The sequence below is a fragment of the Streptomyces sp. NPDC002536 genome, assembly GCF_053594995.1.
Genome location: NZ_JBSFWU010000057.1, coordinates 1 through 49,887, shown reverse-complemented (window position 1 = coordinate 49,887; position 49,887 = coordinate 1). Strand labels below are relative to the sequence as shown.

The following is a 49,887-nucleotide window of genomic DNA, read 5'->3' as shown; positions in this document are numbered from 1 at the left end:
TCCTGATCGCGGTCCCGACCGGTGTGAAGTTCTTCAACTGGATCGGCACCATGTGGAAGGGCTCGCTGTCCTTCGAGACCCCGATGCTCTGGGCCGTCGGCTTCCTGATCACCTTCACCTTCGGTGGTCTGACCGGCGTCATCCTGGCCTCGCCCCCGATGGACTTCCACGTCTCGGACTCGTACTTCGTGGTGGCGCACTTCCACTACGTGATCTTCGGTACGGTCGTCTTCGCGATGTTCTCCGGATTCCACTTCTGGTGGCCGAAGTTCACCGGCAAGATGCTGGACGAGCGCCTCGGCAAGATCACCTTCTGGACGCTGTTCGTGGGCTTCCACGGCACCTTCCTGGTGCAGCACTGGCTGGGTGTCGAGGGCATGCCCCGCCGTTACGCGGACTACCTGGCCGCCGACGGCTTCACCACGCTGAACACCATCTCGACCATCAGCTCCTTCCTGCTGGGCCTGTCGATCCTGCCGTTCATGTACAACGTCTGGAAGACCGCCAAGTACGGCAAGAAGGTCGAGGTCGACGACCCGTGGGGTTACGGCCGTTCGCTGGAGTGGGCGACCTCCTGCCCGCCGCCGCGGCACAACTTCCTCACCCTGCCGCGGATCCGTTCCGAATCCCCGGCGTTCGACCTGCACCACCCCGAGATCTCGGCTCTTGAGCTCGAGACCGTGGGTGCCGGGGCCATCGCGGGCGGAAAGGAGTCCGGCAAGTGAAGATCCAAGGCCGGATGTTCATCTGGCTCTCCGTCTTCATCCTCGCCATGGCGATCGTCTATGGCCTGTGGTCGAAGGAAGCCGCCGGTACCACCGCGCTCTTCATGGCCTTCGGCCTGAGCGTGATGATCGGCTACTACCTGGCGTTCACCGCGCGCCGGGTGGACGCCGGTGCCCAGGACGACAAGAACGCCGATGTCGCCGACGATGCCGGTGAGCTGGGCTTCTTCGCCCCGCACAGCTGGCAGCCGCTGTCGCTGGCCGTGGGTGGCGCGCTCGCCTTCCTGAGCATCTGCTTCGGCTGGTGGCTGATGTTCTTCTCGGCACCGATCATCTTCGTCGGACTCTTCGGCTGGGTGTTCGAGTTCTACCGCGGCGAGAACCAGAACCAGTAGGTTCCGCCGCCCGCAGTACCCCCGGGCCCCGCACACCTGGCGGTGTGCGGGGCCCGATTGCGTCCCCGGAGGGGCGGCGCCACCCGTTTGCAGTCACCCCGCGGGCCGTACCCCCCGAATCTTCCTACGGTGTGACCATGAGTCACTCCTCTCGCAGCACGGCGGTTCTCTGCAGCCTCCTGGTGATCGCCCTCGCCGCAGGGGGCACCGCGTGCGGCGGCTCGTCCAACCCGCTGGCGGACAAGCCCTACGACGCCACCGGGCAGGTGTCCCTCGTCGGCGCCGAGGACGGCCACAAGGCCGACCCCGGCAAGCCGCTGGAGGTCAGGGCCGACGGCAGCGACCGGATCACGGACGTCACCGCGACGGACGCCGCCGGCCGCTACGTGAAGGGCGAACTCGACGCGGGCGGGCTGCACTGGCGCAGCACCGGCGCCCTCGCCGCCGGCGCCCACTACACCGTCAGGATCAGCACCGAGGACGAGGACGGGGCCCAGGGGCGGCGCACGATCGGCTTCGACACCAACCCCGCGGACAAGCTGCTGCGCGTCACGTTCGGCCCGCAGAGCGGCACCTACGGCGTCGGACAGCCCGTCACGGCCGAACTCAGCATGCCCGTCACGGACCCCGCCTCCCGCGCGGTCGTCGAGCGCACCCTGCGGGTCGACTCACAGCCCTCCGTCAAGGGCGCCTGGTACTGGGTGGACAACCGCACCCTGCACTACCGCCCGCAGGAGTACTGGCCCGCTCATGCGGTCGTGAACGTCTCCGCCACGCTCAACGGGATAAAGGTCGGCGGGGCGCTCTACGGCGGCCCCTCCAAGCCCGTCCGGCTCACCATCGGGGACCGGGTGGAGGCCGTCACGGACGCCAGTGCGCACTCCATGACCGTCATGAAGAACGGCCAGGAGCTCGGCAGCGTCCCCGTGACCACCGGAAAGCCCGGTTACGACACCCGCAACGGGGTCAAGGTGGTCCTGGGCAAGGAATCCTTCGTACGGATGCGCGGCACCAGCATCGGCATCGCCGAGGGCAGCGCCGACTCCTACGACCTGCCCGTCCACTGGGCCACGCGGGTCACCTGGAGCGGCGAGTACGTGCACGCCGCCCCCTGGTCCGAGGGCTCGCAGGGCTGGGACAACGTCAGTCACGGCTGCACCGGCATGAGCACCGAGAACGCCAAATGGTTCTTCGACACCGTCCATCTGGGCGACATCGTCAAGGTGGTCGGCAGTGCGGGCGCCACGATGACGCCCTTCGACAACGGCTTCGGCGACTGGAACATGCCGTGGCAGAAGTGGCGCCAGGGCAGCGCGCTGACGGCCGGCAAGCGCGAGGGCACCAGCCCTGCCGACGCGGCCCGGCTGCGGCCCCGGATGTGAGGTGCAGCGCCCTAGGCCCCGACGGCCGGCCGGTCCGCCGCCCGCAGCAGGCCCGCCAGGGCGGCGGAGAAGGCCACCGGGTCCACCGGGTGGGTCACCACCGCGTCCGCCCGGCTCCAGGTCGCCAGCCAGGCGTCCTGCGGGCGCCCGATGAGCAGCAGCACGGGCGGGCAGCGGAACACCTCGTCCTTCAGCTGCCGGCACACCCCCATGCCGCCCGCGGGCGCCGTCTCGCCGTCCAGGACGCACACGTCGACCCGGCGCTCCTCCAGCGTCCGCAGCACGGCGGGCAGGGTCGCGCACTCCAGGTACTCCACCTGCGGCACATCGGCCGCGGGGCGCCGCCCGGCGGCCAGCCGCACCTGCTCCCTGGTGCTCGCGTCGTCGCTGTAGACCAGCACCGTGGCAGTGGGCTGCATTCGTTCCTCCAGGCGTGTGAGAAGCACAGCGTGTGGATCGTTCTGCTGCGCGGATGCTACTCCGCGCACAGGGCCCCGGAGGAGGGTTCGCACACGGCTGGTGACGGTGCGTCGGGCCGGGCGGAAGGGCCGCTTCCTCCCTTCGGGGGACCACGGAACTGGGCCGTACGAGCTGGGCATACGCCCTTGACACACCGAACGGCACCCCCCGGAGTGAGCGCGAGATAAGCGACCGACATAATGTCGGTCGTGGCGACAGCAACAGCAGTAGATACCGGGCACGCGCACCCCTCGGTCAACCGGCCGAACCTCACCAGCGTCGGAACCATCATCTGGCTGAGTTCCGAGCTGATGTTCTTCGCGGCCCTCTTCGCGATGTACTTCACCCTCCGATCGGTGACCGGAACCGACCACTGGAAGGAGATGGCGTCGCACCTGAACGTTCCGTTCTCGGCGACGAACACCACGATCCTGGTGCTCTCCTCCCTCACCTGCCAGCTCGGCGTCTTCGCTGCTGAACGCGGCGACGTGAAGAAGCTGCGCACGTGGTTCGCGATCACCTTCGTGATGGGTGCCATCTTCATCGGCGGCCAGATCTTCGAGTACACCGACCTGGTCAAGGAGGACGGCCTCTCGCTCTCCTCCGACCCGTACGGCTCGGTGTTCTACCTGACGACCGGCTTCCACGGCCTGCACGTGACGGGCGGTCTCATCGCCTTCCTGCTGGTCCTGGGCAGGACGTACGCGGCCAAGAGGTTCACCCACCACCAGGCGACGGCGGCCATCGTCGTGTCCTACTACTGGCACTTCGTCGACGTGGTCTGGATCGGCCTCTTCGCCACGATCTACTTGATCAAGTAATCGGTCCTGTCCTGCACCGGACCACAGTCCAGCAACGAAGCAGAAGATCCTGACACCGGGGTAATCCGTGAAAAAGCTCTCCGCACGACGACGCCATCCGCTGGCGGCGGTCGTCGTCCTACTCTTCGCGCTGGCGGTAACTGGGGGGCTGTACGCCGCGTTCGCGCCGGCGGACAAGGCCAAGGCCGATGACACCGCCCAGTCCCTCGCCATCGAGGAGGGCAAGAAGCTCTACTCCGTGGGCTGCGCAAGCTGCCACGGCACCGGCGGTCAGGGCACCTCCGACGGGCCGAGCCTGGTCGGTGTGGGCTCCGCGGCCGTCGACTTCCAGGTCGCCACCGGCCGTATGCCGCTCCAGCAGCAGGGCGCCCAGGCGCCCCGCAAGAAGGCGATCTACTCGCAGGCCGAGATCGACCAGCTCGCCGCGTACATCGCCTCCCTCGGCGCGGGGCCGGTCGCCCCGACCAAGAGCCAGTACAGCCCTGACGGCGCCGACATCGCCAAGGGCGGGGAGCTCTTCCGTACGAACTGCGCCCAGTGCCACAACTTCACCGGCAAGGGCGGCGCGCTGTCGAACGGCAAGTACGCCCCGAGCCTTGAGAACGTCAACCCCAAGCACATCTACGAGGCCATGCAGACCGGCCCGCAGAACATGCCTTCCTTCCCCGACACCACGATGTCGGAGAAGAACAAGAAGGACATCGTCGCGTACCTGGGCACGGTCAACAGCAGCAAGTCGGAGAACCCCGGCGGTCTCGAGCTGGGCGGGTTCGGCCCGGTCAGCGAAGGCCTGTTCGCGTGGGTCTTCGGTCTGGGCGCGCTGGTCGCCGTGGCCATCTGGGTCGCTGCCCGGACCGCAAAGGCCAAGAAGTCATGAGTAGCCAAGAGATTCCAGAAGAGAACCTGCCGAGCACGCAGGGCGAAGCACACGCCGGCGCCGTAGCCACCGCCGACCCGTTCGCCGACCCGGGGCTGCCGCCGCACGAGCACCGCATCCAGGACATCGACGAGCGGGCCGCCAAGCGGTCCGAGCGCGTGGTCGCGATGCTGTTCGTGCTGTCGATGCTGGCCACGGTCGGCTTCATCGCCTCGTACGTGACCCTGCCGGTCGACAAGAACATCTACGTCTTCCCGATCGGTCACATCAGCGCGCTGAACTTCGCGCTGGGCCTGACCCTGGGCGTGGCGCTGTTCTGCATCGGCGCGGGCGCGGTCCACTGGGCGCGCACCCTGATGTCCGACGTCGAGGTCGCCGACGAGCGGCACCCGATCGAGGCCTCTCCCGAGGTCAAGGCCAAGGTCATGGCCGACTTCCGGGAGGGCGCGAAGGAGTCGGCGCTCGGCCGCCGGAAGCTGATCCGCAACACCATGTTCGGTGCGCTGGCGCTGTTCCCGCTCTCCGGCGTGGTGCTGCTCCGCGACCTCGGTCCGCTGCCGGGCACCAAGCTCCGCAAGACCGCCTGGTCGCAGGGCAAGATGCTGATCAACCAGAACACCCTGCAGCCGCTGCGTCCCGAGGACATCCAGGTCGGCTCGCTCACCTTCGCCATGCCCGAGGGCATGAAGGAGGAGGACGAGGACTTCCAGAACGAGATCGCCAAGGCCGCCCTGATGATCGTCCGGCTCCGCCCGGAGAACATCAAGGACAAGCGCGAGCTCGACTGGTCGCACGAGGGCATCGTCGCGTTCTCCAAGATCTGCACGCACGTCGGCTGCCCGATCAGCCTCTACGAGCAGCAGACCCACCACGTGCTGTGCCCCTGCCACCAGTCCACGTTCGACCTCTCCGACGGCGGACGCGTGATCTTCGGCCCGGCCGGCCACGCCCTTCCGCAGCTGCGGATCAAGGTCAACGACAAGGGCTACCTGGAGGCCATGGGCGACTTCGAGGAGCCCGTCGGTCCTGCTTACTGGGAGCGCGGATGAGTACTGCAACCGACAACCGGCGCAAGGCGCCCGCCGGCGAGCGGGTCGCCGACTGGGCCGACGGCCGGCTGGGGATCTACTCCCTGGCCAAGGCCAACATGCGCAAGATCTTCCCGGACCACTGGTCCTTCATGCTGGGCGAGGTCTGCCTCTACAGCTTCCTGATCATCATCCTCACGGGTGTGTATCTGACGCTGTTCTTCCACCCGAGCATGAACGAGGTCGTCTACCACGGCTCGTACGTCCCCATGCAGGGCATGCGGATGTCCGAGGCGTACAAGTCGACGCTCGACATCAGCTTCGACGTCCGCGGTGGTCTGCTCCTCCGGCAGATCCACCACTGGGCGGCGCTGGTCTTCCTCGCGGCCATGATGCTGCACATGATGCGCGTCTTCTTCACGGGCGCGTTCCGCAAGCCGCGCGAGGTCAACTGGCTGTTCGGCTTCCTGCTGCTGGTGCTGGGCACCTTCACCGGCTTCACCGGCTACGGCCTGCCGGACGACCTGCTCTCGGGCACCGGTATCCGCATCGCACAGGGCCTGATCCTGTCCATCCCGCTGGTCGGGACGTACATCTCGATGTTCCTGTTCGGCGGCGAGTTCCCCGGCCATGACTTCGTGGCCCGGTTCTACTCGATCCACATCCTGTTGCTGCCGGGCATCATGCTCGGTCTGGTCGTCGCCCACCTGATCCTGGTCGTCTACCACAAGCACACGCAGTACCCGGGTCCGGGCCGGACCGAGAAGAACGTCGTCGGCATGCCGCTGATGCCGGTCTACATGGCCAAGGCCGGAGGCTTCTTCTTCCTGGTCTTCGGTGTCATCGCGGCCATCGCCGCGATCGCCACCATCAACCCGGTCTGGGCGATGGGCCCGTACCGGCCCGACCAGGTCTCCACCAACGCCCAGCCCGACTGGTACCTGGGCATGTCCGAGGGCATCTTCCGGGCCATGCCCGGCTGGGAGATCAACTTCGCGGGCCACACCCTGGTCCTGGGCGTGTTCATCCCGCTGCTGATCTTCGGCGTGGTGCTGACGGCCATGGCGGTCTACCCCTTCCTCGAGTCGTGGGTGACCGGTGACAAGCGCGAGCACCACCTGCTCGACCGGCCGCGCAACGCCCCGACGCGTACCGCGTTCGGCGTCGCCTGGCTGGTGATGTACGGCGTCGGGCTCGTCAACGGTGGCAACGACCTGTGGGCGACGCACTTCCACCTCTCGGTGAACAGCGTCACCTGGTTCGTCCGGATCACGTTCTTCACGGCTCCGATCCTCGCCTTCATCGTCACGCGCCGGATCTGCCTGGGTCTCCAGCGCCGCGACCGGGACAAGGTGCTGCACGGACGCGAGTCCGGCATCATCAAGCGCCTGCCGCACGGTGAGTTCGTCGAGGTCCACGAGCCGCTCTCGCAGGACCAGCTCTTCACGCTCACCTCGCACGAGCAGCCGAAGCCGCTCGAGCTGGAGCCGGAGGTCGACGAGAACGGTGTGGCCCGCAAGACGGGTGCCTCGCAGCGCCTGCGCGTGAAGCTCTCGAAGGGCTTCTACGGCGAGGGGACGCACATCCCGAAGGCCACTGCCGAGGAGTTCGAGGAGATCACGAGCGGCCACGGCCACCACTGATCCGCTGTACAGCTGATACGCCACGACGAGGGGCCCGCGGGAATTTCCCGCGGGCCCCTCGTGCATGCCCGCGGCCGCCGTGCGCGAACTTCCTTGTCAAGGTGGGCGGTTGAACAGCCGAACCTTGATCCAGTCCCCCGGGTGCAATTAGTGTGGCAGGTGCCACCAGCTCAATTGCTGAAGGGAAATCGGGGAATGCTGACCACGGACCGGAATGCTGAGTTCCCATTCGATCCCACCGACCCGGCCTTTCGGGCCGATCCTTATCCGGTGTACCGCGAACTGAGGGAAAACCACCCCGCGGTGCGCGGGCCGCTGGGCGCCTGGGCGGTGAGCCGCTACGAGGATTGCGATCTGCTGCTCCGTGACCGGCGCATGGGGAAGGACCTCGGGAATTCCGAATACTTCGCCCGGGTCGCCGGCGACACCGAGGCGGAGGACGCGCCTTTCCTCGGGCTCGGCATCGACGGCTGGGACGCCCAGCTCTTCAAGCTGCTGGACCCGCCGGACCACACCAAGCTGCGCGCCCTGGTCTCCCAGGCGTTCACGCCCGCGATCATCGACGGCCTGAAGGACTCCACCGCGGCCATCGTGGACGAGCTCCTCGGCGAACTCCCCGACCGGTTCGACGTCATGCAGCGGCTCGGTGCGCCGCTGCCCATCCGGGTGCTCGGCGAGATGCTGAGCATCCCGCGCGAGGACCACGAGATCTTCGTCCAGTGGTCCACCGAGATCGCCCACATCCTGGAGCTGGGCGCCGAGCCCTCCGAGGACGTGGCCGCCCGCTGCCAGAAGGCCGTTGCCGAGTGCACCGCGTACTTCGTCGAGCTGCTGGAGAAGCGCGCCTCCGCCGACGGCGACGACCTGCTCTCCCAACTGGCCCGCGCCCGCGACCTGGCCGACGGCGGGCTGACCCTGCACCAGATCGCGGCCGTCTGCGTGCTCCTGGTCGTCCCCGGCCTGGACACCTTCTCCAACCTGATAGGCAACGCCGCCGTGCTCTTCGCCCGGCACCCGGAGATCCTGCCGCAGCTGGCCGCCGAGCCGGATTCGGCGGACGCCGTGCTCGACGAGATCCTGCGCCTGGAGCCGCCGACCCACGCCTCCTGGCGGGTCGCCCTGGAGCCGGTCGAGATGCACGGGCAGACCATCGAGCCCGGTGACGTGGTCCTGCTGCTGATCGCCGCGGCCAACCGGGACGAGCGGGTCTTCGACTCCCCGGAGACCTTCGCCCTCGGCGGGAACAGCCGCAAGCACCTGTCGTTCGGCCGCGGCATCCACTACTGCGCCGGCGACCTGCTGTCCCGGCTGATGGCCAAGGAGGCCTTCAAGGGCCTGGCCCAGCGCATCGCCGGGCTGTCCCTCGTGGACGAGCAGGTCGACTACAAGCCGGGCATCTGGCTGCGCGGCCCGTCCCGGCTGCCGGTCGTCGTGGAGCACCGGGCCGGCTGAGCCCGTCCGCCGTTCTCCCCGGGGCACCCGGGCAACCGCCCGCGGTGCCCCGCGCGTCCCGGGGAGCCGGGGGACGCCGATAGGGTGGGCCCCAAGGCCCGTCGCACTCAGGAGCGTGGAGTATGAACACCGTTCCCCCCGCCGGCTCTCCCGCCGAAGGCACCCTGCAGAGCTGGCCGGACGTTCTGAGCGCACTGCTGGCCGGGCAGGACCTGAGCACGGACACCACCGCGTGGGCCATGGACCGCATCATGCGCGGCGAGGCGACGAACGCGCAGATCGCGGGCTTCGCGGTGGCGCTGCGGGCCAAGGGCGAGACGGTCGGTGAGATCGCCGGCCTGGTGCGCACGATGTACGAGCACGCCAACCTGATCGAGGTGCCCGGGCCCACCGTCGACATCGTCGGCACCGGCGGCGACCGGGCGAAGACGGTCAACATCTCCACGATGTCGGCCATCGTCGTGGCCGGCACCGGCGCCCGCGTCGTCAAGCACGGCAACCGCGCCTCGTCCAGCGCCTCCGGCGCCTCGGACGTGCTGGAGAAGCTGGGCGTCAACCTCGAACTCACCCCGCGGCGGGTGCAGGAGGTGGCCGCCGAGGCGGGCATCACCTTCTGCTTCGCCGTGAAGTTCCACCCGGCGCTGCGCTACGTGGCGGCCGCCCGCAAGGAGCTGGGCATCCCCACCTCCTTCAACTTCCTCGGCCCGCTGACCAATCCGGCCCGGGTCCGGGCCCAGGCCACCGGGGTCGCCGACGCCCGGATGGCGCCCATCATCGCCGGGGTGCTCGCCGAACGCGGCTCGTCCGCCCTGGTCTTCCGGGGGGACGACGGCCTGGACGAGCTGACCACCACGGGCACGTCCACGGTGTGGACCGTGCGCGACGGCGAGGTGCGGCGCTCCTCCTTCGACCCGCGGGACGTGGGCATCGGACTGGTGCCGATCGAGGCGCTGAAGGGCGCGGACGCCTCGTACAACGCGGACGTGGCCCGCCGGCTGCTGAACGGCGAGCAGGGGCCGGTGCGGGATGCCGTGCTGCTCAACTCGGCCGCGGCGCTGGCCGCGCTGGAGCCCTCGGACGCCCCGCTGGCCGAGCAGATCGCCGCCGGGATGGCCAAGGCCGCGGAGTCGGTCGACTCGGGCGCGGCCAAGGCCGCCCTGGACCGCTGGGTGGCCGCCAGCACGGCCTGAACCACGGAGTTTCTTTCTCCGGGCCCGGAAAGGAAAAGGGCCCGGAGAAAGCCGGTCACGGCCGTCGAATTGCTGTTACGATCACTTTGCTGTTTTGAGTTGTCGCGCACCATTCGGCGTCGTCGGTGCCCACCCCCAACGACGCCCATACAACGCCGTATTCGGCCGACGCAAAGGTTCGACTGTGACACTTCCGGAAATCAGCCCCATTCTGCTGGAACTGGTCAATTCCGACGGGGAGACCATCGGCACCGAAGAAAAGCTTGCGGCGCACCAGGCCCCGGGAAAACTTCACCGGGCCTTCTCGGTCTTTCTCTTCGACGGCGAGGGGCGCATGCTGCTCCAGCAGCGGGCGCTCACGAAGTACCACTCGCCGGGCGTCTGGTCCAACACCTGCTGCGGCCACCCCTATCCGGGCGAGGGCCCCGAGGCCGCGGCCGCCCGGCGCACCCGGGAGGAGCTGGGGCTGACGGAGATCACCCTCGTCCCGGCCGGCACGGTGACCTACAACCACCCGGACGAGATCTCCGGCCTGGTGGAGCAGGAGTACAACCACCTCTTCGTCGGCACGGTCGCCCAGGCGTGCGCGCCCGACCCCGAGGAGGTGCACGACACCCGCTTCGTCACCCAGGATGAACTCAAGGCCCTGCAGGCGGAGAAGGCCTTCTCGGCCTGGTTCTCCACGGTGATGGACGCGGCGCTGCCGGGCATCCGGAAGGTCGCCCCCTCCGGCGGCTGGTGAACTCCGCGCATCCACGCGCACGGACGGCCTCCTCCGGCCCGGCCCCCTGGCACAGCGGGGCCCGGCCGGACGGGGGCCGTCAGTGCGTGAGGGCCCCGAGCACGGCGTCGTTCGCGGCCCGGTCCCCGACGGTGATCCGTACGCCCTCGCCGGGGTAGTAGCGCGCGGCCACGCCCGCGGCCTCCAGCCGGGTGCGCACCGCGTCGACGCGCGCCGGCTCGTCGAGCCAGAAGAAGTTGGTGTGGCTCGGCAGCGCCTGCCAGCCCGTGGAGCGCACGCCCGCCAGCACCCGGTCCCGCTCCCCGACCAGGAACTCCACCCGCTCCCGCAGTTCGTCCTCCGCCTTCAGGGACGCCTCCACGGCGGCCACGGACAGCGAGCTCATGGCGAACGGCAGCTGGAACGCGTTGATGCGCTCGGCGAGTTCGGGGCTCGCCACCCCGTAGCCGACCCGCATGCCCGCGAGTCCGTAGGCCTTGGAGAAGGTGCGCAGCACCAGCAGGTTGCTGAACTCCCGGGTCCACTCCAGGGACGCGGGGCGCTCGTCGGGCCGGACGAACTCGATGTAGGCCTCGTCCAGGACGACGACCGTGTCGGACGGGACCGACGTGACGAGCTCCCGGAGCTCCTCGGGGGCGACGAGCCGGCCCGTGGGGTTGTGCGGGTTGCAGACGATGACGGCGCCGGTGTCGGCGGCGGCCGCCTTGGCGATGGCCGCGATGTCCTGGTGGCCGCCGGGCAGCAGCGGCACCTGGACGGGCCGGGCGCCGGTCATCCGGGCGAGCAGCGGGTAGGCGTCGAAGTTCCGCCAGCCGTAGACCAGTTGGCGGCCGGGCCGGACGGCGGCCTGCAGGGCCTGGAGGGCGACTCCCACGGACCCGGAGCCGACGGTCACCCATTCCTCGGGCAGGCCCAGCCAGTCGGCTATCGTCGATTTCAGATGTTCGGGGAAGAACTCGGGGTAACGGTTCACGCTGCCGACCTGCCGGGTGATCTCGTCGGCGACGGAGGGCAGCGGGGGCAGGGGGTTCTCGTTGAGCATCAAGAGGTGCTGCATGTGTCCTCCCGGACGTGAGAAAACCGCCGGACCCCCGGTGAGGGTCCGGCGGACGCGCCCTGAAGGGGCGCGGGGCAGTTTCGATATGCGGCTCCGCCGCGTGGGCGCGACCAGCCACGACGGGCCCGCAGTCGACGCACTGCGCTTCCCGCGGAGCGCTCAGGCGGAGGCACCCTTGGACGTCAGGAGTTCGCGGGCGTCGTCCAGCGTCGAGGTGCCGCTCAGCTCGTTGCCGTCGAGCATCGGCAGGCCGAAGTGACGCTCCACGGTGACGATGAACTCGACCACGCCCATGGAGTCCACGCCCGCCTCCTGGAAGGTGGCGCCGCCGACGAGCGCGGCGGCGGCCTGCGGGAAGCGCTCCTCGAGCAGGGCTTCGAGCCGGTTGTTCAGAGTCTCCATCGTTTCCTCACTGTTCCTGCAGTCCGATAGTGATGTCCGGCCAGGTCAGGGCCGCGGATCCCCAGGTGAGGCCGCCACCGAAGCCCGTCAGCACGACCCGTTCGCCGGTCTTCAGCCGCCCGTCGGCCGCCGCGTCGGCGAGGGCCAGCGGAATGGACGCGGCCACGGTGTTGCCGACCCGGTCGATGTTCTTGACCACGCGCTCGACGGGGATGCCCAGTTCGCGCGCGCAGGTGTCGAGGATGCGGACGTTGGCCTGGTGCGGGACGACGGCGCCGACCTCCTCGGCCGTCCAGCCCACCCGCTCCAGCGTGCTGTGCACCGAGCCGGTCATGTACCGGACGGCGCGCGTGAACACCTGCGGCCCGTCCATCCGGAAGTACGTGTCCGCCTCCGGCACCGCCGCCTCCCGGCTGCGCTGCTCCGACCCGCCCGCGCGGACCGTGATCAGGTCCGCGCCCCGGCCGTCGCTGCCCAGGTCGAAGCCGAGCAGCGCCCCCGGCTCCGCCGCGTCCCCGGCCCGCAGCACCATGGCGCCGGCCCCGTCGCCGAAGATGACGCGGGTGGTGCGGTCCGCGGGGTCGAGGATCGTCGAGAAGGTGTCGGCCCCGATGACCAGCGCGCTGCCGGCCACCGAGGTGGCGATCAGGCCCGCCGCGGTGGCCAGCGCGTACACGAAGCCCGTGCACACGGCGGCCACGTCGAAGGCGCCGGCTCCGTCCAGGCCCAGCTCGGCGGCCACCACGGGGGCCGTCCCCGGGCAGGGGCGGTCGGGAGTGCTGGTGGCCAGCACCACCACGTCCACCGTGCCGACGCCCGCGGACGCGAGCGCCCGCCGGCCCGCCTCGACGGCGAGCCGGCCGGTGGCCAGGCCGGGACCGGCGATGTGCCGCTGGGCGATGCCGGTCCGGGTCCTGATCCACTCGTCGGAGGTGTCGAGTTCCGCCGCGAGCATGTCGTTGGTGACGACATGCGGCGGAACCCACGCCCCGAGGCCGCTGACGACGGCGGCTCGCGTCATGCCGACCACGGGCGGCGGATCCGGTAACCGGACTGCTCCGCCGCGCGGTTGATGCGCGCCGCCCGTGCGGCGGCCGCGGCCGTGCGCGGCGCGATCTTCGCCGAGTTGAAGCCGAGGCCCTTCTTCGGCCTGCCGAAGAACGCGTAGTCGTCCTTGACCAGTTCGACCGCCATCTGCCGGTGCGTCTCGATGTCGAGCTCGACGAACGTCCGCGAGGTCGGGTGCAGCGTCCGCCCCCAGGCGCGTCCGGCGTCCAGGTGCCCGACGGCCCGGTCGATCTCGAACTTCATCAGCTCGCGGACGGCCTCGCTCACGTGCCCGCTGCCGACCTCACGGGCCAGGGACGTACGGTCCAGGCCGAACTTGGCCAGGTCCTCCATCGGCAGGTACAGCCGGCCGAGCTCCAGGTCCTCCTCCACGTCCCAGGCGAAGTCCAGGAGCTGGAAGGCCGTGATGGTGTGCCGGCACAGCTCCTCGGCGTCCTCGCTCTGCGGCTCGAAGAGTCCGTTGATCCAGATGGCCGGGAGCAGGGTGACGCCCTGGATGAAGGGGTCCATCTCCTCGTACGTCGCGTACTCGTACGTGGTGAGGGCCTCGCGCTGCGCCTGGACGAACTGCGGGACATCCCGGTGGGGCAGGTCCCAGGTGCGCATCATGTGGACCAGGGCCCGGGAGAGGGCGGCGTCGGCCACGTGGTCGCCGGACGGCGGGCCGTCGGTCGTGAGCTCCTCGCCGTCGCAGGCCGCCAGGTAGGCGCGCTCGAACTCGTCGAGGCGCTGCTTGCGCACCTCCAGGCTGCGGTTGACGTCGTCGACCAGGTCGTCGACGTAGCAGACGAACGAGAAGAAGGTGTCGAAGTAGGGCCGCTTGGCCGCGGGGAACATGTAGCGGCCGAGGAAGCGTCCGCGGCCGATGTCACGGAACAGCCGGGAGCTCTTGAGGTAGTCGGCGCGCAGCCCGGAGTCCGTTATCCCCGCGAGATCGAGCTCATGCACAGTCATAGTGGCTCTTCCTGTGTGCTGAATGCTGGGTGCTGGATGGTGTGGTGGGGGCCGGTCCCTAGGCCGGGGTCATCGTTCCGGCGCTCCGGAGCGAGGCGGGGATCCGCCACGACGTCTTGGCCGGCATCGTGGGCTCGTCCGCCGGGAGGAAGTTGGCGAACGGCGGCACTTCCTCGGTCGTCAGGCGGAGTTCGAGGACGCCGGTCGGGCACGCGCTCCGCCGGTACTCCTCCAGCTGCCCGGTCAGTTCGGGGGCCGTTCCCGCGCTGCCGGTCCACAGCCGGCCGGCGGAGCCCAGCCCACGGGCCACGGCGGGCACGTCGACCGGGGTGTAGTCCACGGCCGTGATGCGGGAGTCGAAGAAGGTCTGCTGCCGCGAGGCGCACATGCCGTGCATGCCGTTGTTGAAGACGACGTACAGGATGGGCAGGCCGAGTTCGACGGCGGTGTGGATCTCCAGACCGCTCATCAGGAACGCGCCGTCGCCGCAGAAGACCACCGTGCGCGTCCCGCGGTCGGCGCCCAGCTGGACCCCGACCGCCGCCGCGATGCTGTACCCCATGCCGCCGCTGCCGAGCGCGATGGTGGAGGACGAGCCGCGCGGCACGGAGGAGTAGTGCATGGACGCGACGGCGCAGTTGCCGGCGTCGTAGAGCAGGTGCCCGTCCGTGGGCAGGTGCTCCTCCAGGATGGCGACGGCCTCGCTCTGCAGCAGCACGCCGGGGTCGGCGTCCCGGCCCGGGATGGGCTCGGCCAGGCGCGGGACGAAGCGGGTGAGCTCGTAGCCGACGGCCGGCGGAGCGGTGAACGGGTCGGTGTCCAGCAGCTCCAGCAGCTGTCCGAAGACCGCGCCCGCATCGCCCTCGACGACGGTGTCCGCGAGCGAGGACCGACGGATCTCGCCCGGGTCGATGTTGACCGCCACGGCCTTGCCCGGGTCCCAGCCGCGCAGTGCGCTGCGGGTCATCGCGGCCAGCCCGGTGCCCGCCAGGACCACGCAGTCGGCGGTGTCCGTGAGGTAGGCGGCGGCGGAGGGGTTGCCCCCGGCGCCGACCACGCCGAAGTGCAGCGGGTCGTCGTTGGGGAACTCGCCGCGGGCGCCCATGGTGGTCATCACCGGGATCCCGGCCTGCTGCGCGAAGCGCACCACGGCGCCGGGGTCGGTGGACCGGCGCACTCCGTGGCCGATCAGCAGCACGGGGGCGGAGGCCTCCTGCAGCCGGCGGAAGAGCGCGGCCACGTCGTTCGTGTCCACCGGCTGCTGCCGGACGAAACCCGCGAGGTCCTGCGGCCAGTCGGCGGGCACGGGGCCCACCTCCAGCTCGTAGGAGTCCCGCGGGACCAGCAGGGCCACCGGGCCCATCCGCCCGCTGAGGGCGGTCTCGATCGCGTCCCTCAACTGCGCCCAGAACAGGGCGGGATCGGTCAGCCGCAGGGTCTTCTTGGTGACCGCGGCCAGCAGCGGGAGGGCGTCGACGGTCCGGCCGATGCCGGAGGAGTCCTGGAACGAGCCGCGGCCGTCCAGGGCGGCCGGCGGCTGGCCCACCAGGGCCAGCACGGGCACGGACTCGGCGTGCGACTCGGCGAGGCCGGCGACGAGATTCATCATGCCGCCGCCGGAGGTCGAGCAGCAGACGCCCAGGGTCCGGTGGACCCGGGCGCGCGCGTCGGCCATGAAGGCCGCGCCGTCCTCGCGCTTGGTGAGGACCGCGGACAGCCGCCCGCGGCCCAGCCGTTCGACGGCGTCGTGGAAGTGCTCGATGTTCGCCCCGCTGACGCCGAAGACGTAGCGGGTGTCGAGGTCGCGCAGTGTCGTGACTAAAGCGTCGGCTATCCGCATGGTGTACCCCCGTTGACGGTTGACTAGCCCTTGGCCGTGGTGCCGAAGCGGTGCTCGAGGATCTTCTTCATGTTGTTGATCTCGAGGGTGTGGCCGGCGTGGAACAGCGGCCAGATGTCACCGACCCAGACCCGGTCGGTGCGGGCGCGGCCCTCGGCGATGTAGTCCGGCACGTCGGTGGTGTTGCGGTCGTAGTAGGGGTGCTTGCAGTTGGTCCACAGCACCACGGTGCCCGGCTTGTTGAAGACCTTGGCCGAGTCGATGATGGTCAGGTAGTAGCGCATCCACAGCTCGTGGCCCTGGTCCCAGGCGCACGGGTAGACGACCGTGCCCATGTCGGGGCCCTTCTGGGCGTCGGTGCGGATGTAGATCTCGGTGTTCGGCTGGATCATCTCGTCGGCGCGGTAGAGACCGCCGCCGAGGTGCTTCATGTTCCGGATGCTGTACGTCCACTCCGCCAGCGCACGGGAGTTGGCGGCGTATTCGAAGACGATGTCGTACGGAACGTCGATGTGCGTGGAGAGCGGGCAGTACTGACCGTAGATCTCGTCGTGCGTGTACGACTCCTTGGTCATGCCCTGCATGAGCTTCATCATGTCCTCGCCGCTGGTGGTCTCGCTCCAGGTGAGACCGAGACCCTCCAGGTCGGAACTGTCGAGCCGGTAGTTCTGCATGAGGCCGGACTCGTCGGGGACGCGCTCGTACATGATTGCTCCTGAAGAATGCGTGCAAAAGGAACGTGCAAAAGGAACGTGCAGAAAAGAAGTGAAAAGCTGGGCGTGCGAAAGGGAAAGGGGAAGGGAAATCCGGGGGCGGACTCAGCCGGTCCAGCGCCAGACCATGGACGACACCTGCTCGCCGCCGTGGGTGAAAGTGGCGAAGGCGACCACATCGCCGGTGGAAATCTTCTTGTTTTCCAGTGCGTCGGCGAAGGTGACGGGCAGGGAGCTCTGGAACATGTTGCCGTAGACGGAGAGCGTGTCATGGGCGCGCGAGGCGTCGACGCCGATGCGCTTGCGCCATTCGGCGATGTAGCTCTCGTTGGGCTGGTGGGTGATCAGCCAGGAGATGTCGTCGGCCGTCAGCCCGGCCTTGTCCAGTGCGGCCGCGGCCGCCTCCGGCAGGCACTCCATCGTCACGGCCCACAGCCGGGCCAGCATGTTCGGGCTGAACTTCACCGTGAGCGGACCGGTGCCGCGCTCCCAGTGCGGCAGCTCCTGCTCGCCGACGGCGTCCGGCTCGACGCGCAGGGCGCCCCAGTTCTGGCCGAATGCCTGCTCGTGGAGGGAGAGGATGGTCGGCGACCCGGGGGCGACCAGGGTCGCGGACGCGCCGTCGCCGAGCACCCAGGACTCCGGCGACTTCTGGAACTCCGTCAGCCGCGAGATGAAGTTGGTGACGGTGACGATGGCGATCCTGCGGTAGTGGCCCGAGTCGATGAAGGCGCGGGCGGTGTTCAGCGCGGAGATCCAGGAGCAGCAGCCGTTCTCGATGTGCAGGACGGCGGCCGACGTCGCGCCGACCGCGTGCTGGACGGCGGTGCCGATGCCGGGGGAGAAGGCGTCGTTGAACTGGGCCGCGCAGATGATCAGGTCCAGGTCCTCGGCGCGCACACCGTTGCGGTCGAGCAGTTTCTTCAGCGCGGCGGTGCCGAGTTCGGCCGAGGTGTAATCCGGCGAGGCGAATCGCCGCTCGTTCACGCCGGCGAAGAATTTGTGCTCGCTCAGGTCGTGACCGTCGTGGGTGAGCTCACTGTTGCGGACCACTCGTTCCGGCATGAAGTTGACGACGTCAACGATGCGTGTGGAGCTCACTGGCAATTCCCCGTCTTTATCTCGGTGGAGACAGAAAGGGGGGCTCGGCAGGCCCGGGCAAAGGCGTGCGCAAGGAGCTGGACGAACACGACCGCCCCCCGGGTCACTTGCTTGTTCGTTCGGCGTTCCAGATGTGAGCGACTCTATGATCGCGGTGGTAACGGTTGCATCTCGCTCCGATAACGTATTGATTTCGGCTGTAGCGGAATTTTTGATTCCGCAATCCGGGACGATGTGTTCGCGATTGGATGGAACGTCGACTGTGCGGGCGAACGATCGATTAATCACGATCGCGTGCGGGCCCTTTATGTCTGGAGCTCACTCCGTTCAACAAAACGGCGTCCACGACCCGGACACCGCCTGTCCCCGGCACGGTGCCTGTGCCATACTCCTGGCCAGGTCACGAGTGACAGCGACACAGGCCCCGGCCCGCTGTCCGGCAACCCTCCGTCCGTGGCGGGGTGCCCCGGGTGATGACCGGGCCGCAGACCACCGGGTCTGCGGCAAGCGCGGATCCCTCGCCAGGGATCCTGGTCGTCGAGGGAGTTCCTTCCGTGATTCAGCGAATGCGTTAGGGCCTACGGCCCGTTCCCGTGGTCCTGCGCGTGCCTCCGCCGCGCGGGCCGTCTTCGCACACCGTGCTGCGCACTGCCTGCGCACTGCGCCGCGGGTGCGTCGTCCACGCCATCCGCCTGCCCTGCCGGGAGAGTTCGCCATGTCCGCATGCCCTGCCGCCACCGCTGCCGCCACCGCCACCGTCACCGACCCCGCTCCGGCCGACGGCCCCCTGCCCGTCCTCGGGTGTGACGTGCGCGTGCCGCTCGTCACCGGGGGTGAAGTGCCGTACGCCGCCCTCGACTACGCCGCCAGCGCGCCTGCCCTGCAGCGCGTGTGGGACGACGTCGCCGCCTACGCGCCCTACTACGGCAGCGTGCACCGCGGTGCCGGACACCTCTCGCAGCTGTCGACCGACCTGTTCGAGACCAGCCGGGCCGACGTGGCCCGCTTCCTCGGCTGCCGCCCCGGCGACCAGGTCGTCTTCACCCGCTCCACCACCGACTCGCTCAACCTCCTCGCGGCCGTACTGCCCGCGGACTGCCGGGTGTTCGTCTTCGAGACCGAGCACCACGCCGCGCTGCTGCCGTGGCGCGGCGCGCAGGTCACCTGCCTCGATGCGCCGCGCACCCCGGAGCACGCGGTCGAGATCCTGGAGCGGGCACTGGCCGACCGCGCGCCCTACGGGCCGGCCCTGGTCTGCGTGACGGGCGCGTCCAATGTGACCGGCGAGCTGTGGCCCGTGCGCGAACTCGCCGCCGCCGCCCACGCGCACGGCGCCCGGATCGTCCTCGACGCCGCCCAGCTGGCCCCGCACCACCCCGTGGACATCGCCGAACTGGACGTGGACTGGGCCGCCTTCTCCGGGCACAAGCTCTACGCCCCCTTCGGCGCCGGCGTCCTGGCCGGCCGCGCCGACTGGCTCCGGGACGCCGAGCCCTACCTGGCCGGCGGCGGGGCGAGCCGCTCCGTCACCCGGCGGCCCGACGGCGCGCTGGACGTCGAGTGGCACACCACCGCGGCCCGCCACGAGGCCGGTTCGCCCAATGTGATCGGCGCCTACGCCCTCGCCTCCGCCTGCAGGGCGCTCACCGAGGCGGGCTTCGGAACGCTCGTCGCCCGGGAGCAGCGGCTGCTCGCCGCGGTGCGCGCGGGCCTGGCCGAGGTGCCGGAGGTCGGGGTGCTCTCGTTGTTCGGGGCGGACGCCCCGCGCGTGGGCGTGCTGTCCTTCGTCGTCGAGGGCTGGGACAGCGCGGAATTCGCCGCCGCCCTCTCGGCCGAGTACGGGATCGGGGTACGGGACGGGCTCTTCTGCGCGCACCCGCTCGTGCGGGCGCTCCTGGGCGGAGGGCCCGGTGGGTGCGGGGGCGGCGCCTCCGCGGTTCGGGTCAGCTTCGGGGCCGGTACGCCCGACGAGCACATCGAGCGGTTTCTGCGGGCCGTTCGGGAGTTGGTGCGGGCTCGTCGTGGTTGATCGCGCTCACGCGGCGGAGCCGCTGGGGGTACCTCCCAGCGGTAGCTGGGGGAGACACTGCCCCGCGCCCCTTACGGGGCGCGGCCCACGGGGTGCTTAGGAATCCAGGCCGATCGCGAAAGCCGCTTCCAGGTCGTGCTGGGAATACGTGCGGAACGCAATGTGCGTCTCGGTGGACGCCACGCCCGGGACCTTGCTGATCCGGCCCGGGATGGTGTCCGCCAGGTCGTCGTGGCGGGCCACCCGCACCAGGGCGATCAGGTCCTGGGCACCCGTCACGGAGTAGACCTCGCTGACCCCGTCCAGCGCGGCGATCGTCTCGGCGATCTCCGGGATCCGGTCCACGTCGGTCTTGATGAGCACGATCGCAGTGATCACGGTTCGGTATCTCCTTCAGTGGACCTGGCTGCGCTCTTCACTCTAGCCCCACGTCTCCTGCGTACCCAGGCGTAGCCGAACCCGGCCGAGAAGCCCACCACGTGTGCGAGATAGGCGACGCCCGGACGGCCGTCCGCGTGTCCCGCCGCCAGCCACTGCAGAGCGAACCAGAACGGCAGCACGACCCAGGCGGGAAAGCGCAGCGGAAGGAAGAACAGGAACGGGAAGAGACTGGTGACGCGGGCCCGGGGGAAGAGACAGAGGAACGCGCCGAGCACACCCGAGATGGCGCCGGACGCCCCGACGAGCGTCTGGGTGGAGCCGGCGTGCACGGCGGCGTAGCCGAGCAGGGCCAGGACGCCGGTGGCGAGGTAGAAGAGCGCGAAGGCGGAGCGGCCCATGCGCTGCTCCGTCATGGCGCCGAAGACGTGGAGGAAGAGCATGTTCCCCAGCAGATGCAGCCAGTTGCCGTGCACGAACAGTGCGGTGAGCAGGGTCGCGGGCGCGCCCGGGGAGCCGTGCCACAGCTGTGCGGGGACGACGCCCCAGCGCGCGAAGTAGGCGGTCTGCGCGGAGAGGAGGTCCGGTCCGGAGCCGTAGGCGGCGTTCAGCCCCGAGGCGGGGCCGAGGAGGAAGACCGCGCAGCAGACGGCCAGGACCGCATGGGTGACCACGGGGGTCCCGGCCCGGCCCGCCCACCGGGCGGCCGACCGCTGCACAGCCCTTACGATCATGACCAGATCATGGCGTACCTGCCGCAACCGGCACAGAGCGCCTCGCCGGTCCGGCGGCCGGTGCCGGTGCCCCGCCTGTCGTGACCGGCGGGCCGCGTAGGGTTGCGGGGACACCACACGACGAGGACGGACGACATCATGGGCGTTCCCCTGCCGACGGCCACCACCCGGTGGCGGTGCACGCTGTGCGGCAATCTCACGCGGTTCGATGTGACCCGCACGGTCAAGGCCGTCGAATACGTGCACCTCGACCTGGCGGGCGAGCCGAAGGTGGAGGAGCGTGAGGTGGTCAGTGAGACGATCGAGTCCGTGCGTTGCCGCTGGTGCAACGCGGTCGACCAGATCGAGCTGGTGGACCGGCCTGGCGCAGATGTCTGAGGAAGAACGGGAGCGGTAACGGTGGTGGAGCACACGGACGACGGTGCGGAGGCGGCCGGTGATGCCGGCGGCGCCGCCGACGGCGTCACCGAGGTGCTCGACCGTCCGCTGCCCGAGGGGATCCGGCGGAAGGTCGTCGCGCTCGTCGCGGAGGCGTTCGGCGGTCTGACGGTGGCCGAACTTCCGCCCCAGTTGCGGCAGTACGCCCGGTTCACCCCGAGTCGCCGGGCCAAGTTCGCGGGCAATGCCATGGCCGCCGCGGTGGAGGGCGACCCCGCCTTCCGGCAGCGCATCTCGGCCCGGCTGCGCGAGACGGGCTCCGAGCTCGCCGAGGCGCTGGACGCCGGTTCGCCGCCCGCGGCCGCCGACCCGGAGGACGTCGCGGCGATGGCCTTCGTGCTGCGCCCGCCCGGCTGGGTCAAGCTCGTCACCGCCGCCGGCGAGGAGGCGCAGCGCGCGAACGCCGAGCGCGCGGGCGAGGAGGCCCAGCGCGAACTGCGCCGGCTGCGCGAGGAACTGGCCGAGGCCCGTGCCGAGTCGCGCGCCGAGGCCGAGCGGATCCGCGCCGAGCTGGAGGCCTCGCGCAAGGAGGCCGAATCGCTTCAGCGCAAGCTGCGCAGCGCCGTCAGCGACGTGCGCCGCGGCGAGGCCGCCCTGCGCAAGGCGCAGGCCGAGCTGGAGGCCGTCCGGGACGGGGCCGCGGCGGAGCGGGCCACGGCCGCGGGCGAGACCCGGCGCATCAAGGCGCGGCTCGCGGAGGCCGAGGCGGCGGTGGAGGCGAGCCGCCGGGCGGTGCGCGAGGGCCGCAGTGTGGAGGACATGCGGCTGCGGCTGCTGCTGGACACCGTGCTGGACGCGGCCCAGGGGCTGCGCCGCGAACTGGCCCTGCCGCCCGCCTCCGTGCACCCCGCGGACACGGTGGACGCGGTGCAGCCGGGCACGATGACGCCCCGGGACATCGCCGCGCGCGCCCTGTCGGAGACCGACCCGGCGCTGCTGGACCAGCTGCTGGCGCTGCCTCAGGTGCACGTGGTGGTCGACGGCTACAACGTCACCAAGACCGGCTATCCCACGATGCCGTTGGACAAGCAGCGGCTGCGGCTGCTGGGCGGCCTCGCCATGCTCGCCGCGCAGACCGGCGCCGAGGTGACCTGTGTCTTCGACGGCGCGGAGCTGGCCGCGCCGGTGCTGCTGGCGCCGCCGCGCGGGGTGCGGGTGCTGTTCAGCAAGCCGGGTGTGACGGCGGACGAGCTCATCCGCCAGATCGTGCGGGCCGAGCCGCCGGGGCGCCCGGTGGTGGTGGTCTCCACGGACCGCGAGGTGGCCGACGGGGTCGCCAGGGCGGGCGCGCGGCCGGTCGCATCGGCCTTGCTCCTCAAGCGACTTGCCCGTACCTGAGCGTCAAGTGGCCGTCACCGCCCGTGTACCGCGGGTAAAGCTTGCCTCACTGACGAACTTTTTTCACAGGAGAATTTGAAAGGATCTCATTCCGCTCACTAGGGTCGTGCCTCGAACCTTCGCGCGGTGACCATCCATTCGGGATGGCGGTGAAGGTGTCCGAGCAGCTGAAGAAGGAGCTCGACCCCGTGGGTTCCCACCGTCGTCCCAAGTCGCCGAGCCGGGCTCGGGTCACCGTGCTGACCGCCACGGCCGCCGCAGCCGTCGCGCTCACCTCCCAGGCCGCGCACGCCGATCCGCAGATGTCCAAGGCGGATGCCAAGACCAAGGTCGACAAGCTCTACGAGGAGGCCGAGCAGGCCACCGAGAAGTACAACGGGGCCAAGGAGCAGCACGACAAGCTCCAGAAGGAGGTCAGTGACCTCCAGGACAAGGTCGCGCGCGGTCAGGACGAGCTCAACAAGCTCCGCGACAGCCTGGGGCTGATGGCCACCGCCCAGTACCGCACCGGCTCCGTCGACCCCACCCTCCAGCTGCTGCTGTCCTCCGACCCGGACACCTTCCTGGAGAAGGCCTCCACGCTCAACCAGCTGACGGCCAAGCAGGCCGACACCCTCCGGGTGATCGCCGCCAAGCAGCGCACCCTCAAGCAGCAGCGCGAGGAGGCCTCTTCCAAGCTCGCGGACCTGGAGTCCACGCGCAAGGCGCTGGCGGACAAGAAGGACGAGGTCCAGGGCAAGCTGGCCGACGCGCAGAAGGTGCTCGACGGCTTCAGTGAGAAGGAGCGCGCCGAGATCACGGGCGCGGACAAGAACAGCGACAACGGCGGCAGCGGCAAGAGCGGCAGCAAGGGCAGCGGCGACAGCTCGTCGGGCAGCGTGAACATACCCGCCGGATCCGGACGCGGCGGTGCCGCCCTGGCCTACGCCCAGACCCAGGCCGGCAAGGACTACGAGTACGGCGCGACCGGCATGGCCACGTGGGACTGCTCCGGTCTCACCCAGTGGGCCTACGGCCAGGCCGGCGTCTCCCTCCCGCGCACCTCCCAGGAGCAGGCGAACGCCGGCACCCGGATCTACGACCAGAGCCAGCTCCAGCCCGGCGACCTGGTCATCTTCTACGGCGACCAGCACCACGTGGGCCTCTACGCGGGCAACGGCATGGTCTTCCACGCACCCCGCACGGGCCGGCAGGTGCACTCCGAGCCCATGAGCGACATGCCCTTCCAGTTCGGTGTCCGCGTCGGCTGAAACGCCTGACCGCGCCCTCCGTTCGGGCGAATTCCCGCGCCCCGCGACTGACTCCGCGCCCCGCCGGTGACCTGCGTCTCCGGCGGGGCGCCGGTTTTCCCGCCCGCCCGGGTCTTTGAACCCCGGGTGATCGCGCCGCTACCCTCTGGCGCGCGGTGCCCGGCAGTCGTCCGCCCTTCCGGCGGCAGGGTCCGCCCTCAGAGGAAGGGAGTGCGGCCGCCCGTGGCGTTCCATCGCCGTGCTGCGCATTCCGGTCTCCAGCGGACCGTCCGCGTCACCGTCCTGTCCGCCGCCATGGCCACCGCCGCAGCCGCCTTCTCGACGGCCCCGGCGAGCGCCCGGCCCGGGGACCCCGCCACCGACGGCCAGGCCCCGGGGACGGTGAAGGCACAGCTCGACCGGCTCTACGAACAGGCCGAGCGGGCCACCGAGAAGTTCAACGCCGCCGGGGAGCGCGCAGCCGCCCTGCGGCAGCGGGTCGAGCAGGCCGCCGACCGGGTGGCCCGCGGCCAGGAGAAGGTCAACAGGATGCGCAGCGCCCTCGGCATGATCGCCGCCGCCCAGTACCGCCACGGCGCCGTGGACCCGGCCGTCGAACTGCTGCTGTCCTCCGACCCCGACGGCTACCTCGACCGCGCCGCCACCCTCGAACGCCTCACCGGCCGTCAGGCCGAGCAGCTGGACACCCTGCTGAAGGCCCAGCGCGTGCTCCGCCAGGAACGCGCGGACGCCGCCCGCACCCTGGCCGAGCTGGAGGACAGCCGCAAGGCCGTCGAGCAGCACAAGCGCGAGGTCGAGGGCAGGCTCTCCGAGGCCCGGCGGCTGCTCAACGCGCTGCCCGAGCACGACCGCGCGGCCTACACCCGCTCCTCCCGCGGCCAGGAGCGCCCGTCGGGCCCGCTCGGCGGGCTGCTCGGCCCGTCCGCCGGCAGCGCGGTCTCCTCCCGGGGCGCCGCCGCGGCCATGGCCGTCCGCGAGGCGATCGGCACGCCCTACGCCTGGGGCGCGACCGGGCCGGGCTCCTTCGACTGCTCGGGGCTGATGCAGTGGGCGTACGGGCGGGCCGGGGTGGGCCTGCCGCGCACCTCCCAGGCCCAGCGCAACGCCGGCCGCCACGTGTCGCTCGCCGAGGCCCGTCCGGGGGACCTGGTGATCTACCGGGACGACGCCAGCCACGTGGGGATGTACGTGGGAAACGGGCAGGTCGTGCACGCTCCCTACCCCGGCGCCCGGGTGCGGTACGACCGGGCCGACATGATGCCGATTTCCTCCGTCACCCGGCCATGAGCGCGCCCTGACCCCTGCCCGGGCCCGTCCGGCTCGTACGATGCGGGCGTGACGGGCAGGCGGAGGAGCGGACGGCGGGCGGTGTGCGCCCTGGCCGCAGGCCTGCTCACCCTGCAGGGCCTGGCGGGCTGCGGCTCGCCCGACACGGCGGAGCGGACGGACGGCGACACCCGGTCCGTGCAGCGGGTCCTGGACCGCTGGTCCGCCGCCGTGCGGGACCGCGACGAGAAGGCCTACCTGGCCGCCGTGGACCCGCAGGCGCGGGACTACCGGGCCGAGCGGCAGCGGGTGTTCGACCGGCTCGCGGCCGTGCCGCTGGCGTCCTGGGAGTACCGCCTGGTCCGCACGGGCGGCTTCGCCCCCGCCCCCGGGCCGGGCCGCCGGATCGCGGCCGAGGCCGAACTGCGCTACCGGCTCGACGGATACGACTCCGCGCCCGTCGTCGTGCCCGTGCGGCTGACGCTCGCCGGGCGGGACGGGCGCTGGTACGTGGCCGCCGGGGACTCGGCGGGGCGGCAGCTGTGGGAGCAGGGGGACGTCACCGCGGTGCGGGGCGCGCACAGCCTGGTGCTCGGGGTCGGACAGGACCGCGCCCGGCTCCAGGCCCTTGCGGACCTGGCCGACCGGGCCGTGCCGGCCGTGGACACCGCCTGGCGGGGCGCGTGGGCGGGGCGGGTCGTGATCGAGATGCCGGCCTCGCTGGACCGGATGGCGGCGCTGCTGGGGGCGCCGCCCGCCAACTACCGCGGCATCGCCGCGGTCACCACCGGGGAGGTGGGCGGCACGGCCGCCGCCCCCGCCGACCGGATCGTGGTCAACCCCGAGGCGTACGGGGTGCTCGGGGAGTTCGGGCGGCGGATCGTGCTCACGCACGAGACGGCACACGTCGCCACGCGGGCGGCGACGTCCCCCTCGACCCCGCTGTGGCTCTCGGAGGGCTTCGCCGACTGGGCCGCGTACCGGGGCACGGGCCGTACGGCCCGCCAGGCGGCACCCGAGCTCGCCGACGCGGTGGCCGCGGGACGGGGCCCGCAGCAGCTTCCGGGGGACGCGGACTTCGGCTTCACGGGGGAGTCGGGGCGCCTGGCGCGGGCCTACGAGGGGGGCTGGCTGGCGTGCCGGATGATCGCGGAGAAGTGGAACGAGGCCAAACTGGTCGACGTCTACCGGGCGTTCGGCCGCAAGCGCCCGGCGAAGGAGGTGCTGAAGAAGGTCCTGGGGGTCGACCAGGGCGAGTTCACGGCACGGTGGAAGGAGTACGTGGCGGGGCAGTTCCGGCGGTGACATGCCGAGTGCCGGTCACCCCGGCACCAGTGCCGACTCCCGCTCCGTGGGCGGGTCCGGCTCCCCCGTGACCGCCCGCCGCGCGGGCACCGTCTCGCGCCACAGGCGCGAGCACGCGATCCACGTCGCCACCACCAGCAGCCCGTTCCGCAGCGACAGCGTGGCGACCCCCAGCTTGTCGCTCGCCACCACGTGCGAGAACCAGAGCGGGAACTCCAGCTGGGTCAGCGGCGCGGCCAGCATCACCAGCATCACCGGCAGTCCCTGCCGTGGCGTCCGCATCACCACGCACACCGCCGCCAGGCCGACCAGCCACACCATGTACTGCGGGCTGATCACCCGGCTCGTCGTGGTGAACAGCAGCACCGACGCGAAGGCCGCGTCGTACAGCGTCGTCGTCGTGAAGCGGCGGGCCCGCAGGCGCCACAGGAGCAGCCAGGCGAAGGCCAGCACGCTCAGGCCCAGCGCCAGGGCGCTCACCGCGTGGACGTGGCGGCCGAGGAACTCCACCGAGCCGTAGTTGAGGCGCGCCTTGCCGTGCCAGCCGAGGTGCCGGCCGAGGTGGAAGACCAGCGACCCGAGGGACTCCACCTCCGTGCCCCGGTCGCGCTGGAACGTCAGGAAGGCCAGTGCCCCCGGCATCGCCGCCGCGAAGAACATCGTCACCAGCATCGCGGTGACCACGGCGGCGCTCCACGCGGAGCGGGTGCGCGGGCCGCGCGGCGTCCCGGTGAGCAGCAGCATCGGCCAGACCTTCAGCAGGGCGCCGAAGCCGACCAGCGCCCCCGAGAGCCGGGTGCGGCGCCCGGCCGTCAGCAGGGCCGCGACGGCGACGGCGGTGACCATCACGTCGTAGCGGGCGTAGACGATCGGGCCCAGCAGCGGCACCCCGGCGACCCAGATCCACACCCCCATCGGGTTGCGCCCCTTGCGGCGCACCGCGCGCAGCAGCATCGCGTAGACCGCCGCGTCGGCGAGGAAGGCCAGGACGAAGAAGGCGTGGGAGTAGGTGAGGAACGGCAGCAGGCCCGGTGCGAGGACGGCCAGGGCGGCGGCGGGCGGGTACTGCCAGGTGACGTCGTCGTACGGGAAGATGCCGGTGCGCAGGACGCCGTACCAGCCCTGGTAGATCACGTCGATGTCGACGGAGACGTCGGAGCCGGGCAGCACCCACACCCGGAACACGCACAACAGCAGAACGGCCCTGGTGACGGCCCACACCACGATCGAGAGCCGCAGACCACTGCCCGCCACCATCATTGACCAGTCCTCTCGGGATCCGTCGGCCGTGCTCTCGGTACACGCATCGTCACTGCAACGCATGATGCCGGTCGGGACTGCCCGCGCGCGATGACGTGGCGGATGGTGGCGCGGTTGACGCCCGATCGCGCGCGGTACTGTCGGCGGCGATGCACAAGACCCTCATCGTCACCAACGACTTCCCGCCGCGGCCCGGTGGTATCCAGGCGTTCCTGCACAACATGGCGCTCCGCCTGGACCCCTCGGCGATCGTCGTCTATGCCTCCACCTGGAAGCACGGGCGCGAAGGGGCCGAGGCCACGGCCCGGTTCGACGCCGAGCAGCCCTTCACCGTGGTCCGGGACCGGACGACCATGCTGCTGCCGACGCCCGGGGTCACCCGGCGCGCGGCCACGCTGCTGAAGGCCCACGGCTGCACGTCCGTGTGGTTCGGGGCCGCGGCCCCGCTGGGCCTGATGGCGCCGGCGCTGCGCCGGGCCGGTGCCCGCACCCTGGTCGCCACCACGCACGGGCACGAGGCCGGCTGGGCCCAACTGCCCGCGGCCCGGCAGCTGCTGCGCAGGATCGGGGAGGGCACCGACACGATCACCTATCTGGGCGAGTACACGCGCTCGCGCATCGCCTCCGCACTGACGGAGGAGGCGGCGGCGCGCATGGTGCAACTGCCGCCCGGCGTGGACGAGAAGACCTTCCACCCGGCCTCCGGCGGCGACGAGATCCGGGCCCGGCTCGGCCTCGCGGACCGGCCCGTCGTCGTGTGCGTCTCCCGGCTCGTCCCGCGCAAGGGGCAGGACACCCTGATCCTGGCCATGCCGCGGATCCTGGCGGCCGTCCCGGACGCGGTGCTGCTGATCGTGGGCGGCGGGCCGTACGAGAAGGAGCTGCGGAAGCTGGCCGGGGAGACGGGCGTTGCGCACGCGGTGCGGTTCACCGGGCCCGTCCCGTGGGAGGAACTGCCCGCCCACTACGGGGCCGGTGACGTCTTCGCGATGCCGTGCCGCACGCGCCGCGGCGGGCTGGACGTGGAGGGGCTCGGCATCGTCTACCTGGAGGCGTCCGCGACGGGCCTGCCGGTGGTGGCGGGGGACTCGGGCGGTGCGCCGGACGCCGTGCTCGACGGCGAGACGGGCTACGTCGTGCGGGGCGGTTCCGCGGAGGAGTCCGCGGACCGCATCGTGACGCTGCTGCAGGACCCCGCGCTGCGGCGGCGGATGGGCGAGCGCGGCCGCGAGTGGGTCGAGGAGCGCTGGCGCTGGGACCTGCTGGCGGAGCGTCTGAAGGCACTGCTGTAACGGGTAAGGGGCTCGCGCCATGGCGCGAGCCCCTTACCCGTGCTACCCGTTCACCGAAGCGTTTCAGCTGTTGTAGATGGCTTCGATCTCGTCGGCGAAGTCCTTCGCCACGACGTTGCGCTTGAGCTTCAGCGACGGCGTCACATGGCCGGACGCCTCCGTGAACTGGCCCGGCAGGATGCGGAACTTGCGCACCGACTCCGCCTTGGAGACGGCCGCGTTGCCGTCGTCCACCGCCTTCTGCACGTCCGCCAGCAGCTCGGGGTCCGCCGCCAGTTCGGCCGGTGTCGTCCCGGCCGGCCTGCCGTGCCCGGACAGCCAGCGCGGCAGGAAGTCCTCGTCCAGGGTGATCAGTGCGCCGACGAACGGCCGCCCGTCGCCGACGACCATGCACTCCGCGATCAGCGCGTGCGCCCGGATGCGGTCCTCGATCACCGCCGGGGCGACGTTCTTGCCGCCCGCCGTGACGATGATCTCCTTCTTCCGGCCGGTGATCGTGAGGTACCCGTCCTCGTCGAGCGTGCCCAGGTCGCCGGTGTGGAACCAGCCGTCGGAGAGCGCGTCCGCGGTGGCCGACTCGTTGTTCCAGTAGCCGGTGAAGAGGTGCTCGCCGTGCAGCAGCACCTCGCCGTCGTCGGCGATGCGCACCACGGAGCCGGGCAGCGGCTGGCCGACGGTGCCGATCCGCGGTTTGTCCCACGGGTTGAAGGCGGTCGCCGCGCAGGACTCGGTCAGCCCGTAGCCCTCCAGGACGGTGAAGCCGATGCCGCGGTAGAAGTGGCCGAGGCGCTCGCCCAGCGGGGCGCCGCCGGAGATCGCGTGGGTGGCCCGGCCGCCCAGCACCGCGCGCAGCTTGCCGTAGACGAGCCGGTCGAAGACCTTGTGCTTGATCCGCAGGCCGAAGGACGGGCCCTGCGGGGTGTCCAGGGCGCGGCTGTAGGCGATCGCGGTCTCCGCCGCCCTGTCGAAGATCTTGCCCTTGCCGTCCGCCTGGGCCTTGGCGCGGGCCCCGTTGTAGACCTTCTCGAAGACCCGGGGGACGCCCAGCATCAGCGTCGGCCGGAAGCCGGCCAGGTCGTCGGTGAGGCTCTTGATGTCGCCGACCATGCCCAGCTTGATGGGGGCCAGGACCGCGGCGATCTCGACGAGGCGGCCGAAGACGTGGGCCGCGGGCAGGAAGAGGAGGACGGAGGCGTCGTCCGCGGTGAACAGCGGCTTGAGCCGCTCCACCGCGTTGCCGCACTCGGCGAAGAAGCTGCGGTGGGAGAGCACGCAGCCCTTGGGGCGGCCGGTGGTGCCCGAGGTGTAGACGATGGTCGCGACGGAGTCCGCGGTGGCCAGCGCCGAGCGCTCGTCCACCTCCTCGTCCGTCAGTCCCTGCCCGGCGGCGCGCAGCCGCTCGACACCGTCGTGCTCGATCTGCCAGACGTGGGCGAGATCCGGCAGCCGGTCCCGCACGGACTCGACGGCCGCCTCGTGCGCCGGGGACTCCACGATGCAGGCGACCGCACCGGAGTCGCCGAGGATCCACTGGATCTGCTCCGGCGAGCTGGTCTCGTAGACCGGCACCGTGACGGCGCCCGCGCTCCAGATGGCGAAGTCCAGCAGCGCCCACTCGTAGCGGGTGCGCGAGAGCAGGCCGACCCGGTCGCCCGGCCGCACGCCCGAGGCCATCAGACCCTTGGCCGTCGCGCGGACCTCCGCGAGGAACGCGGCGGCCGTCACGTCCTCCCAGCGCCCGTCGACCTTGCGCCCTATGACGGCGACGTCAGGGTGCTGCGCGGCGTTCCGGCGGATGAGATCCGTCAGGTTGCCGTCCGCGGGGACCTCGTACAGGGCCGGAAGGCTGAACTCGCGCAAGACTGCTGCTCCTCGTCGGGCGCCGGCGCCGCCGCGTCGTCGAGGGGCGCGTCGTCGGCTGCGGTCCATGATCAGGCAGATGGGGGGTAGTGGACTGCCCGGACGTTACCCACCAGTACAGCTTTCGAATAGGGGGTCGTGCTCAGATGTTCTCTGCGTCACATGCCACGGGACTGCGGGCAAAACCCTAGCTCCTCCGCTGGGTGACCGGGAAGTAACCGCAGGTCGGGGCCCTTCCGGGACGGGCCTCGCGGATTTAGGGTGATCGCCATGCGAGTCCATGTGGTCAGCGATGTGCACGGCAACGCCGAGGGCCTGGCCCGGGCCGGCGAGGGTGCCGACGCCCTGCTCTGCCTGGGCGACCTCGTCCTCTTCCTCGATTACGCCGATCACTCGCGCGGCATCTTCCCCGACCTCTTCGGGGTCGAGAACGCCGACCGGATCGTCGAGCTGCGCACCCAGCGCCGCTTCGCGGAGGCCCGGGAGCTGGGCCGGCGGCTGTGGGACGGGATGGACCGCGACGCCGCGATCGAGACCGCGGTGCGCAAGCAGTACGCGGAGCTCTTCGCCGCCTTCCCCGAGCCGACCTACGCCACCTTCGGCAACGTCGACATCCCCCGCCTGTGGCCCGAGTACGCCCGCCCGGGCACCCGGGTCCTCGACGGCGAGCGCGTCGAGATCGGCGGCCTGGTCTTCGGCTTCGTCGGCGGCGGACTGCAGTCGCCCATGCGCACCCCCTACGAGATCGACGACGAGACCTACGCGGCCAAGCTCGCCGCCCTCGGCGACGTCGACGTGCTCTGCTCGCACATCCCGCCCGACGTGCCCGAGCTCTGCTACGACACCGTGGCCCGCCGCTTCGAGCGCGGCAGTGCGGCCCTGCTGGAGACGATCCGCGCCGTGCGCCCCCGGTATGCCCTTTTCGGCCATGTTCACCAGCCGCTGGCACGCCGGATGCGCATAGGCGCGACCGAGTGCGTCAATGTCGGGCACTTCGCCTCGACCGGAACACCCTGGGTGCTGGAATGGTGACGCGGCGCGGGATGTAGCCTTCAGCGGCAGACATTTCGAGGCGGCGGACCGGTACGGAGGAGCCAGGCAGATGGCGGAGAACACCAAGTCGAGCATCACGATCGAAGCGGCCCCGGACCGGGTCATGGCGGTGATCTCCGACTTCGACCGCTACCCGGACTGGACCGGCGAGGTCAAGCTGGCCGAGGTGCTGGAGAAGGACGAGCAGGGCCGCGCCTCGCAGCTGCGCCTGGTCCTGGACGCGGGCGCGATCAAGGACGACCATGTGCTGGCCTACAGCTGGCCCTCGGCGGACGTGGTCAAGTGGTCGCTGGTCAAGTCCCAGATGCTGCGCCAGCTCGACGGCTCGTACAGCCTGAAGCCGGTCGCCGGCGGCACGGCCACCGAGGTGACCTACGAGCTCACCGTCGACGTCAAGATCCCGATGCTGGGGATGATCAAGCGCAAGGCGGAGAAGGTCATCATCGACCGCGCGCTGGACGGTCTGAAGAAGCGCGTCGAGAGCGGCGCCGTCTGACGCGGCTCCGCCGCGGGCGGATCCCCGCCCCCCTGAACCACGCACCCGGAGGCTCTTCTTGCGCACGGTCCTCGTCACCGGTCCCGGCGGCGGGGGCCGCACCACCGCGGCCGCGGCCGCCGCGCTCGCCGCGGCCAGGCAGGGGCGGCGCGTGCTGTTCCTCAGCTGCGACCGGGGCCCCGCCCCCGACGCGGTGCTCGGCAGGACGCTGCCCGCGGACGGCGGGGCCGGCGGCCCCTGGACGCCGCCCGTCGAGGCGGTCCCCGGGATGTGGGCCGCCCGCGTCGCCACCGACGGGCACTTCCGCGCCGTCGCCCGCGACCTCCAGGACCGCGGCGCCTCCCTCTTCGACCTGCTGGGCGCCGCCCCGCTGGACGCCGACGAACTCACCGAGGTCCCCGGCGCCGAGCCGCTCGCCGTCCTCGCCGCCCTGCGCGCCGCCCACGCCGACGGCCGCTGGGACCTCGTCGTCGCCGACATGCCGCCCGTGCACGAGACCGTGCGGCTGCTCGCCCTGCCCGAGCAGCTGCGGCGCTACCTGCGCCGCCTGCTGCCGCCCGAACGCCAGGCGGCCCGCGCCCTGCGCCCCATGCTGGCCCAGCTCGCCGGGGTGCCGATGCCGGCCGCCCGGCTGTACGAGACGGCCGAGCGGTGGCAGCGGGAACTCGCCGCCGTCCAGGCCGTGTTCGAGTCCGCCGCCACGACCGTCCGCCTCGTCGCCGAGCCGCTGCCGGCTGCCGTCGAGACCCTGCGCGCGGCCCGCGCCGGCCTCGCCCTCCAGGGCTGCCGCGTCGACGCCCTGATCCTCAACCGCCTGCTGCCGGACGACTCCGCCGACCCCTGGCTGGCGGGCCTCGCCGCCGAGCAGCGCCTTGCGGGCAAGGCGCTGCGGGAGGACGTCACGGCCGACGCCGTGCCCGTCTGGGAACTGCCCCACCTGGGGCGCAGCCCGCGGGGCACGGAGGACCTGACGGAACTGGCCCTGTGCGCCGACACCGGGTTCCGCCACGGCCTCGGCACGGCCGGCCCCGCCGGGGAGCGGCGCCCCGACCCCTGGCTCGTCGAGGACCGGCTGAAGGACGACGGCATGCTCGTCTGGCGGCTCCCCCTGCCCGGCGCGGAGCGCGACGCGCTCGGGCTGGTGCGGCGCGGGGACGAACTCGTCGTCGCCGTCGGGGCGTTCCGGCGGGTGCTGCCGCTGCCCTCCGCGCTGCGCCGGTGCAGCGTCGCGGGGGCGGGGCTGCAGGACGGGGCGCTGTGCGTGCGCTTCATACCCGACCCGGACCTCTGGCCCAGGACCTCGTAACGGCGCTACCCCGTTCGGGTAACGTCGGAGGAAATACCGGCCGCAGGAGTTCCGACATGAGCGATGCCACCCAGCGCCCCGGCGAGGCGCCCGACCCCGACGCCTGGGAGCGGGCCTGCGCGGAGGACCTCGCCGCAGAGAGGGCCCGGCGCCGGGCGGAGCGCGGCGAACAGCCCGGCAGCGCGGCCGAGGAGCTGCGCAAGCTGGTGGACGCCGTCGCCGACAAGGTCTCCGAGATCCGGCTGCCCGCCGTGCAGCACGTCGTCGAGGCCGCGCGGGCGGCCGTCGAGCCCGTCGTCGAGCGCAACCCCGAGGTCTTCGACCACCTGGCCGCCGCCGGCTCCGAGCTGCTGGCCGCCTACCGCGCCGCCGTCGCCGGCCACGAGCGCCGCTGGACCCGCGACGAACCGTCCTCCCGGCCGCCCGGGGAGGGCCCGGACGGGGCCGCCGGGGGCGGAAGCGAACGCATCGATCTGGACTGACGAGCGCTCCGGTACGGTTGGTCGCGGCGGGGTTAGAGCTACTGACTGAGGGACACATGGGACTCACCATCGGCGTCGACATCGGCGGCACGAAGATCGCGGCCGGCGTGGTCGACGAAGAGGGCACGATCCTCGCCACGTGCAAGGTGCCGACCCCCCCGACCCCCGAAGGCGTCATCGACGCCATCGCCGATGCGGTGCGCACCGTCAGCGAGGGCTTCGAGGTCGAGGCCGTCGGCATCGGCGCCGCGGGCTACGTGGACGACAAGCGCGCCACGGTGCTCTTCGCCCCGAACATCAACTGGCGCCACGAGGCGCTCAAGGACAAGGTCGAGCAGCGCGTCGGCCTCCCGGTCGTCGTCGAGAACGACGCCAACGCCGCCGCCTGGGGCGAGTACCGCTTCGGCGCGGGCCAGGGCCACGACGACGTCATCTGCATCACGCTGGGCACCGGCCTCGGCGGCGGCATCATCATCGGCAACAAGCTGCGCCGCGGCCGCTTCGGCGTGGCAGCCGAATTCGGCCACATCCGGGTCGTCCCGGACGGTCTGCTGTGCGGCTGCGGCAGCCAGGGCTGCTGGGAGCAGTACGCCTCCGGCCGCGCCCTCGTCCGCTACGCCAGGCAGCGCGCCCAGGCCACCCCGGGCAACGCGGAGTTCCTCCTCGGCCTGGGCGACGGCACCCCCGAGGGGATCGAGGGCAAGCACATCAGCCTGGCCGCCCGGCAGGGCGACCCGGTGGCCGTCGACTCCTTCCGCGAGCTGGCCCGCTGGGTCGGCTCCGGACTCGCCGACCTGGCCTCGCTCTTCGACCCCTCGGCGTTCATCGTCGGCGGCGGGCTCTCGGACGAGGGCGACCTCGTCCTCGACCCGATCCGCAAGTCCTTCCGCCGCTGGCTGGTGGGCGGGCAGTGGCGCCCGCACGCCCAGGTGCTCGCCGCCCAGCTCGGCGGCAAGGCAGGTCTCGTCGGCGCCGCCGACCTGGCCCGGCAGGGCTGAGTCCACCCCACCCAGCGGAGGCGCCATGCTCGCGGATCTGCCGGCCCCGACGTCCGCCCCGGACGCGTCGGTCGTCCGCGTGCTGAGCTACAACATCCGCTCGATGCGCGACGACGTGGCGGCACTGGTCCGGGTCGTCCGGGCCTGCGCCGCCGACGTCGTCTGCATCCAGGAGGCCCCGCGCTTCTTCCGCTGGCGCAAGGCGGCGGCCCGGCTCGCCCACGAGTCCGGCCTGGTGTACGTCACCGGGGGCGCCACCGCCTCGGGGCCGATGATCCTGTCCTCGCTGCGCGCCCACGTCGAGCGCACGGAGGACGTGCTCCTGCCGCGCACCCCCGGCCTGCACCAGCGGGGCTTCGCCACCGCGGTGCTGCGCTTCGGGCAGGCGCGGCTCGGCGTGCTCAGCTGTCACCTGAGCATCAACGAGCGCGAGCGGTACACCCAAGGGGGCCTGCTGCTGGAGCAGTTGGGCGCGCTGGACGTGCCGTACGCCGTCGCGGCGGGCGATCTGAACGACCGCCCCGACGGCAGGACCTTCGGCCGGCTGGCGGCCGTCCTGCAGGACGGCTGGGCCACCGCTCCGTGGGGGCGGGAGCACACGACGCGGCTCGGCGACCCTCTTCAGCGGATCGACGCGGTGTTCGCCACCGCGGGCGTGGAGGTGCTGGGGTGCGGGGTCCCGATGGGGTTGCGGGGTGTGGCGGAGCGGGACTTGCGCGCTGCGACGGACCATTTGCCGGTACTGGCGGCGGTACGGGTGCCGGTCGCCTAGGGCGTCTCCGGCGCCCCTTCGCGCCCCGAAGGGGCGCGGGGAACTGCGCGATCGGCCACCGACGGCCTGCAGCCGACGCACCACCCCAGGGGTCCGGGGCGAAGCCCCGAGAACCTCGACTGCGGGTGCGTCGTGGCTTGTCGCGCAGTTCCCCGCGCCCCTTACGGGGCTCAGACCACCGCACCCCGCCCCGGGTCGTCGTCATCGTCCCCGTCGCTGTCGCGCATGCGCAGCACCAGCGTCGCGAAGCCGCCCAGGAAGCCTCCCACCCCCAGCGTGGTGATCCACCACGTCAACTCCTGCCGCAGCAGCACCATCACGAGCAGCAGCAGCGGGCCGCCCAGCACGGCGATCCACGCGAACCGCGACGTCACGTCGCCGGTCGGCAGCGGCGGTGGCTCCGGCGGGACGAAGTGGCCCTCTTCCTCCTGCTCGGCGGGCGCCGGGGCGGACGGCGTCGTCCAGTCGCGCGGGCCGACTCCGGGCGCGTAGACGATGAAGCTCCCCGGCTGCTCCGGCCGCTCGGGCCGTTCCGGCTCCGGCTTCGGCGCCGCCTCCTCCGCGGGGGCGTCCTCGCCGCCCGTGGCGGGCCAGAGGCCCTTCTCCGGGTCGGGCTGTTCGCCGTAGGCGGCGACGAGCTGCTGCCACGCCGCCTCCTCGGCCAGCGGGTCGCGGCTCTCGTCGCGGTCGCGGTCGCGGTCCGCGTCACGCTCAGCCACGGCCGGCCGCCCCCTCCCCGGCGGCGGCGCCGGTGAGCCGGCCGATGAACGCGTACGACTCGTCGAAGATCGTCTCGGCGTCGTGGTCCAGCGTGGCCACGTGGTAGCTGCGCTCCAGCAGCCGCTCGGTGACGTCGCGGGAGGAGACCCGGGAGAGGATGCGCGCCGAGTCGGCGGGCGGCACCACGTGGTCCGCGGGGCTGTGCATCAGCAGCAACGGCTGGGTGACCTGCGGCAGTTCGGAGTCCAGGCGCTGCAGGAAGCGGCGGAAGGAGTGCGCGGCGTGCAGCGGCACCCGGTCGTAGCCGGTCTCCGTGGCGCCGTCCTTGGCGATGTCGCTCGCGATGCCCTTGGTCGTCCGCACCAGGTGCCGCACCACCGGCAGGGCCTTGGCCGCCAGGCCGTGCACCTTGTTCGCCGGGTTGACCACGCAGACGCCCGAGACCGCGTCCCCGTGCTGGGCGGCCAGCCGCAGCGCCAGCGCGCCGCCCATGGACAGGCCGAAGACGAAGACCTGCGCGCAGCGCTCGCGCAGCCGCCACAGCTCGCGGTCCACCTCCGCGTACCAGTCCTGCCAGCCCGTGATCTGCATGTCCTGCCAGCGGGTGCCGTGGCCCGGCAGCAGCGGAAGGGCGACACTCAGACCCCGTTCGGCGAGATAATCGGCCCAGGGGCGGACGGACTGCGGGGAGCCGGTGAAGCCGTGACACACAAGGACGCCGACCTCTCCGCCGTCATGGCGGAAGGGCTCGGCTCCGGGGAGGAGCAGCACCGGATTCTCCGATCGCAGGCGGCAGGGATGCCGCGGGAAAGGGGTCGGTCCTCAGCGTACGCGGAGCGTCGCACGGCGGGTAGGCAGGTTAAGGTCTCCTCGTCACACACAGGAGGTTCTCGGTTGTTCTACGGCGCAATGAAGCTGTCCATCGGCGGGTCGCTGAAGCTTGCCTTCCGGCCGTGGGTGGAGGGGCTGGAGAACGTACCGGCCGAGGGGCCCGCGATCCTGGCGAGCAACCACCTGTCCTTCTCGGACTCCTTCTTCCTGCCCGCGGTCCTCGACCGCAAGATCACGTTCATCGCGAAACAGGAGTACTTCACCTCTCCCGGAGTCAAGGGAAAGCTGACGGCGGCCTTCTTCAAGGGCGTCGGCCAGCTCCCGGTCGACCGCTCGGGCGCCCGCGGCGCCGGTGAGGCCGCGATCAAGAGCGGCATCGAGGTGCTGGAGCGCGGTGAGCTCTTCGGCATCTACCCGGAGGGCACCCGCTCCCCGGACGGCCGCCTCTACCGCGGCAAGCCGGGCGGCCTCGCCCGGGTCGCGCTGGCCACCGGGGCCCCGGTGCTCCCGGTCGCGATGATCGACACGGAGAAGATCCAGCCGCCCGGCAAGGTCGTGCCGAAGCTGATGCGGCCCGGCATCCGGATCGGCAAGCCGCTGGACTTCAGCCGCTACCACGGCATGGACGGCGACCGCTTCATCCTCCGCTCGGTGACCGACGAGGTCATGTACGAGATCATGAAGCTCTCCGGCCAGGAGTACGTCGACATCTACGCGACCGCCGCCAAGCGGCAGATCGCGGACGAGGCGAAGCGCAAGGCCGAGGAGGAGAAGGCGGCCAAGGCCGCCGGCCTGGAGAAGACGGACGAGTAGCACGGACAGCGGGGGCGGGGGCGGGGAATGGCGCAGCGCACCGGGCGTCCGCGCACGGTGCGGATGTCCGTCGAGCTCCCGCTGTGGCGGGCGGTCACCGGCTACCGCATCCTGACCCTCGGCTACGCCCTCGCCCTCTTCTGGCTGGGCCACCGCCACTACGCGCACCCGCTCGGCGCCGCCGCCTACATGGCGGCGCTCACCCTCTGGATGCTGCTGACCTGGAACAAGGTCACCGCACCCGAGCGCTGCACCCGGTCCTTCCTGATCGCCGACCTGGGCGTCGCCCTCACCGGCATCCTGCTCACCGCCGTCGTCGACTCCCCGGCCCGGATCGACAGCGGCGCGGCCACCCTGCCGAGCGTCTGGGCGGGCGGCGCGGTGCTGGGCCTGGCCATCAAGGGCGGCTGGCGCTGGGCCGCCGTCGGCTCCACGCTGGTGGCCGCCGCCAACCTCGTCGAGCGCGGCTACTTCGCCCGCGACACCGTCCACAACGTGCTGCTGGTGTGGATCTCCAGCATCGCCGTCGGCTACATCGTCGAGGTCGCCCGCGCCAGTGAGCGCACCCTCGCCCGCGCCCTGCGGATCGAGGCGGCCACCCGCGAACGCGAGCGGCTGGCCCGGGACATCCACGACAGCGTGCTGCAGGTGCTGGCCATGGTGCAGCGCCGCGGCGCCGCCCTCGGCGGCGAGGCCGCGGAGCTGGGCCGGATGGCCGGCGAGCAGGAGATCGCCCTGCGCACCCTGGTGGCCGGCGGCCTGCTGCCGCCGCAGCGCTCGGCCGAGCAGCTGGCCGACGACGCCGAGCTCGCCGGGACCGTTCCCGAGGCCCCGGCCGGCCCCTGCGACCTGCGGGCGCTGCTGGCCCCGTACGCGGGGTCCGCCGTCTCCGTCGCGGCGCCCGGCACGCCCGTGCTGCTGGAGGCGGCCGCGGCGGCGGAGCTGGCGGCCGCTGTCGGTGCCGCCCTGGACAATGTCGCCAAGCACGCGGGCCCGGAGGCACGGGCCTGGATCCTGCTGGAGGACGAACCGGACGAATTGGTCGTCACCGTGCGGGACGACGGCCCGGGCATCGCCGAGGGGCGCCTGGCGGACGCGGAGCGGGAGGGGCGCATGGGCGTCGCCCTCTCCATCCGCGGCCGGCTGCGGGACCTGGGCGGCAGCGCCGTGGTGGAGTCCGTGCCCGGCCAGGGCACCGAGGTCGAGCTGAGAGTTCCGCGGAGCTCACGGGGGAGTGGAGTCACAGGATGAGTACGGCACCTGCGGTGAAGGTCATGGTGGTCGACGACCACCCCATGTGGCGCGACGCGGTCGCGCGCGACCTGGCGGCCGCCGGGTACGAGATCGTCGCCACCGCGGGCGACGGCCCGCAGGCGGTGCGCCGGGCGAAGGCCGCGGCGCCCGACGTCCTCGTCCTCGACCTCAACCTGCCGGGCCTGCCCGGGGTGGCCGTCTGCAAGGAGCTCGTCGGCGAGAACCCCGCCCTGCGGGTCCTCGTCCTCTCCGCCAGCGGCGAGCACGCCGACGTCCTGGAGGCCGTGAAGTCCGGGGCCACCGGCTATCTGCTGAAGTCCGCCAGCACCGAGGAGCTGCTCGACGCCGTGCGCCGCACGGCCACGGGCGACGCGGTCTTCACCCCGGGCCTGGCCGGCCTGGTGCTCGGCGAGTACCGCAGGCTGGCCGCCGGCCCCGCCCCCGCCGCGCCCGACGAGCCCGCGGTCCCGAGCCTCACCGACCGCGAGACCGAGGTCCTGCGCCTCGTCGCCAAGGGGCTCTCGTACAAGCAGATCGCCGAGCGGCTGGTTATTTCCCACCGCACGGTGCAGAACCATGTTCAGAACACCTTGGGCAAGCTCCAGCTGCACAACCGCGTGGAGCTCGTCCGCTACGCGATAGAGCGAGGTCTCGACGACGCCTGACGCCGCCTGCGGCCGGGCGTCACCCGGCACTCGGCGAAGGGAAGGTGTGTCATGCGGGTCGGAGTACTGACCGGCGGCGGGGACTGCCCCGGGCTCAACGCGGTCATCCGCGCCGTCGTCCGCAAGGGCGTCCAGCGCTACCACTACGACTTCACCGGCTTCAGGGACGGCTGGCGCGGACCGCTCACCGGAGCGGTCACGCGCCTCGACATCCCCGCGGTGCGGGGCATCCTGCCGCGCGGCGGCACCGTGCTCGGCTCCTCGCGGACCAACCCCTTCCGGGAGCCGGACGGGGTCCGCCGCATCAAGGAGAACCTGGCCAAGCACGAGGTGGACGCCCTCATCGTGATCGGCGGCGAGGACACCCTGGGCGTGGCCCGCCGGCTCTCGGAGGAACACGGCATCCCCTGCGTCGGGGTGCCCAAGACCATCGACAACGACCTCTCCGCCACCGACTACACCTTCGGCTTCGACACCGCCGTCAACATCGCCACCGAGGCCATCGACCGGCTGCACACCACGGCCGAGTCCCACATGCGCGTCCTCGTCGTCGAGGTCATGGGCCGGCACGCGGGCTGGATCGCGCTGCACTCCGGCCTGGCGGGCGGCGCCAACGTCATCCTCGTCCCCGAGCAGCGGTTCGACGTCGACGAGGTCTGCGAGTGGGTCACCTCGCGCTTCCGCGCGAGCTACGCGCCGATCGTGGTGGTGGCGGAGGGGGCCATGCCGCGCGACGGCGACCTGGTGCTCAAGGACGCCCCGGCGCACGACTCCTTCGGGCACGTCCGGCTGTCCGGAGTGGGGGAGTGGCTGGCCAAGCAGATCGAGACCCGCACGGGGAAGGAGGCACGGACCACGGTGCTGGGCCACGTCCAGCGGGGCGGCACGCCGAGCGCGTTCGACCGGTGGCTGGCGACGCGGTTCGGGCTGCACGCGATCGACGCCGTCGAGGACGGCGCGTTCGGGCAGATGGTCGCCCTGCGGGGTACGGACGTGGTCCGTGTGCCGCTCGCTGACGCGACGGCGCGATTGAAGACGGTGCCACCCGAGCTGTACGACGAAGCGCGGGTGTTCTTCGGCTGAGGCCGGGGCCCTCCCCGCCCACCCGCCCGTCGCTCGGAACGGGCGGGTGGGCGGACGCGGTCAGACCAGCACGGAGGCCAGCAGCTCCGTGACGATCGCGGCGCCGTTCAGCGTCAGCACCGACTCCGGGTGGAACTGCATGCCTGCGAAGCCGGGCCCCCGCAGGGCGTGGACGTCGCCGGTGGCCGCGTCCAGGCTGAGCTCGGCCCCGTCGAGTCCCGTGCCGCGCGCGGTGAACGTGTTGTAGAACCCGACCGTCTCCTCCCGCCCGAAGAAGTCGATCCGTTCCTGCGCCCCCTGGTACGGGACCTCCTTCCGCACGATCTCCAACCCCAGCTCCGCCGCGATCAGTTCGTGCCCCAGGCACACGCCCAGCAGCCCGTACCGGTGCTCGCGCAGCAGGTCCGCCGCGAGCCCGCGGAGCAGGCGCATCTTCGGGTCGGCCGCGTCCGAGGGGTTGCCGGGCCCGGGGCCCAGCACCACGGGGCCCTCGTGGGCCAGCGCGGCGGCCGGCAGTTCGGGCTCGTCGTAGCGCCGCACCGTCACCGTCAGCCCCGAGGTGCGCAGGAGATGGGCGAGCATCGCCGTGAAGGTGTCCTCGCCGTCGACGACCAGAGCGTGTCCGGTCAGCGCTCCGGTGGACCCGGGCGTCTGCATCCGCAGCCAGAACGGGGCCAGGTCCGCGCGGCGCGCGTCCAGCGCCGCCCGTACCCGCGGGTCGTCCCCGAGCCGTACGGGCGGGGTGGCCGACGGGCGTACGGGGCCGCGGCGCACGCCCAGGGCGGCCAGCACGCCGGCCGCCTTGGCGTGGGTCTCGGCGACCTCGCCGCGCGGATCGGAGCGGCGCACGAGCGTGGCGCCGACCCCCACCCGCAGCCGGCCGCGCCGGTCGATGTCCGCGGTGCGGATGAGGATCGGGGAGTCGAGGGTCTGCGCACCGCCCGCGTCGCGGCCGATCAGCGCGAGCGCCCCCGCGTAGTAGCCGCGGCCGTGGGGCTCGTACCGCTCGATGACGCGGCAGGCGTTCTGCACGGGCGAGCCGGTGACGGTCGCCGCGAACATCGTCTCCCGCAGCACCTCGCGCACGTCCAGCGAGGAGCGCCCGCGCAGTTCGTACTCGGTGTGTGCGAGGTGGGCCATCTCCCGCAGCCGCGGGCCGACGACGACGCCGCCCATGTCGCCGACGGTGCACATCATCTTCAGCTCCTCGTCCACGACCATGGACAGCTCCTCCACCTCCTTGCGGTCGTGCAGGAAGGCCAGCAGCCCGTCCTCCGAGGCGCCGCCGGCCGGATAGCGGTACGTGCCGCTGATGGGATTCATCACGACCGTCCCGCCGGACATCCGCACGTGCACCTCCGGGCTGGCGCCCACCAGCGTGCGCTCGCCGGTGTGGACGACGTACGTCCAGTAGGCGCCGCGCTCGCCGGACAGCAGCCGCCGGAAGAGAGCCAGGGCGTCGGCGGGGCCGAAGCCGTGACTGTCCTCTCCCGGGGGACAACCCCCGGACCCCCGGCCGAGAACGGTGCCCTCGAACGTGCGCCGGATCACGAAGTTGGCGCCCTCGCCGGTGCCGATCTCGTCCTCGATCACACGCTCGACGATGCGCGCGTACGCGTCGTCGTCCACGTCGAAGGCGCCGCCCTCGACCCGGACCTCGTGGGCGGGCAGGGCACCGAGGACGGCGTCGAGCGGCAGGTCGTAGGCCTCCTCCGGGCACAGCACCAGCAGCGGGGTGCCGTCGTCACGGACGTCGAAGCCGCGCTCGCGGATCTGCCGGAAGGGGACGAGGGCCAGCGCGTCGTGCACCGGCGCGCCGCCGGCGGGCGGGCCGGACGGGAGCGGGACGTCCGCCAGCCGCCCGGCCTCGGAGACCGGGCCGAGGAGCAGTTCGACCAGGCTCTCGGGATGGCCCGGGGTGCGGCGGTGCAGCAGGGCGAAGGGCGGGCAGCCGGGGGCGGTCAGCCGTGCGAGCAGGGCGGCAGTGGTGCCGGGCAAGGGGTCGCTCATGGGGGTGTTCCTTCCTGGTGGGGGAGGAACGGCCTGCCGGATACGCCCCGCGGACGCGGAAGGCCGCCCCTCGGGGCGGCCTTGGCGATGCGATCGGTGTACGCGCGATCAGTGGGCCGCCGGAGGAGCGGTCCACCACCAGTACTGGTTCACGGTGTCGAGCACGTACATGCGGGGCAGGTTACCCGACGGCTCCCGCATCTGTCGTGGGATTATCCGGAGCCTCGTCTCACGATTCGTCTCATACTCCGGTCCGGCCCCGGAACCGGCCCGGCGACCCCGTAGTGTTGAGTCCGTGACCGTGAACGCTGAAATCCACGCCGGTGGCAACACCTGGCGCTCCCTGACCGCGGCGCAGCAGCCCGACTGGCCGGACCAAGAGGCTCTGCGCGATGTGATCGCCGAGCTCGAGTCCTATCCGCCCCTCGTCTTCGCTGGCGAGTGCGACCAGCTGCGTCAGCGTCTGGGAGCCGTCGCGCGCGGCGAGGCGTTCCTGCTCCAGGGCGGTGACTGTGCGGAGGCCTTCGACGCCGTCGGCGCCGACCAGATCCGCAACAAGCTCAAGACCCTGCTCCAGATGGGCGCGGTGCTCACCTACGCCGGGTCGGTGCCCGTCGTCAAGGTCGGCCGGATCGCCGGCCAGTACAGCAAGCCGCGCTCGAAGCCGACCGAGACCCGCGACGGCGTGACCCTGCCGACCTACCGCGGCGACTCCGTCAACGGCTTCGCCTTCACGCCCGAGGCCCGTACGCCGGACCCGCAGCGGCTGAAGCGCATGTACCAGGCCTCGGCCTCCACGCTGAACCTGGTGCGCGCCTTCACCACCGGCGGCTACGCGGACCTGCGCCAGGTGCACGCCTGGAACCAGGACTTCGTGAAGTCCTCGCCCTCCGGCCAGCGCTACGAGCAGCTGGCCCGGGAGATCGACCGGGCGATGAACTTCATGAACGCCTGCGGCGTGGACCCGGAGGCGCTGAAGGCCGTCGAGTTCTACGCGTCCCACGAGGCGCTCGTCCTCGACTACGAGTCCGCGCTGACCCGTGTCGACTCGCGCACCGGGCACCTCTACGACGTCTCGGGCCACATGGTCTGGATCGGCGAGCGCACCCGGCAGCTGGACGGCGCGCACATCGAGTTCGCGTCGAAGATCCGCAACCCGATCGGGGTGAAGCTCGGCCCGACCACCACGGTCGACGAGGCGCTGACCCTGATCGACCGGCTGGACCCGGAGCGCGAGCCCGGCCGGCTGACCTTCATCACCCGGATGGGTGCGGGCAAGATCCGCGAGAAGCTCCCCGAGCTGGTCGAGAAGGTCACCGCGTCCGGTGCCGTGGTGGCCTGGATCAGCGACCCGATGCACGGCAACACCTTCGAGGCGGCCTCGGGCCACAAGACCCGCCGCTTCGACGACGTGCTGGACGAGGTCAAGGGCTTCTTCGAGGTCCACAAGGGCCTGGGCACCCACCCGGGCGGCATCCACGTGGAGCTCACCGGTGACGATGTCACCGAGTGCGTGGGCGGCGGCGACGAGATCTTCGTCGACGACCTGCACCAGCGCTACGAGACGGCCTGCGACCCGCGGCTGAACCGTAGCCAGTCGCTGGACCTGGCGTTCCTGGTGGCGGAGATGTACCGGGACCAGTGAGCACCGGCACCGGGTGAACGATGGGGCGCGGATCCTGTGATCCGCGCCCCATCGCGTTGTGCGCCCCTGCCGGGCCGGGTAAGGTAAGGGTTACCTTATTGATCAATCCGGTGAGGCGGTGACCCGCGTGTACGTCTGCTCGTGCTTCGGCATCACGGAGCAGCAGGTGCGCGAGCACGCGGACCAGGGGGCGTGCACCCCCCGGCAGATCGCCTCGGCCTGCAAGGCGGGCACCGACTGCGGCAGCTGCGTGCGCCGCATCCAGTCCCTGCTCGGCCGCGGCGCATGCCCGCGCCGTGAGCTCGCCGACCGTGGCGAGCCGGACGTACTGGGCGCCGAGGTCTCGCTGGTGCCCGCGGCCTGAGTGCTGCGCCGGCAGCGCGGTCCTGCGAGGCGCGGTTCCCTCAGCTGTCGGGCTGCTCGATGACCTGCGCGATATAGAGCGCCTCGCCCAGCTTCTCCACCAGTTCCAGCTGTGTGTCGAGGTAGTCGATGTGGTGCTCCTCGTCCTCCAGGATCGACTCGAAGATGTTGGCCGAGGTGATGTCGCCCTTGGCCCGCATGATCTCGACGCCCCGCCGGAGCCGGTCGATGGCCTCGACCTCCACCTGCCGGTCGGCCTGGAACATCTCGGTGACCGTCTGCCCGATCCGGACGTGGAACAGCCTCTGATAGTTGGGCAGCCCCTCCAGGAACAGGATCCGGTCGGTCAGCACCTCCGCGTGCTTCATCTCGTCGAAGGACTCGGCGCGGGTGTACTTGGCGAGCTTGGTCCAGCCGAAGTTCTCCTGCATCTTCGCGTGCAGGAAGTACTGATTGATGGCGGTCAGCTCGGCAGTCAGCTGTTCGTTGAGGAACTCGATGACCTCGGGGTCGCCCTGCATCGCAGAGGCTCCTTCCCAGCGCTTGACGGGCAGATGGCGCGCATCCTTGCACCGCCCCTCCTGGCCGTCCAGTAAGTGCACACTTAGTGGGAGTTGTGGCCATGTGTCCGCCTTGGTGGTGGCTACGGCCGTCCCGTGGTCATCAGCACCCTCCGGGGTCTGACACCATGGACCCATGGGTCAGTCGGAAAGCCGCAAAGGGGAACTCCAGCTCCCTCCGGGGCAGCGGCTCCAGCGCGGATGGCCGGTGACGCACTACGGTCCGGTCCCCAAGTTCAGGCCGGAACGCTGGGAGTTCCGCGTCTTCGGCGCGACGGCCGACGGCGACAAGCACTGCTGGACGCACGAGGAGTTCACCGCCCTCCCGTACACGACGGTCGTGGCGGACCTGCACTGCGTCACGAAATACAGCATGCTGGGCGCCGAATGGGGCGGCGTGTCGGCCCGCACGGTGCTCGAACTGGCCCCGCCCGCGCCGGAGGTCACCCATGTGATGGTGTGGGCGGAGTACGGCTACAGCTCGAACCTGCGGCTGTCGGACTTCACGGCCGAGCAGACGATCTTCGCCACGCACAAGGACGGTGAACTCCTCACCGCGGAGCACGGCTTTCCGGTGCGCCTCGTCGTGCCGCACCTGTACGCGTGGAAGGGGCCCAAATGGGTCCGCGGCGTCGAGTACATGACGGCCGACCGCCGGGGTTTCTGGGAGGAGCGGGGCTACCACAACGTGGGCGACCCGTGGCGGGAACAGCGGTACTCCTACCAGGAGGAGCCCGGCGAGGGCCCCGAGCTGTAGGGGGTGTCCGAGGCCCTGTCCGAGGGCCCTACTGCGGCCGTGCCGCGCGCAGTTCCTTCAGCCGCGCCACGTCGGCCGCGTGCCCCTCCGGGCCGCCCGGCGTCTCGATCGTCAGGGGCACGCCCTCCGTCGCCGGGTGCGCGAACAGCTCCCCGAAGGCCTCGGCCCCGATCCGCCCGGCCCCGATGTTCTCGTGCCGGTCCAGGTGCGACCCCGCGCCCGCCTTCGAGTCGTTCGCGTGGATCAGCCGCAGCCGTCCCTCGCCCATGACGTCGACGAGTTCGTCCAGCACCTGCTTCACGCCGCCCGGCGCGGCCAGGTCGTGCCCGGCCGCGAAGACGTGGCAGGTGTCCAGGCAGACGCCCAGCCCGGGATGGCGGTCCAGCGCCTCGGCGTACGGGCCGAGGTCCTCCACCAGCGAGCAGAGCGAGGCGCCTTGACCGGCCGTGGGCTCCAGCAGCAGCCACGGGTCGTCGTCGTGCGTGAGCTCGTCCAGCAGCGGCAGCATCCGCTCGCGCACCTGGGCCAGGGCCTCCGCGCGCGCCCGGCCGGCGGTGGCGGAGCCGGTGTGCACCACGACGCCCTGCGCGCCGATCTCCCGGCCGCGCCGCAGCGAGTGCCGCAGCGACTCCACGGACTTGTCGACCGTCGCGGCGCTGTGCGAGCCGAAGTTGATCAGGTACGGGGCGTGGACGAAGACGGGCAGCCCGCTCTCCTCGCACCCGGCGCGGAACTCCTCGTCCTGGCGCGGGTTTCCGGGCGGGGTCGCCCAGCCGCGCGGGTTGGCGACGAAGACCTGGACGGCCTCGGCGCCCATCGCGCGGGCATAGGGCAGGCCGGTCTTGGCGAGGCCGCCCGCGACGGGGATGTGCCCGCCGACGGGATTGCGCGTGACTGTGCTCAAGACGCTGCTCGACATGCTGTTCAACGTGCTCAGAATCCTCAGAAACCGCTCTTCAGACGGATGATGATCGTGTCGCCCCGGGCCGCCTGGTCGCCGCCGCGGACCGACTGGGAGTCGACCGAGTCCTGCGGGAAGAAGAACGGCCGGTCCACCTTCACCTGGAAGCCCGCGTCCGTCAGCACCTTCTTGGCGTCGGCCTCGTTCTTTCCGGTGACGTCCGGGACCGTGATCATCTCCTTGCCCTTGGAGAGGGTCACCGTGACCGTGTCGCCCTCGGCGCCCTTCTCGCCCTTGCCCGGCGACTGCTGGGCCACCGTGCCCTTGTCCTTGGGCGAGTAGACCTGCGTGTCCGAGACCTTGATCTGCAGCCCGGCGTCGCGCAGCGCCGCCGTCGCGTCGGCGACCGTCATGCCCGTCACGTCGGGCACGTTCAGCTGCCGGCCCTTGCTGACGACGAGCGTCACCGCCGAGTCAGGCCGCAGTTCCTGGCCCGGCCGCGGGTCGGAGCCGAGCACGGAGCCCTTCGGGGTCTCGTCGCTGAACTGCTGCGAGACGTCGCCGACCGTCAGGCCCTTGTCCTGGAGCTGCTTCTTCGCGTCGTCGAGCGTCATGCCGACGACATTGGGGACCTGCACCTTCTGCGGGCCCCGCGAGACGGTGACCGTCACCTTGCCGTTGTTGCGGATCTGCTCGCCCGGCTTCGGGTCGGTGGAGATGACGTGCCCGCGCTCGACGGTGTCGCTGAAGTCCTGCCGGAGCTGCACCCCGAGCCCGGCCTTGTCCAGCTCCTGCTGCGCCTTGGGCTGGGTCATGTCCAGAACGGCCGGTACGGAGGTGAACTGGCCGGAGCTGACGTACCAGACACCCGCCCCGCCGCCCAGCAGGACGACGAGCAGCCCGATCACCACGACCAGCCGGTTGACGCGCCGGCGCGGACCGGACGGCCGGTGCTGCGCCGCGGGGCCCGGCGGGGCCGGGGGAGCGGGCGGGCGCTCCAGCCGGGTGGTGCGGTTGAGCAGCTCCTCCCCGGCGGGCGGCGGCAGCGGCTGCGCCGCGGGCTGCCGCGGTATCACGCTCGTACGGTCCTCGGAGCCGGCCGGGAGCGGGCCCTGCCGGGCCTCCGGCGGCATCGCGTCCAGCTGCGCGTCCGTCAGCGCCCCGCGGGCGGCGCGGGTGAGCTCCAGCAGCCGCACGGCGTCGGCCGGGCGCAGCTGCGGGTCGCGGGCGGTGGCCTTGGCCACCAGGCCGTCCAGCTCGGGGGCGAGCCCGGGGACCGCCTCGGACGGGAGCGGCACGTCCTCGTGCAGGTGCTGGTAGAGCACCTGGGCGGGGGTGCCGCCGGAGTGCGGCTTGGCGCCCGTGAGCATCTCGTAGAGCACCACGCCGCAGGCGTAGACGTCGGCGCGCGGGTCGGCGGTGCCGTGCTCGATCTGCTCGGGGGCCAGGTACGAGACCGTGCCCAGCACCGAGCCGGTGCTCGTGCTGGTGTGCGTGTCGACGGCCCGGACCAGGCCGAAGTCCGCGACCTTGACCCGGCCGTCGTCGCCGATCAGCACGTTCTCGGGCTTCATGTCGCGGTGCACCAGCCCCGCGAGGTGGGCCGCGCCCAGCGCGGCCAGCACGGACTCGGCGACGTCCAGCGCGGCCCGCGGCTGCAGGGCCCCGCGCTCGCGCAGCACGTCGCGCAGCGTGCACCCGGCGACGTACTCCATCGCCAGGAAGACGTAGCCGCCGTCGGTGCCCTGGTCGAAGACGCCGACCACGTTGCGGTGGTCCAGGCGCGCCACGGACTTGGCCTCGCGGATGAAACGGTCCACGAAGGCCGCGTCGGCGGCCAGCGAGGGGTGCATCACCTTGAGGGCGACCACGCGGTCGAGCCGGGTGTCCAGCGCCCGGTAGACGGTGGCCATGCCGCCCACGGCGATCCGCGCCTCGACTCGGTAGCGGCCGTCGAGCAACTGATCGACGAGAGGGTCCGGCAGGGTCGTATCCACGACACACGAGTCTACGAGCCGCCGGGGCCCCGCCGGCCGGTGCGCCCCGAAGGGGCGCGGGGAACTGCGCGAGCAACCACCTGCGGGGCCCCGCCGGCCGGCCGCCCCTGCTGCCGGCCGCCCCTGCGGACGCCCTGGCCGGCGGGTTCATGCAGACGCACAACGTCAAGACCTCCGGTGAC

The 49,887-nt window shown here is 71.7% G+C and carries 48 protein-coding genes and 1 riboswitch; of the genes, 30 read left to right on the top strand and 18 right to left on the bottom strand.

Annotated elements, in window-relative coordinates:
- The 3 genes from ACWD4B_RS21360 to ACWD4B_RS21350 all read left to right on the top strand — a co-directional run.
- Window positions 1–725, top strand: a 725-nt coding sequence (locus ACWD4B_RS21360) for a cytochrome c oxidase subunit I (RefSeq protein ID WP_451422205.1), incomplete at its 5' end; no start/stop codon positions are given.
- Window positions 722–1,120, top strand: a complete 399-nt coding sequence (locus ACWD4B_RS21355) for a cytochrome c oxidase subunit 4 (RefSeq protein WP_171082892.1) — start codon at window positions 722–724, stop codon at window positions 1,118–1,120. The genes ACWD4B_RS21360 and ACWD4B_RS21355, both read left to right, overlap by 4 nt.
- Before the next feature lie 137 nt (window positions 1,121–1,257).
- Window positions 1,258–2,502 carry an Ig-like domain-containing protein gene (locus ACWD4B_RS21350; protein WP_451422204.1) on the top strand — a complete coding sequence of 415 codons (1,245 nt, stop codon included), beginning with the start codon at window positions 1,258–1,260 and terminating at the stop codon, window positions 2,500–2,502.
- A gap of 11 nt (window positions 2,503–2,513) precedes the next feature.
- Here ACWD4B_RS21350 and ACWD4B_RS21345 read toward each other — a convergent pair whose 3' ends face one another.
- A complete protein-coding gene (locus ACWD4B_RS21345) occupies window positions 2,514–2,921 on the bottom strand; it encodes a hypothetical protein (protein WP_390777662.1) in 408 nt (135 codons plus the stop codon).
- A 240-nt stretch (window positions 2,922–3,161) separates the two neighbouring features.
- Between ACWD4B_RS21345 and ctaE the strand changes: the two genes are divergently transcribed.
- The 7 genes from ctaE (at window position 3,162) to idi (ending at window position 10,714) form a co-directional block, all read left to right on the top strand.
- The gene (ctaE, locus tag ACWD4B_RS21340) at window positions 3,162–3,782 is read left to right on the top strand and encodes an aa3-type cytochrome oxidase subunit III (protein ID WP_336412624.1); all 621 of its coding nucleotides are present in this window, start codon (window positions 3,162–3,164) and stop codon (window positions 3,780–3,782) included.
- Window positions 3,783–3,849: 67 nt separating this feature from the next.
- Window positions 3,850–4,659, top strand: coding sequence for a cytochrome bc1 complex diheme cytochrome c subunit (gene qcrC, locus ACWD4B_RS21335; protein WP_336412623.1), 810 nt, complete (start codon window positions 3,850–3,852; stop codon window positions 4,657–4,659).
- Window positions 4,656–5,708, top strand: a complete 1,053-nt coding sequence (qcrA, locus tag ACWD4B_RS21330) for a cytochrome bc1 complex Rieske iron-sulfur subunit (protein ID WP_451422203.1) — start codon at window positions 4,656–4,658, stop codon at window positions 5,706–5,708. Before qcrC ends, qcrA begins: the two co-directional genes overlap by 4 nt.
- Window positions 5,705–7,330 carry a cytochrome bc1 complex cytochrome b subunit gene (gene qcrB / locus ACWD4B_RS21325; protein ID WP_451422202.1) on the top strand — a complete coding sequence of 542 codons (1,626 nt, stop codon included), beginning with the start codon at window positions 5,705–5,707 and terminating at the stop codon, window positions 7,328–7,330. The genes qcrA and qcrB overlap by 4 nt, the downstream gene beginning before the upstream one ends.
- A gap of 270 nt (window positions 7,331–7,600) precedes the next feature.
- Complete coding sequence (locus ACWD4B_RS21320) at window positions 7,601–8,782, top strand: cytochrome P450 (protein ID WP_451422201.1); 1,182 nt, start codon at window positions 7,601–7,603, stop codon at window positions 8,780–8,782.
- Between the two features lie 122 nt (window positions 8,783–8,904).
- Complete coding sequence (trpD, locus tag ACWD4B_RS21315; protein WP_451422200.1) at window positions 8,905–9,972, top strand: anthranilate phosphoribosyltransferase; 1,068 nt, start codon at window positions 8,905–8,907, stop codon at window positions 9,970–9,972.
- A gap of 184 nt (window positions 9,973–10,156) precedes the next feature.
- Entirely contained in the window at window positions 10,157–10,714 is a 558-nt protein-coding gene (idi, locus tag ACWD4B_RS21310; protein ID WP_451422199.1) for an isopentenyl-diphosphate Delta-isomerase, read from the top strand.
- A gap of 79 nt (window positions 10,715–10,793) precedes the next feature.
- Here the strand turns inward: idi and ACWD4B_RS21305 are convergent, their stop codons facing one another.
- The 7 genes from ACWD4B_RS21305 to ACWD4B_RS21275 form a co-directional block, all read right to left on the bottom strand.
- Window positions 10,794–11,771, bottom strand: coding sequence for an aminotransferase class I/II-fold pyridoxal phosphate-dependent enzyme (locus ACWD4B_RS21305; RefSeq protein ID WP_451422198.1), 978 nt, complete (start codon window positions 11,769–11,771; stop codon window positions 10,794–10,796).
- A gap of 159 nt (window positions 11,772–11,930) precedes the next feature.
- Window positions 11,931–12,173, bottom strand: a complete 243-nt coding sequence (locus tag ACWD4B_RS21300; protein WP_336412616.1) for an acyl carrier protein — start codon at window positions 12,171–12,173, stop codon at window positions 11,931–11,933.
- A 7-nt stretch (window positions 12,174–12,180) separates the two neighbouring features.
- Window positions 12,181–13,194 carry a beta-ketoacyl-ACP synthase III gene (locus ACWD4B_RS21295; RefSeq protein ID WP_451422197.1) on the bottom strand — a complete coding sequence of 338 codons (1,014 nt, stop codon included), beginning with the start codon at window positions 13,192–13,194 and terminating at the stop codon, window positions 12,181–12,183.
- Window positions 13,191–14,195, bottom strand: a complete 1,005-nt coding sequence (locus tag ACWD4B_RS21290; RefSeq protein ID WP_451422196.1) for a phytoene/squalene synthase family protein — start codon at window positions 14,193–14,195, stop codon at window positions 13,191–13,193. Before ACWD4B_RS21290 ends, ACWD4B_RS21295 begins: the two co-directional genes overlap by 4 nt.
- A gap of 58 nt (window positions 14,196–14,253) precedes the next feature.
- Entirely contained in the window at window positions 14,254–16,035 is a 1,782-nt protein-coding gene (locus ACWD4B_RS21285; RefSeq protein ID WP_451422195.1) for a thiamine pyrophosphate-binding protein, read from the bottom strand.
- 23 nt (window positions 16,036–16,058) lie between these two features.
- A complete protein-coding gene (locus ACWD4B_RS21280; RefSeq protein WP_336412612.1) occupies window positions 16,059–16,742 on the bottom strand; it encodes a hypothetical protein in 684 nt (227 codons plus the stop codon).
- 111 nt (window positions 16,743–16,853) lie between these two features.
- Window positions 16,854–17,849, bottom strand: a complete 996-nt coding sequence (locus tag ACWD4B_RS21275; RefSeq protein ID WP_451422194.1) for a 3-oxoacyl-ACP synthase III family protein — start codon at window positions 17,847–17,849, stop codon at window positions 16,854–16,856.
- A gap of 398 nt (window positions 17,850–18,247) precedes the next feature.
- Window positions 18,248–18,365: riboswitch (SAM riboswitch) on the top strand.
- 199 nt (window positions 18,366–18,564) lie between these two features.
- On the opposite strand from ACWD4B_RS21275, the gene ACWD4B_RS21270 reads away from it, so the two are divergent.
- The gene (locus tag ACWD4B_RS21270; RefSeq protein ID WP_451422193.1) at window positions 18,565–19,878 is read left to right on the top strand and encodes an aminotransferase class V-fold PLP-dependent enzyme; all 1,314 of its coding nucleotides are present in this window, start codon (window positions 18,565–18,567) and stop codon (window positions 19,876–19,878) included.
- A gap of 96 nt (window positions 19,879–19,974) precedes the next feature.
- On the opposite strand, the gene ACWD4B_RS21265 is transcribed toward ACWD4B_RS21270, so the two are convergent.
- Window positions 19,975–20,256: an Lrp/AsnC family transcriptional regulator gene (locus tag ACWD4B_RS21265; RefSeq protein ID WP_171082927.1), complete on the bottom strand. Its 282-nt coding sequence runs from the start codon at window positions 20,254–20,256 to the stop codon at window positions 19,975–19,977.
- Window positions 20,253–20,990 (bottom strand): rhomboid family intramembrane serine protease, encoded by a 738-nt coding sequence (locus tag ACWD4B_RS21260; RefSeq protein WP_390777648.1) that lies wholly within the window; start codon window positions 20,988–20,990, stop codon window positions 20,253–20,255. The genes ACWD4B_RS21265 and ACWD4B_RS21260 overlap by 4 nt, the downstream gene beginning before the upstream one ends.
- Before the next feature lie 138 nt (window positions 20,991–21,128).
- On the opposite strand from ACWD4B_RS21260, the gene ACWD4B_RS21255 reads away from it, so the two are divergent.
- The 5 genes from ACWD4B_RS21255 to ACWD4B_RS21235 all read left to right on the top strand — a co-directional run bounded on the left by ACWD4B_RS21255 (window position 21,129) and on the right by ACWD4B_RS21235 (window position 26,587).
- Window positions 21,129–21,368: a hypothetical protein gene (locus tag ACWD4B_RS21255; RefSeq protein ID WP_336412608.1), complete on the top strand. Its 240-nt coding sequence runs from the start codon at window positions 21,129–21,131 to the stop codon at window positions 21,366–21,368.
- A gap of 24 nt (window positions 21,369–21,392) precedes the next feature.
- Window positions 21,393–22,766: an NYN domain-containing protein gene (locus ACWD4B_RS21250; protein ID WP_451422208.1), complete on the top strand. Its 1,374-nt coding sequence runs from the start codon at window positions 21,393–21,395 to the stop codon at window positions 22,764–22,766.
- Window positions 22,767–22,954: 188 nt separating this feature from the next.
- Window positions 22,955–24,016: an NlpC/P60 family protein gene (locus tag ACWD4B_RS21245; protein ID WP_451422207.1), complete on the top strand. Its 1,062-nt coding sequence runs from the start codon at window positions 22,955–22,957 to the stop codon at window positions 24,014–24,016.
- A 222-nt stretch (window positions 24,017–24,238) separates the two neighbouring features.
- Window positions 24,239–25,303 (top strand): NlpC/P60 family protein, encoded by a 1,065-nt coding sequence (locus ACWD4B_RS21240; RefSeq protein WP_451422192.1) that lies wholly within the window; start codon window positions 24,239–24,241, stop codon window positions 25,301–25,303.
- 48 nt (window positions 25,304–25,351) lie between these two features.
- Complete coding sequence (locus ACWD4B_RS21235) at window positions 25,352–26,587, top strand: hypothetical protein (RefSeq protein ID WP_451422191.1); 1,236 nt, start codon at window positions 25,352–25,354, stop codon at window positions 26,585–26,587.
- 15 nt (window positions 26,588–26,602) lie between these two features.
- Here the strand turns inward: ACWD4B_RS21235 and ACWD4B_RS21230 are convergent, their stop codons facing one another.
- On the bottom strand, window positions 26,603–27,844 hold the full coding sequence (locus tag ACWD4B_RS21230) for a glycosyltransferase 87 family protein (protein ID WP_451422206.1): 1,242 nt from the start codon (window positions 27,842–27,844) through the stop codon (window positions 26,603–26,605).
- A 152-nt stretch (window positions 27,845–27,996) separates the two neighbouring features.
- Here ACWD4B_RS21230 and ACWD4B_RS21225 point away from each other — a divergent pair, with 152 nt between their 5' ends.
- On the top strand, window positions 27,997–29,139 hold the full coding sequence (locus ACWD4B_RS21225; RefSeq protein ID WP_451422190.1) for a glycosyltransferase family 4 protein: 1,143 nt from the start codon (window positions 27,997–27,999) through the stop codon (window positions 29,137–29,139).
- A 63-nt stretch (window positions 29,140–29,202) separates the two neighbouring features.
- On the opposite strand, the gene ACWD4B_RS21220 is transcribed toward ACWD4B_RS21225, so the two are convergent.
- On the bottom strand, window positions 29,203–30,999 hold the full coding sequence (locus ACWD4B_RS21220) for an AMP-dependent synthetase/ligase (RefSeq protein WP_451422189.1): 1,797 nt from the start codon (window positions 30,997–30,999) through the stop codon (window positions 29,203–29,205).
- 270 nt (window positions 31,000–31,269) lie between these two features.
- On the opposite strand from ACWD4B_RS21220, the gene ACWD4B_RS21215 reads away from it, so the two are divergent.
- From ACWD4B_RS21215 to ACWD4B_RS21190, 6 genes are all read left to right on the top strand, one after another.
- Window positions 31,270–32,031, top strand: a complete 762-nt coding sequence (locus tag ACWD4B_RS21215) for a metallophosphoesterase family protein (protein WP_451422188.1) — start codon at window positions 31,270–31,272, stop codon at window positions 32,029–32,031.
- Between the two features lie 70 nt (window positions 32,032–32,101).
- The gene (locus ACWD4B_RS21210; RefSeq protein ID WP_336412601.1) at window positions 32,102–32,548 is read left to right on the top strand and encodes an SRPBCC family protein; all 447 of its coding nucleotides are present in this window, start codon (window positions 32,102–32,104) and stop codon (window positions 32,546–32,548) included.
- Between the two features lie 58 nt (window positions 32,549–32,606).
- Window positions 32,607–33,854: an ArsA family ATPase gene (locus ACWD4B_RS21205; protein ID WP_451422187.1), complete on the top strand. Its 1,248-nt coding sequence runs from the start codon at window positions 32,607–32,609 to the stop codon at window positions 33,852–33,854.
- A 56-nt stretch (window positions 33,855–33,910) separates the two neighbouring features.
- A complete protein-coding gene (locus tag ACWD4B_RS21200) occupies window positions 33,911–34,336 on the top strand; it encodes a DUF5304 family protein (RefSeq protein WP_336412599.1) in 426 nt (141 codons plus the stop codon).
- A 56-nt stretch (window positions 34,337–34,392) separates the two neighbouring features.
- Window positions 34,393–35,334, top strand: coding sequence for an ROK family glucokinase (locus ACWD4B_RS21195; protein ID WP_390777636.1), 942 nt, complete (start codon window positions 34,393–34,395; stop codon window positions 35,332–35,334).
- Window positions 35,335–35,359: 25 nt separating this feature from the next.
- On the top strand, window positions 35,360–36,106 hold the full coding sequence (locus tag ACWD4B_RS21190) for an endonuclease/exonuclease/phosphatase family protein (RefSeq protein ID WP_451422186.1): 747 nt from the start codon (window positions 35,360–35,362) through the stop codon (window positions 36,104–36,106).
- A 170-nt stretch (window positions 36,107–36,276) separates the two neighbouring features.
- Here ACWD4B_RS21190 and ACWD4B_RS21185 read toward each other — a convergent pair whose 3' ends face one another.
- A complete protein-coding gene (locus ACWD4B_RS21185) occupies window positions 36,277–36,825 on the bottom strand; it encodes a hypothetical protein (RefSeq protein WP_451422185.1) in 549 nt (182 codons plus the stop codon).
- On the bottom strand, window positions 36,818–37,597 hold the full coding sequence (locus ACWD4B_RS21180; RefSeq protein WP_451422184.1) for an alpha/beta hydrolase: 780 nt from the start codon (window positions 37,595–37,597) through the stop codon (window positions 36,818–36,820). The genes ACWD4B_RS21185 and ACWD4B_RS21180 overlap by 8 nt, the downstream gene beginning before the upstream one ends.
- Window positions 37,598–37,720: 123 nt before the next feature.
- Here ACWD4B_RS21180 and ACWD4B_RS21175 point away from each other — a divergent pair, with 123 nt between their 5' ends.
- The 4 genes from ACWD4B_RS21175 to ACWD4B_RS21160 are packed head-to-tail and all read left to right on the top strand — an operon-like array spanning window position 37,721 to window position 41,472.
- Complete coding sequence (locus tag ACWD4B_RS21175; protein WP_390777632.1) at window positions 37,721–38,470, top strand: lysophospholipid acyltransferase family protein; 750 nt, start codon at window positions 37,721–37,723, stop codon at window positions 38,468–38,470.
- A 27-nt stretch (window positions 38,471–38,497) separates the two neighbouring features.
- On the top strand, window positions 38,498–39,721 hold the full coding sequence (gene macS, locus ACWD4B_RS21170; protein ID WP_451422183.1) for a MacS family sensor histidine kinase: 1,224 nt from the start codon (window positions 38,498–38,500) through the stop codon (window positions 39,719–39,721).
- Window positions 39,718–40,389 (top strand): response regulator, encoded by a 672-nt coding sequence (locus tag ACWD4B_RS21165; RefSeq protein ID WP_451422182.1) that lies wholly within the window; start codon window positions 39,718–39,720, stop codon window positions 40,387–40,389. The genes macS and ACWD4B_RS21165 overlap by 4 nt, the downstream gene beginning before the upstream one ends.
- Window positions 40,390–40,440: 51 nt before the next feature.
- A complete protein-coding gene (locus ACWD4B_RS21160; RefSeq protein ID WP_451422181.1) occupies window positions 40,441–41,472 on the top strand; it encodes a 6-phosphofructokinase in 1,032 nt (343 codons plus the stop codon).
- Window positions 41,473–41,532: 60 nt separating this feature from the next.
- Here ACWD4B_RS21160 and ACWD4B_RS21155 read toward each other — a convergent pair whose 3' ends face one another.
- Entirely contained in the window at window positions 41,533–43,482 is a 1,950-nt protein-coding gene (locus tag ACWD4B_RS21155; RefSeq protein WP_451422180.1) for an anthranilate synthase family protein, read from the bottom strand.
- Window positions 43,483–43,777: 295 nt separating this feature from the next.
- Here ACWD4B_RS21155 and ACWD4B_RS21150 point away from each other — a divergent pair, with 295 nt between their 5' ends.
- Complete coding sequence (locus ACWD4B_RS21150; protein ID WP_336412591.1) at window positions 43,778–45,127, top strand: class II 3-deoxy-7-phosphoheptulonate synthase; 1,350 nt, start codon at window positions 43,778–43,780, stop codon at window positions 45,125–45,127.
- Between the two features lie 118 nt (window positions 45,128–45,245).
- A complete protein-coding gene (locus tag ACWD4B_RS21145; protein WP_336412590.1) occupies window positions 45,246–45,491 on the top strand; it encodes a (2Fe-2S)-binding protein in 246 nt (81 codons plus the stop codon).
- Window positions 45,492–45,531: 40 nt separating this feature from the next.
- On the opposite strand, the gene bfr is transcribed toward ACWD4B_RS21145, so the two are convergent.
- A complete protein-coding gene (bfr, locus tag ACWD4B_RS21140; protein WP_336412589.1) occupies window positions 45,532–46,011 on the bottom strand; it encodes a bacterioferritin in 480 nt (159 codons plus the stop codon).
- Window positions 46,012–46,186: 175 nt separating this feature from the next.
- On the opposite strand from bfr, the gene ACWD4B_RS21135 reads away from it, so the two are divergent.
- Window positions 46,187–46,807 carry a sulfite oxidase-like oxidoreductase gene (locus tag ACWD4B_RS21135; RefSeq protein ID WP_451422179.1) on the top strand — a complete coding sequence of 207 codons (621 nt, stop codon included), beginning with the start codon at window positions 46,187–46,189 and terminating at the stop codon, window positions 46,805–46,807.
- 28 nt (window positions 46,808–46,835) lie between these two features.
- On the opposite strand, the gene ACWD4B_RS21130 is transcribed toward ACWD4B_RS21135, so the two are convergent.
- The gene (locus ACWD4B_RS21130) at window positions 46,836–47,726 is read right to left on the bottom strand and encodes a deoxyribonuclease IV (protein ID WP_451422178.1); all 891 of its coding nucleotides are present in this window, start codon (window positions 47,724–47,726) and stop codon (window positions 46,836–46,838) included.
- A 23-nt stretch (window positions 47,727–47,749) separates the two neighbouring features.
- Complete coding sequence (gene pknB / locus ACWD4B_RS21125; RefSeq protein WP_451422177.1) at window positions 47,750–49,705, bottom strand: Stk1 family PASTA domain-containing Ser/Thr kinase; 1,956 nt, start codon at window positions 49,703–49,705, stop codon at window positions 47,750–47,752.
- Window positions 49,706–49,887: the final 182 nt, after the last annotated feature.

Bases quoted from the DNA above. Each gene is read 5' to 3' on its own strand.
- ACWD4B_RS21350 (WP_451422204.1), top strand. From the start codon at position 1,258: ATGAGTCACTCCTCTCGCAGCACGGCGGTTCTCTGCAGCCTCCTGGTG.
- ACWD4B_RS21345 (WP_390777662.1), bottom strand. From the start codon at position 2,921: ATGCAGCCCACTGCCACGGTGCTGGTCTACAGCGACGACGCGAGCACC.
- ctaE (WP_336412624.1), top strand. From the start codon at position 3,162: ATGTCGGTCGTGGCGACAGCAACAGCAGTAGATACCGGGCACGCGCAC.
- qcrA (WP_451422203.1), top strand. From the start codon at position 4,656: ATGAGTAGCCAAGAGATTCCAGAAGAGAACCTGCCGAGCACGCAGGGC.
- qcrB (WP_451422202.1), top strand. From the start codon at position 5,705: ATGAGTACTGCAACCGACAACCGGCGCAAGGCGCCCGCCGGCGAGCGG.
- trpD (WP_451422200.1), top strand. From the start codon at position 8,905: ATGAACACCGTTCCCCCCGCCGGCTCTCCCGCCGAAGGCACCCTGCAG.
- ACWD4B_RS21305 (WP_451422198.1), bottom strand. From the start codon at position 11,771: ATGCAGCACCTCTTGATGCTCAACGAGAACCCCCTGCCCCCGCTGCCC.
- ACWD4B_RS21300 (WP_336412616.1), bottom strand. From the start codon at position 12,173: ATGGAGACTCTGAACAACCGGCTCGAAGCCCTGCTCGAGGAGCGCTTC.
- ACWD4B_RS21295 (WP_451422197.1), bottom strand. From the start codon at position 13,194: ATGACGCGAGCCGCCGTCGTCAGCGGCCTCGGGGCGTGGGTTCCGCCG.
- ACWD4B_RS21290 (WP_451422196.1), bottom strand. From the start codon at position 14,195: ATGACTGTGCATGAGCTCGATCTCGCGGGGATAACGGACTCCGGGCTG.
- ACWD4B_RS21285 (WP_451422195.1), bottom strand. From the start codon at position 16,035: ATGCGGATAGCCGACGCTTTAGTCACGACACTGCGCGACCTCGACACC.
- ACWD4B_RS21280 (WP_336412612.1), bottom strand. From the start codon at position 16,742: ATGTACGAGCGCGTCCCCGACGAGTCCGGCCTCATGCAGAACTACCGG.
- ACWD4B_RS21270 (WP_451422193.1), top strand. From the start codon at position 18,565: ATGTCCGCATGCCCTGCCGCCACCGCTGCCGCCACCGCCACCGTCACC.
- ACWD4B_RS21260 (WP_390777648.1), bottom strand. From the start codon at position 20,990: ATGATCGTAAGGGCTGTGCAGCGGTCGGCCGCCCGGTGGGCGGGCCGG.
- ACWD4B_RS21255 (WP_336412608.1), top strand. From the start codon at position 21,129: ATGGGCGTTCCCCTGCCGACGGCCACCACCCGGTGGCGGTGCACGCTG.
- ACWD4B_RS21230 (WP_451422206.1), bottom strand. From the start codon at position 27,844: ATGGTGGCGGGCAGTGGTCTGCGGCTCTCGATCGTGGTGTGGGCCGTC.
- ACWD4B_RS21225 (WP_451422190.1), top strand. From the start codon at position 27,997: ATGCACAAGACCCTCATCGTCACCAACGACTTCCCGCCGCGGCCCGGT.
- ACWD4B_RS21215 (WP_451422188.1), top strand. From the start codon at position 31,270: ATGCGAGTCCATGTGGTCAGCGATGTGCACGGCAACGCCGAGGGCCTG.
- ACWD4B_RS21210 (WP_336412601.1), top strand. From the start codon at position 32,102: ATGGCGGAGAACACCAAGTCGAGCATCACGATCGAAGCGGCCCCGGAC.
- ACWD4B_RS21200 (WP_336412599.1), top strand. From the start codon at position 33,911: ATGAGCGATGCCACCCAGCGCCCCGGCGAGGCGCCCGACCCCGACGCC.
- ACWD4B_RS21195 (WP_390777636.1), top strand. From the start codon at position 34,393: ATGGGACTCACCATCGGCGTCGACATCGGCGGCACGAAGATCGCGGCC.
- ACWD4B_RS21190 (WP_451422186.1), top strand. From the start codon at position 35,360: ATGCTCGCGGATCTGCCGGCCCCGACGTCCGCCCCGGACGCGTCGGTC.
- macS (WP_451422183.1), top strand. From the start codon at position 38,498: ATGGCGCAGCGCACCGGGCGTCCGCGCACGGTGCGGATGTCCGTCGAG.
- ACWD4B_RS21165 (WP_451422182.1), top strand. From the start codon at position 39,718: ATGAGTACGGCACCTGCGGTGAAGGTCATGGTGGTCGACGACCACCCC.
- ACWD4B_RS21160 (WP_451422181.1), top strand. From the start codon at position 40,441: ATGCGGGTCGGAGTACTGACCGGCGGCGGGGACTGCCCCGGGCTCAAC.
- ACWD4B_RS21155 (WP_451422180.1), bottom strand. From the start codon at position 43,482: ATGAGCGACCCCTTGCCCGGCACCACTGCCGCCCTGCTCGCACGGCTG.
- bfr (WP_336412589.1), bottom strand. From the start codon at position 46,011: ATGCAGGGCGACCCCGAGGTCATCGAGTTCCTCAACGAACAGCTGACT.
- ACWD4B_RS21135 (WP_451422179.1), top strand. From the start codon at position 46,187: ATGGGTCAGTCGGAAAGCCGCAAAGGGGAACTCCAGCTCCCTCCGGGG.
- ACWD4B_RS21130 (WP_451422178.1), bottom strand. From the start codon at position 47,726: ATGTCGAGCAGCGTCTTGAGCACAGTCACGCGCAATCCCGTCGGCGGG.